We start from the raw sequence: 57671 nt of genomic DNA, 5'->3' as shown, positions 1-57671 counted from the left end.
GCATCCGCACAACAGCTCGCTGCGTGTTGCCGCGCACGATCGAGTCGTCGATCACCACGAGGCGTTTGCCTTCGATGACCTCGCGCAGCGGGTTGAGCTTGAGTCGAATACCGAGTTGTCGCAGCGTTTGCGTGGGTTGAATGAACGTGCGGCCCACGTAGGCGTTTTTCACCATGCCCTGGCCGTAAGGAATACCGGATTCTTGCGCATAGCCGATCGCGGCGGGCGTTCCTGATTCGGGCGTGGGAATCACGAGGTCGGCTTCGACGGGGTGTTCGCGCGCGAGTTCGCGGCCCATCTCGATGCGGGACTCGTTGACGCTTCGCCCGTTGAGGTTCGTGTCGGGGCGGGCGAGGTACACGTATTCGAATACGCAGCTCTTGCGCGCGGGTTCACATACTTGCTCGCAACGCAGCCCATCTTCGTCGACCGCAATGAGCTCACCCGGGGCGACCTCGCGCACGAAACTCGCGCCGCAGATGTCGAGCGCGGCGGTTTCGGAGGCCACCACCCACCCGTTCGACAGCCTGCCAAGCACGAGCGGGCGGATACCCTGCGGATCCCGTGCCGCGTACAGGGTTTTTTCGTTCATGAGCACGAAGCAGTAGGCGCCGCGGATACGTCCCATGAGGTCTTTGATGTTGTCCTCGAGGCTGCCTTCGTGGTTGAGCAGCGCCGTCACGATTGCCGTGTCGGTCGTGTTGCCTTGCTTGAGTTCGCCGATCTTCTTATCACCGTGGCGTTCATGGAGAAGCTCGAGCAGCTCGAGTGTGTTGACGAGGTTGCCGTTGTGGGCAAGGGCGATCGTCCCGTCGGGGCGCGGGCCAAGCGTTGGTTGGGCGTTCACCCAGTGGCTCGCGCCGGTCGTCGAGTAGCGCGTGTGGCCCACGGCCATGTGTCCCTGGAGGGTCTTGAGATTGCCTTCGTCGAACACTTGCGAGACGAGACCCATGTCTTTGTAGACGAGGATCTGTTCGCCGTTCGAGGTCGCGATGCCCGCGGATTCTTGCCCGCGGTGTTGAAGCGCGTACAGCCCGAAATAGGTGAGGGTGGCAACGTCTTCCCCTGGCGCGAACACGCCAAAAACGCCGCACTCGTCCTGCGGGCGGCGATCGTCGGGAAGGAGGTCGTGAGTGAGTCGTCCGTTCGCGGGTAGCACCAACCCAGTCTAATACGGCTCACGCCTCACGTGAATTGCATAGGGGTTGTGGGGGTTTTGCCACGAAGTTGCCACGAGGCTGCCACGAAGCTGCCACCAGGCCCGGTCAATTCCATAGGAGTTACGGGGGTTTGATCCGCTTCCGAAACCCCCACAACCCCTATGGAATCCAGGTAGGTTCGCTATTTCACTTCGCGCGAGCGCGCTCGAGGAGCCAATCGATGATCACAGCCACGAGGGCGAGGCCCACTCCCACAAAAAGTACGCCGTAGAGCGCCGCAATCACGAGCGGCGCAAATTCGAATACGCCCCTGAACATCCCCCACACGAGCCCCGAGACCGCGCCGATCACGAGGGCAAGAACAACCCATCCGCCAAGGTTCATGCGGCGCTCGCGGCGCACGAAAAGAGCGGTGGGCTGAGGCGATTCGGGGCGCTCGGGCGAATCGGAGCCCTGGGGAGCGCCGGCGACTGAGCTTTTCTCGTGCTCTTCGGGCGTGTTCTCGCTCATCACGTGTTAGTTCTCCTCGGTCGTAGTGGAGCGCCCGGAGCTTACTCCAGCGGCAACTCTCCTGGCAATCGGCACGGGCAGGATCTCGGAGAGATCGCTGCGCTCACCGGAAGCGCTTACGCCGCCGCCTTTCGCGCGGCCCTCCGCCCAGGTCAGCTCGCCGGTCGCGAGGCGCATCCAGGTCGCGGCATTCATCTCGACGACCGCGGGCGGAGTGCCGCGCGTGTGACTCGTGCCCTCGAGAATCTGCACCGCGCCGAACGGCGGGACGCGCAGCTCAACGGCGCCGCCGGGGTATTCCTCGGCGAGCACCTGAAGGGAGAAACGGACCGCGAGTGCGAGGGTTGCCCGCGGCGTGTTTTCGCGGCTCTCGCACCATGAACGGATCGCGGCCGTGCCGTCAGAAATCGGGATCGCTTTACGCGCGGGCACCGTCGGACTCCTCCCCCGCGAGGCGTGCCTCGCCGGGAATGAGCGGGTGCACCGCGATCGTGTCCTCGCGGTCCGGGCCCACGCCGATCGCGGAAATGCGGCACCCTGCGAGCTCCTCGAGTCGGCGCACGTAGTTTTGCGCCTCGATCGGCAGCTCCTCAAACGTGCGGGCCTTCGAGATGTCCTCACTCCAGCCGGGCATCGTTTCGTACACGGGCTTCGCGTGGTGGAACTCGGTTTGCGTCATGGGCATGTCGCGGTGGAGTTCACCGTCGATCTCGTACGCGGTGCAGATCGGCACCTCGTCGAGGCCCGTGAGGATGTCAAGCTTCGTGAGCACGAGGTCGGTGAAGCCGTTGATGCGCACGGCGTGGCGAATCATGAGGGCGTCGTACCAACCGCAGCGGCGCGGACGCCCCGTATTGACGCCCACTTCGTGGCCCTTCTGCTGAAGGTATGCGCCCCACTTGTCGAACAGCTCAGTGGGGAACGGCCCCGCACCTACGCGGGTCGTGTAGGCCTTGACGATGCCGATCGCGCGGTCGATGCGCGTGGGGCCAATGCCCGAGCCCGTGCACGCGCCACCGGCGGTGGGGTTCGAGCTCGTCACGAACGGGTAGGTGCCGTGATCCACATCGAGGTAGGTGGCCTGGCCGCCTTCCATCAGCACGAGTTCACCGCAGTCGAGCGCGGTATTGAGCATCTCGGTCGTGTCCACAACCATGGGTCGGATCCGCTCGGCATACTGGAGAAGGCCTGCCACGATCTCTTCAACCTCTACGGCCCGACGGTTGTAGAGCTTCACGAGCACACCGTTCTTCTGGCGAAGCGAGCCCTCAACCTTTTGGCGAAGGATCGACTCATCGAAGAGGTCCTGCACGCGGATACCGAGGCGGCCCACTTTGTCCATGTAGGCGGGGCCGATGCCGCGGCCGGTCGTGCCAATAGCGCGCTTGCCGAGGAATCGCTCGGTGACGCGGTCCATCGTCTGGTGGAAGGGGGCGACGATGTGCGCATTCGCGGAGATGCGCAGGTGCGAGGTGTCAACGCCGCGCGATTCGAGCGCGTCAATCTCCTCAAAGAGCGCATCGAGGTTCACGACCACGCCGTTGCCGATCACGGGTGTGGCGTTCGGGGAAAGAATCCCGGCAGGAAGGAGCTTGAGCTCGAACTTTTCGCCGTGGACAACGACCGTGTGGCCCGCGTTGTTGCCACCGTTGGGCTTGACGACGTAATCGACGCGGTCGCCGAGAAGGTCGGTTGCCTTTCCCTTTCCTTCATCGCCCCACTGGGCTCCAACGATCACGATCGCGGGCATGACATCTCCTTCGGCGCGTCATCCTGGCGCGCGGTAGCGAAACAGCAAAGGCCCATTTTACGCGGGGCAAGCGCCGAGGTTAAGGGGCGAGCGTTGTGGCGTCGCTCAGGCTCGGGTCCGATTCGGCGATGAAGTCTTTGAGTCGCTCTACCTCGCCCGTCTCGCCGATGGCCTCGGCGGCGCGCACGAGGTGGAGGAGGCACAGGAGGAAGCCGCGGTTGGGTTCGTGCGAGGCGGGAACTGCACCTTGGCCTCGCCAGCCGGCGCGACGCAGTGCATCGAGACCGCGATGGTAGCCGACTCGTGCGAACGCGTAGGCTTCGATCACATCGCCGTCAGCACTCGCTTCTTCTGCAAGGAGTGCCCACGCGAGCGGCGAGGTGGGGTTATCGGCGGCGACCTTCTTCGGGTCGTCGCCGTCGCGCTCGCGTACGGGGCGGTCGAGCTCATCGGGGAGGTGAGTGGGCTCGGGGCCGAGGAGGTTACCTCCAAGTTCCGGGCGGGGGCGTGAAGTCGTGTTGTCGCTCATACCTCCACCCTACAAAGAGCGCGTGTCACACACCCTGCACGCCTCCCCCTTCAGAAGGGCTCCGCCGTCACCTGCAACAATGGGGGCATGACTGAGACCCTTGACGGTTCCGAGCTGCTCACGGGGCCCCAGGCCGGAGGTGTGCTCGAGGCAGCCGTCACGAACGCTGGTGGCGAACTCGTTGAATGGACACTCGACCACGTCGATCACCGGCCCTCGCGCTCCACGAAAGCCATGTTCCGCACGAAGGTGCGCTGGGTAGAGATCGACGGCCCCGAGGCGGAGCCGCGCGACGAGCTGTTCGGCGTGAGCGCTCATATCGGCGAGCAAGAAAAGAACGTGCTCGCCCCCGAGCAGTCGCTCGTGATGACCGACGGCGACATGAACGTGCGCGTGTGGCGCTACCCACACGACCCGTGGCTGCCGATGCTCCCGCAGGTGTGCTACCCGGACGTTCTCCATGAAACTCTCGCGCAGCTTGGAGTGGCAACGGGGTATGCGGAAGGCACGCCCGTACCCGTGGAAGTCGTGAGCTATCGTCCCGGTCGCCGCGCCGTGCTCAAGGCCACCCTTGCCGACCGCAATGTGTTCCTCAAGGTGTTTCAGCCGCACACGACCGCGGGGGTCGTGAATCTCCACCACACACTGCTCGACGCGGGTGTGCCCGTTCCCGCTGTCCTTGGCACGACCGATGGTCTCGTTGTCCTCGCCGAGCTTCCCGGCACGGTGCTCGCGAAGGCCGTGATCGACGACGGTGCGCAGGCGTGCCACGCGGCGGATCTGGTCGCGATGCTCGATCGCCTTCCCGCTTCCCTCATGAACCAGCCCGTGCGACCGCCGTGGACCGATTCCGCCGAGTTCTACGCGGGCGTGGTCGCCTCGAGCCTCCCCTCGCTCAAGGACCGCCTCGACGTGCTCGTGTACCGCATCGAACTGGGCCTCGCCGATGTTGAACGACGCATTGGACTCGAACCCACCGAGGTTGTCCACGGCGATTTCTACGAGGCCCAGGTCTTCGTGGATGGCTCCCGCGTCGTTGGCGTCCTCGACATCGATGGTGTGGGTCCGGGCCGCCGCGCCGACGACCTCGCGTGCTTGTGCGCCCACCTCTCAGTGCTCGGCGACTACGCCAATCAAGGCCGGCTACCCCTCGATATTCACGAGCGCGTCGCCGAAGCAATCCGCACGTGGTACCCCGTTTTCGCGGGCCGTGTGGACCCGCAAGAGCTCGCGTTGCGCGCCGCCGGGGTGGTGCTCTCCCTCGCCACCGGCCCGCATCGCCAGCAGGAAAACGATTGGGAACGCGCCACGGAGGCGATGGTGCGCGTAGCCGAAACATGGGTGCAGGTCGCCGAATATGGCCCGCATTACGTGGGGCCCATGCCGGGTGGGCTCATTTCCGGTTCCGACGCCACCTCGCCCCGCGACGCTGCTCAGGTTCACGAAGAGCAGCAGGGGCCCGAGATGGCCGACACGCGAGAAACCGTGAGCGAGTTCGAGCCTCCACAGGCTACCGAGCGCTCCCCCATCGTGGTGCCGTCGATCCCGAGCGCCGACACGTCGTTCGCGCACGGCGCCGCTCACTTTGAGCAAGACCCCACGATTCCACTACCGCCCATTCCCGAGCTTTCCGATCACCAGATGGAGATCGCCCTCGATGGCGCGAACGAACACTCTCACGAGCACTTCGGCCGTGCCGGAATCTCGATGTCGCCGCCCACTCCCGTGTATGCGCCGGGCATGCGGCGACACCCGCACGTGCGCCCGGCGCGCCACACGATGATGGAATCGATGGCGGCGGCGCAACCGTCGGATCCTCGCCCGCGCAATACTCACCGCGCCGATACGGCGGAGCCCGCACCCGAGAGGGCCACCTCCCCATCTCAGGACCCCGAGGAAGGAGTGCGCTGATGCGCGCAATTGTGCAAAAGGTGACCGGAGCGAGGGTGGAGATCCTCGATGATTCCTCCGCGACACCACGCCGCACGGGCGGCGAGTTCGAAGGTGAAGGGCTCGTGGTGCTGCTCGGCATCACGCACGAGGATGGCGACTCGGCCGTGGAAACCATGGCTCGCAAGATCTGCGAGTTGCGCATTCTCGACGACGAAAAATCCGCGCTCGAGAAGAACGCGCCCGTCATGATCATTTCCCAGTTCACGCTTTATGCGGACGTGCGCAAGGGTCGCCGCCCGAGTTGGAACAAAGCTGCTCCCGGCCCCGTCGCCGAACCCCTTGTCCAGCACGTCATTGACAAGGTGCGCGAGCGCGGCCTCACCGTGTACGAAGGCGAATTCGGCGCACACATGCAGCTGAGTTTCACAAACGATGGTCCTATGACGATACTCATCGAGACCGAGTAGGGTGGAGACATGATGTACACACTGGTACTGCTCCGCCACGGCGAGAGCGAATGGAATCAAAAGAATCTCTTCACCGGTTGGGTTGACGTGCCCCTTTCTGACAAGGGCCGCGGCGAAGCCACCCACGGCGGTGAACTCATCAAGGAATCGGGCATCCTCCCGGACGTCGTTCACACGTCGCTTCTGCGCCGCGCGATCATGACCGCGAACCTTGCGCTTGATGCCGCTGATCGCCACTGGATTCCGGTGAAGCGCGACTGGCGCCTCAACGAGCGCCACTACGGCGCGCTCCAGGGCCTCGACAAGGCGGAGACCCGCGACAAGTACGGCGACGAGCAGTTCATGCTGTGGCGCCGCTCGTTCGACGTTCCGCCGCCTGCTATTGAGTCGGGTAGCGAGTTCAGCCAGGACGACGATCCCCGCTACGAGGGCACCGAAGTGCCGAAGGCCGAGTGCCTCAAGGACGTCATCGCGCGCTTCCTCCCCTACTGGGAAGAGGGCATCAAGCCTGACCTCGCCGCCGGTAAGACCGTTCTCGTGGCCGCGCACGGCAACTCGCTGCGCGCGCTCGTGAAGTATCTCGACGACATCTCGGACGAGGACATCGTTGGCCTGAACATCCCGACCGGCCAGCCTCTCGTGTACGAGCTCGACGAGAACTTCAAGCCCGTGACGAAGGGCGGCCGCTACCTCGATGAGGAAGCCGCGCGCAAGGCCGCCGAGGCCGTCGCCAACCAGGGCAAGAAGTAGCCCCTCTCTCTCTTCGAATTCCATAGGGGTTGTGGGGGTTTCGGGCTCGCGCCCGCCCCGTAATCGCTCGGGTTCCGACGGTTCCCCCACAACCAGCGCCCCGGAGATCCACACGGATCTCCGGGGCCTTCCGTTTAATTCCGGTTGCTCCCCGGCTTCTCCCCTCCCCCAGATTGCATAGGGGTTGTGGGGGTTTGACCGACGGCGTCCGGGCATAGAGAGTGGCCCCCGCTCCCGAAGGAGCGAGGGCCACGTGCGTTCAGCTAGATGAGGGTGCCGCTACGGGCGATTCCTCACTGCTCGTTCTTACGGCGGCGCGTCACGAGCGCCACACCACCCGCGATGAGCGAGGCAGCAGCAGCCATGAGGCCGCCGGTCTCCGCACCGGTACGCGGCAGGTGCCCGTTGTTGCTGTGCGACGGCTTCGCGGGAACCACCTTCACCGGCTCCTGCTTGCCACCCGCGGGCGCCTCCGGGCCATTGTGGGTCGTCGGATCGGTGCCCTGAGCGATTTCCTTGCCATCGTGCACGTCGTCACCATCGGTGTCGGCGCTGTTCGGATCCGTGGGGCGGTTGCCGAACTTGTCGTTCTTGGCCCCCGAAACCTCGTCACCGTCGTTGATGCCGTCACCGTCGGTGTCAGCCTTCGTCGGATCGGTCGGTTTGTTGCCGAAGTCCTTGTTCTTCTCACCCGAGACCTCGTCACCGTCGTTGAGGCCGTCACCATCGGTATCAGCCTTGTTCGGATCCGTGCCGAGTTCCTTCTCCTGGTCATCGGTCAGACCGTCACCATCGGAGTCCTTATCGCCCTCCGCCGGAGTATCAGCCTTGTTCGGGTCGGTGCCGTTGGTGATCTCGTCACCATCGTTCACACCGTCACCATCGGTGTCAGCCTTCTTCGGATCGGTCGGTTTGTTGCCGAAGTCCTTGTTCTTCTCACCCGAGACCTCGTCACCGTCGTTGAGGCCGTCACCATCGGTATCAGCCTTGTTCGGATCCGTGCCGAGTTCCTTCTCCTGGTCATCGGTCAGACCGTCACCATCGGAGTCCTTATCGCCCTCCGCCGGAGTATCAGCCTTGTTCGGGTCGGTGCCGTTGGTGATCTCGTCACCATCGTTCACACCGTCACCATCGGTGTCAGCCTTCTTCGGATCGGTCGGCTTGTTGCCGAAGTCCTTGTTCTTCTCACCCGAGACCTCGTCACCGTCGTTGAGGCCATCACCGTCGGTATCAGCCTTGTTCGGATCCGTGCCGAGTTCCTTCTCCTGGTCATCGGTCAGACCGTCACCATCGGAGTCCTTATCGCCCTCCGCCGGAGTATCAGCCTTGTTCGGGTCGGTGCCGTTGGTGATCTCGTCACCATCGTTCACACCGTCACCATCGGTGTCAGCCTTCTTCGGATCGGTCGGCTTGTTGCCGAAGTCCTTGTTCTTCTCACCCGAAACTTCGTCACCATCGGTGAGGCCATCACCGTCGGTATCAGCCTTGTTCGGATCCGTGCCGAGTTCCTTCTCCTGGTCATCGGTCAGACCGTCACCATCGGAGTCCTTATCGCCCTCCGCCGGAGTATCAGCCTTGTTCGGGTCCCTGTGGTTAATGATCTCAAGACCATCGTTCATGCCGTCACCGTCGGTGTCAGCGTTCTTCGGATCAGTCGGTTTGTTGCCGAAGTCGTTGTTCTTGGCACCCGAGACCTCGTCACCGTCGTTGAGGCCGTCACCATCGGTGTCAGCCTTCTTCGGGTCGGTACCGAGTTCCTTTTCCTTACCATCGGTGAGGCCGTCACCATCGGTATCAGCCTTGTTCGGGTCGGTGCCGTTGGTGATCTCTTCACCATCGTTCACGCCGTCACCATCGGTGTCAGCCTTCGTCGGATCAGTCGGGTCACCCTTCCTGTCACCATCGAAGTCCCCGTTTTTATTGCCCGTGGCTTCGCTTCCGTCAGTAAGGCCGTCACCATCGGTGTCGGGGTTGTGCGGGTCCGTGCCCTTGTCGATCTCCTGACCGTCACCGAAGCCGTCACCATCGGTGTCATTCTTCATCGGATCAGTCGGGTCACCCTTACCGTCACCGTCGAAGTCCTTGTTCTTCTCACCCGAAACTTCGTCACCGTCATTGAGGCCGTCACCATCGGTATCAGCCTTGTTCGGATCCGTGCCGAGTTCCTTCTCCTGGTCATCGGTCAGGCCATCACCATCGGAGTCCTTATCGCCCTCCGCAGGAATATCAGCCTTGTTCGGGTCGGTGCCGTTGGTGATCTCGTCACCATCGTTCACACCGTCACCATCGGTGTCAGCCTTCTTCGGATCAGTCGGGTCACCCTTACCGTCACCGTCGAAGTCCTTGTTCTTCTCACCCGAAACTTCGTCACCGTCATTGAGGCCGTCACCATCGGTATCAGCCTTGTTCGGATCCGTGCCGTGTTCCTTCTCCTGGTCATCGGTCAGGCCGTCACCATCGGTATCAGCCTTGTTCGGGTCGGTGCCGTTGGTGATCTCGTCACCATCGTTCACACCGTCACCATCGGTGTCAGCCTTCTTCGGATCAGTCGGGTCACCCTTACCGTCACCGTCGAAGTCCTTGTTCTTCTCACCCGAAACTTCGTCACCATCGGTGAGGCCGTCACCATCGGTATCAGCCTTGTTCGGATCCGTGCTGTGTTCCTTCTCCTGGTCATCGGTCAGGCCGTCACCATCGGTATCAGCCTTGTTCGGGTCGGTGCCGTTGGTGATCTCATCACCATCATTCACACCGTCACCATCAGTGTCAGCCTTCTTCGGATCAGTCGGGTCACCCTTACCGTCACCGTCGAAGTCCTTGTTCTTCTCACCCGAAACCTCGTCACCGTCGTTGACGCCGTCACCATCGGTATCAGCCTTGTTCGGATCCGTGCCAAGCTCCTTCTCCTTGGCATCGGTCAGGCCATCACCATCGGAGTCCTTGTCTTGGTTTTCGACAGTTACGGTGATGGTGTCGATGACTTTGCCGTCAGGAGCGACAACGGGCACGGTGATCGTGTCGCCAGGCTTCGCCGTGTCGTTCGGCGTCACCGTGATGCTGCCATCGTCGTTAAGCGTGGCGGTTCCGGGACCTTCCACGGTGCCGATCTTGGTGCCATCGACTACCGGGCCACCGTCGTTCTTGATGGTAACTGCGGTCTTCTCGGGGGTCTTGACGCTGTCAGCCCAGCGTGGATCGTTGTCGACGATGAACGAATCGGCGGCTACTGGGTTGGTATCGGCGTAGAGGGTTGCACGCACAATTTCACCGCTGGGCATACCCTGCGGAACAGTGAAGGTGCACTTTTCGGCCTCAGTCATGCTCGTGAGGTTGTCACAAGTCTTGAGGACCTTACCCTTGGAGTCGGTCCACTCAATCTTGTTCTTGAGCGGGGAGAGCGCCACACCGTCGAGCTTGATCTCAGCAGTGTCCCCCACCTTCGCCGGGTTGGCGGTGGTGTCGAAGTTCGTAATGTCGAGCTTCATCTGGGTCGTGGGGATGATAGCGAAGTTCACGTTGTAGGTGTTGCCGAGACCGCCCTTGATGGACGCTGCCTGAGCGGCCCAGTTGGTCTTCTCGTTGCTGCGGTACTCCGGGTTGATCCACGACGAATAGGTTTCGAGCTTCTCACCCTTGTCATTCTCGACAAACATGTAGAAGCCCTTGTCCGCCGTGACTGCACCTTGCGCGAGCGCACCTTTGGGCACGCGGACCGTGTAGCGGCCCTTGTCGTCCGTAGTGGCGTAGCGCGTAAACGCGATGTACTCGGGGTGGTCAGTGAGAAGCCTCTTGGTCGCGGCCGCCTTCTTCGAGTCGTCGAGGCTTGCCACTTGGTCGTTATAGGCAGCGATGCCTTTGTCGGTGAGTTTCGAGATCACGACGCGGTAGCCCTTGGCGTCCGGATCGGCATCACCGTTGTTCACGGGGCCGGTCGCCGAGTTGGCACGGTCACCGGCGCTCGTCTCAAGCCACACCTGACCGGAGATCGAGGACTTATCCGCTTCGGTGAAACCGGTCACGAGGGCCGGATTGGCGATCGGACCTGCCGTGTCCTCTACCCACTCACTGCGCGGGCGGGTCATGTAGCCCTCGGCGCGCTCAGCCATGAGAACGCCGGTCTTCTGCATGTTGGTGCCGATAAGCGGGAACTGGCCCAGATTGTCGGCGGTAACCGAGTTCACAAACGAGCCGGGGAAGAAGCCACCATTTTGGCGGATCATCGTCACGGTGTTGCCAGTTTCGGGATCCTTGTATTCGGGGATCCAAAGACGGTAGTACTGACCGGCAGATGCGGTGTAGGCGTGGCGTTTGCCGGAGTGATCCTTCCAGCCCGCCACGACGTTACCCTTGGCGTCCTTTTCAAGCTCGCCCTTCTCGTTGACGCGAAGGTCGAACGCGTAGGAGCCACCTGCGACGCCGTCAGCGTTGGTGTCAACCGCGCTCGTGGTCTTCGCCGTGTAGACGGGCGACACCGCTCCATCCTTGTCGAACCAGCGCAGGTACACGGTGGTGCCATCGGGAACGGGGAAGTTGTGGCTCTGGAACGTCGACGGGTTGCCATTGTTGTTGGCAACCTGGGCCGTACCAGAAAGAACACCAGGCGCGTTGGTGGTGTCGATCGTCTTGCTGATGTAACCGCTCTCGATGGCGTCGGCGTTGATCGGAGTGAGCGGCGAGGTCGAGTCTGCGGCGGAAGCAGCGGACACAAAAGGCGTGTCGAACGCGCCAGCGCCAGCCACGCTCGCGGTGCCGAGGATCGCGCCGACGGCGAGGGTTGCGGCCCCGCGGCGCCACAGCGGCGTTGTTGCGGCGGTCGCACGGTGGGTGTTCCGCGCACGGAAGGCATCAAAAATCATGAGTGTTCCTATCAATAAGCATTGAGGGGTACGGGGCGCACAAGCGCATGAACATACGCAAGGGTGAAGCGTCCTGGGTTTAGTTCCTACCTCTGCTAAGGAAGGATTGGCACTATGCCCAGAAAGTATTCCGCCGAATTCAAGGAGAAGGCGATCCATCAAGTCCTAGAGATGGTCCGTCTGGAATCCTGCTCACGGCAACGCGCGTACGAGGAAGTCGGAGAGCTCCTTGGCGTGTCCCACCACACGTTACGCGCCTGGTACCGTGACAGCGTCGCCCATGAGCAGACGGCACCAACAGGTGGCGAAACCATGGAAGAAGAGCTCAAACGGCTACGCCGGGAAAACCGCGAGCTGAAACGAGCCAACGGAATCCTCAAGACTGCCTCGGCTTTTTTCGCGGCGGAACTCGACCGACCCACGACCAGATGATCTCCTACATCGACGAGTACAAGGAGCAATTTGGGGTCGAGGCCATCTGCCGTGTTCTGAAACAAGCAGACCGTGGATTCATCACCTCCCGCGGCTACCGTAACGCCACCACCCGCGCCCCGAGTGCGAGGGCTTTAAGCGATAGCCTGCTTATCCCAGAGATTCAGCGCGTCCATGCGGAAAACTTCTCGGTCTACGGCATCCGCAAGATGTGGCACGCCATGAACCGTGAGGGCTTTCATATCGGCCGCGACAAGACCGCACGCCTGATGAAACTTGCAGGTGTGTCTGGTCGACGACGTGGACGCACCCCGGCGACCACGATCAGCCCTAAGGTGCCGGATCATCGTCCGGATCTTGTGCAGCGAAACTTCCGGGCCACAGCACCTGGGCGACTTTGGGTCGCCGACATTACCTACGTTCGCACCCTGTCAGGATTCGCCTACACCGCGTTTGTCATTGACGTCTACAGCCGCAAAATAGTCGGTGTTGCCACCCGATCTACGATGCGCACCGATGCGCTGCCGATGGAGGCACTGGAACATGCTTTAACGACTGCCGGTCGAATCCACGGCGACCAGCTGATACACCACAGTGACCGGGGAAGTCAGTACGTGTCACTGAAGTACTCCACCGCACTGGCCGAAGCCGAGATCCGGCCGAGTGTCGGCACAGTCGGAGATTCCTATGACAACGCGCTGGCCGAGACTGTTAACGGTCTCTACAAGGCTGAACTTATCCATCCTCAAGGCCCGTGGACATCAGTAGGAGAAGTCGAGCTAGCCACCTTGCGGTGGGTGCACTGGTGGAACACCAAACGTCTTCACGAAGCATTGGGCTACGCCACCCCACAAGAAGTAGAAACCGAGTACTATCTCACCGAGCCCATCAACACAGGGCCGTAAAAGAAGCGGAACCAAACCCAGGACGCTTCAGGGCGCACCACGAGTGGAACACTAACACCGCACTCACAGTTCGGTAAGCCACCAAAATTCCGGTCTACAACTTACCGCTCGCCCCTCTCCCCCCAATCCGCAACTTTCGTCCACACCGACGAGCATCCGTTACACGGTTTTTCTCACCCGTCCGTAAGCTACTACCGAGTTATTGAGGCTATTCCACATTCACAGCCTCCCGCACAATCGTTACAAGATTGTTATGCCAGTGTTAGGCAAGCCATGACCACTCATGCACCAGACCCTCACACGCGCCCCAGCGGGCCTTAAAATCGGACGGCCCCAACGACAGGCATGCCAGTAGAGGAATGCCGAGGTTGAGGGGCGTCAATCGGAGATGGCGACAGGGCTAACGTCGGCGCCGCTTTTTCGTCGTCCCGAACAACGAACGCGTAATCTCGCGCCCGAGCACCGTCCCCGCCGAGCGGAAGAAACTCTTCACCGCACTATTGCTCGCGATCTTCTCCACGAAACCAGGCTCGTTTTTCGCGGGCGTCGAGTTGGCAGCATCGCTCTCACTCGCCTTGGGCGTCTCGGTTCCGACGGTTGCCGGGGAAGCGTCGGACTCCTTCTCGCCCACCTGACCACCTTCCGCGCGAGCCTTGAGGATCTCGTAGGCGCTCTCGCGGTCCACAACGTTCCCGTATTGGCCAGCGAGGGTGCTCGCGGCGACGATCCGATCAACCTCCGCCTCGGGCGCGGGATCCATCGAGGATTCGGGGGCGCGCATCGCGGTGTAGGCCACGGGGCTTGGTGCGCCCTTTTCGTTCATGACGGTCACGACCGCTTCGCCCGTGCCGAGGGAGGTGAGGAGCTTTTCGAGGTCGTATTCGGTCGTGGGATACGTGGCAACGGCCTTCTTGATGGCCTTCGCATCCTCGGGCGTGAAGGCGCGCAGGGCGTGCTGCACGCGGTTGCCGAGTTGCGCGAGGACATCGGCCGGGATGTCTTTGGGCGACTGAGTAATGAAGAATACGCCCACGCCCTTCGAGCGAATGAGTCGCACCGTTTGAATGACCTGGTCAATGAACGCCTTCGAAGCGTCCTTGAAAAGGAGATGGGCTTCATCGAGGAAGAACACGAGTTTCGGCTGTGGTAGATCGCCCACTTCAGGCAACACCTGGTAAAGCTCGGCGAGCATCCACATCATGAAGGTCGAAAAGAGCTCCGGTCGTTCGGCAACACCCGGAAGCTCCAGGCACGAGATGATCCCGCAACCGTCGGAATCCTGACGCAGAAAATCTTCAACATTAAACGCGGGTTCACCGAAGAAGGCATCGGCGCCTGAATTTTCAAACTGCGTGAGATTGCGCAGAATAACGCCGGCGGTCGCGGTGGAAATCCCGCCGATGCTCTTCAGCTCCTCTTTACCGTCGGTCGTGAGGTATTGAATGAGGGCGCGCAGATCCTTGAGGTCGAGAAGCGCGAGACCGCTCTGATCGGCGTAGTGGAAGATGAGGGAGAGCGAGGATTCTTGCGTGTCGTTGAGGCCGAGTACCTTCGCGAGGAGAACCGGCCCAAATTCCGTCACCGTGGTGCGAATCGGCACGCCTTTACCGTGGCCGCCGAGCGAGAAGAATTCGGTGGTTCCAGCGCGGGAAACCCATTCTTGGCCGCGGGCTTTCGCGCGCGCGGTGAGCTTCTCCGACGCTTGCCCGGGAACGGCGATGCCGGAAAGGTCTCCCTTCATATCCGCAACAAAAACGGGGGTTCCGGCCGCCGCGATTTGTTCCGCGATGAGCTGAAGGGTTTTCGTTTTACCGGTACCGGTGGCGCCGGCAATCAAACCGTGCCGGTTCAGCATTCCGAGCGGCATATACAGCGGCGCTTCGGGATCCGGTTCACCATTCTCGACAACCGCGCCGAGGTGGATTCGCGGCTCCTCGAAGTCGTAGGCGGCAACGAGGTCGCTCGTCGCAGGCGCGTTGTGGGGCTGGGCGGTGTCGGCCATGGTGCGAAACTCCTTGCGGTTGCGATCTACAGGTCGAGGCATCCCGATTCGTCAAGATCGTAGAAGATCGGCAGAGCCTCGGCGAGATCCACATTTCGATTGACAGCAATAGCGTAGACGCTCCGCAAAGTCGCCACGGCCCGCGAAACGTGAATCGCCGCGGCATCGCGCGCGCGTTCCTCTCCAAGACTCGGCAAAAGACGCTGCGCGAGAACATCCCTGAGCTGCATGCTCACTTCTTTGTTGCGGTTAGCGACGATCTGAATCAGCTGCGGCTCACGCATCATCACGTGCTTCTTGAGGTTGCGGCTCTCGCTGCGCATCGACGCTTCCTTGACATGCGCCTCGATCAGAACACGCATGGAATCACGCGCGGCCTCCTCAGCGGGCCTCGCCTCGAGCATGCCCACAAACGTCCTCACGTTCTCGGTATCCACACCGAGCACGACCGCCTCTTTCGTGCCCCAATAGTTGAACAGCGTGCGCGGTGAAACGCCCGCCCGCTCGGCGATCTGATCAACCGTGACCTGCGCAAAACCGTGCTCGGCCACGAGCTCAAGCGCCGCGAGGTGCATCGCCTCGCGCGATTCGCGCTTCTTTCGCTCACGTAAGCCCTCGTGGCAAGCGGCAGAGTCCGACGCTTGCTCGTTATCCAACGCGGCCTTATTCCGCATGTCGTTCACCTTTTTGTCGTCGGGGGCCGCCCGAGCAATTTCGGCCCAGGCGGCCCCACGCAGTTCCTCACGTGTTAGTTGGTGCTGCGCAGCTCGGTATGACGAATGAAGAGTGAAAGCACGACGGCAACGACCGCAAAGGGCGCGGCTGTCACGAACACGGCATGCATGGCATCACCCATGCCGTGGCGGATCGCCTCCACGATGGGTGCGGGTATCCCCTCCAGTTTGGACGGGTCAAGAATCGCGGACGCACCGCCGCCGGAGTCTCCACCGAATTTCTTCATCGCGGCCGCGGCTTGCGGCGGGAGTTGCGCTTGAATCTTCGGCATGAGGTTCGAACTCATCACGGAGCCGAGAACGGCGGTGCCGATAGTCGAGCCAACATTGCGGAAGAACTGCACGGCCGAGGTTGCCACACCGAGCTCGTCGCGCGGGACGGCGTTCTGCACGATAAGGGTGTAGGTCTGCATGCACATGCCGAGGCCAATGCCGATCACGATCATGACGAGCGTGAGGTGCAGCTGCGTGGACTGCCAGTCAAGCCGCGTGAGCAGGATGTAGCCGATACTCATGATGACGCCACCGGCGATGAGCAGCCCCTTGTAGCGGCCCCACTTCGTGATCATGATGCCCATGAGAATCGACATCACGATCATGGCGATGTTGAGAGGGATCAGGATCGCACCCGAGTTTGTCGCGGACACACCGAGCACCCCCTGCGCAAACACGGGAATGTAGATGATTCCGCCGAACATTGCCACCGCGATTGAGAAACTTGCGAGTACCGACAAAGAGATGCGGGAATCGGCGAGCATGTGCAGCGGGATGAGGGGGTTTTCGGCGCGCATTTCGACGACCACGAAGGCGGTGAGGAACACCGCGGCAACAACGAGCATCGTGATGATCACGGCCGAATCCCAGTCGTAGGTGTTGCCACCCCACGAAATCGCGAGCAGTCCAATCACGAGACCCGGGGTGAGGGTCAGGGCCCCGAGAAGATCGAACTTGCCGGCTTTGCCCGTGTGCTCAAGGTTCATGAATTTCGCGAGAAATGCGAGAGCAAGAACGCCGAGCGGAAGCGTGAGGTAGAACAGCCAGCGCCACCCAAAGTTATCGGTCACCCAGCCACCGAAGAGCGGGCCGGCAATCGAGGACACACCGAACACGGCGCCCATGATGCCCTGATACTTGCCGCGCTGGCGCGGCGGGATGATGTCGCCGATGATCGTTTGGCTGAGCGGCATGAGCGTGCCCATGCCGAGACCCTGAACCGCGCGGGCCACAACGAGGAACCAGAAGTTCGTGGCCATGCCCGAAAGAATCGAGCCGATCATGAACACCACGAGACCGCCGAGGTAGAAGGCCTTGCGGCCGTACATATCCGAGAGCTTGCCGACGACCGGCACGGCTACGGCCGATACGAGCATTGCCGCGGTCGCGATCCAGCTGTAGTGCTCCATCCCGCCGAGCTCGGCAACGATGCGTGGCATCGCGGGGCCGACGATCGTCTGCGAGATCGAGGCGACGAACATGCCGAGCATGAGCCCCACAAAGACGAGTTTGCCGTCGCGGTCAAGGCCGGTGAACTCTACCGGTGCGTCGCCTCGCTCCACGCGGGTCTGGACTGATGTAGACATGATCCCCTTTTCGCCAGTGCACCACCACACCAAAAGTGCAGCGACTGCAAATCTTTACCGCCTGCGAGATTATCGCCTATGCCGGCCTCGACCAAGGGGCACGCGGTGGAACGTGACGGAGGGATCACGGTGCCGCCCCTTACCGCCGACGAGCGCCAGCCGGAATTAGCCAACACTGATGCACCTTCGGCGACAGCCCCACCCCTTGACGCACCGACGGACTCCCCTTGAGCCGGTGTAGCACACGTGCTACGTTTGCCGCATGAGTGAAGCACTCGGAATTGACCGCACGCTTCCGCAGCGTGAGCTAAGGAATCAATCCGCGCGCGTGCTACGCGCAGTCGCTGCGGGCGAATCTTTCGTCGTCACGAATCGCGGCGAAGCCGTCGCTCGTCTCGTGCCCATCGACGAACAGGAACCTCGCCTTCCGATCACGCGGCCCGCCTCGAGAATCGGCGGTTGGAGCGACCTCGTCGATTCCCACGTCACGTCCCGTCCGAGCGGTCGCGCGCAGCGAGCATTAGATGACGTGCGGGCGGAAAGACTATGACTGTCGCGCCGCGAATCTATGTTGATACTTCCGCGTTGGCGAAGCTCCTCCTCGGCGAACCGGATTCCTCCGCGCTCAGTTCTTGGCTCGACGCTTCACAGACCGAACTCGTTTCGAGCGACCTGCTCGAAACTGAGCTGAGGCAGATCGCCGTTCGCGAAGGCGTCGAGCAAAAGGTCGCCACGGCAATCCTCGCCGGGGTTTCACTCGCCACTTTGGACCGCACAGTCTTTCGGAGCGCAGGCCTCTTACCCGGGAAGCACCTTCGAACCCTCGATGCCCTCCATCTCGAAAGCGCTCTCCGCTTGGGTGCAGCCGCCATGCTGACATACGATCACCGCCTCACGGAAGCTTGCGAAAGCGTCGGCCTCGAGACCATCGCCCCCTCATAGTCGCCGAGCCCGCACATCTTCCCGTCGAATTTCGAAAGGGCTCGGCACTCAGCCCGCCGCCGTAAAACGACAAGACTCGGGCCCGAGCCTCATCGGCCCGGACCCGAGTCTCGCGGTATGCAGTTCGTACGAAACTAAGCGCGGTGAGCGCGGCGGCGCGCGACGAGCACGCCACCCGCCGCGACCATCGCGAAGGCCACACCCGCAACGCCAAGCGACTCGGCACCCGTGCGCGGAAGCGCCGACACACGCGAGCCGCGCGAGGTAGCCGAACCGGAAACATCTTGGCTCCTGCCGCCAGCAGACGACGAGACGCCCTCGGCATCGCCGGAAGCGGAGGTACCGTCGGAATCGCCCTGACCGGAACCACCCGCCGGCGCACCCTCAGCGTCGCCGGCACCGGGCGCAACATCGCCCTTGTCGAAAGCGAGAACGACGTATCCGGTCGTCGCACCGGCCTTGATCGTGTACACGTAACTGCCCGACTCGGTGTAGTTCGGGATCGTGATCGTGAACGTGGCCTTGCCGGTCTCGTTGCCGTCGAGCGTGTTGTCGACCGGGCCGCGACCGAGCTCGTTGCCCTGCTCGTCGTACACGATCGCTTCGGTCGGCTTGTCCTCGTCGGCTGTCATGGACAGCGAGCTGAGGCTGATTTCGACCTTGTCGCCAGCCTTGAACGAGTCGACCGAGGAGGTGAAGCCGATGCCACGCTGGCCCTGGTCGACCTTATACGGCGAGACCTTTTCGAGCCACGCGTTGAACGCATCCAGATCAATCTCGGTCGAGTCGATGCGGTTCTTGCCCTCGCCGAATACGGACGAGAGGAGGTACGAAGTCGTCGCCACGGTGTAGGTGGCCTCCGGGTCGACCGACTCGCCGTCGAGGCGCACATCCATCACCTTCGAGCCCTCGGGGGCAGCGGGGTTGTAGGTGTAGGAAAGGTTGCGGCTGAAGCCGGCGTTCTTCACGCGCGGCTTGCCGGAATCGTCGGTACCGAACTGCGCTTCTACGAGGCCGATCAGCTGCCCGCCCGTGATCTCGACCGTACCGAGGGTGTTACCGAAAGGCTGCACCGTGCCCGATTCAACAACGGTGATCTTGCCGTCTTGGTTCGGATCGAGGTCGGCACGGGTGCCGCCGGCATTCTGGTAGCCGAGATCGGCGCCCTGCTTCTGGTCCTTGCCCCAGGCGAGGAAACCGTCGGCAATCATGTTCACGGCCGTGGATTCGGCACCCGACGCGCGAGCCGTGAGGGCCTTGCCCTCGATCTCGGCGAGAGTCTTGTTGGTCTCGTTGGCGTAGGCGGCGGCCTTCGAATAGATATCCATCGCCTTCTCGTTGGTCGGCGCGTCAGGGGTCTGCTCGATGTCGGCGACCTCGCTCATGGAGGCGTCGACGCTTACCTCACCGTCAGCGGCGACGGTGATGTCGAAACGGCCGAGGAGCTTGCCGAAGTTTGCCGGTTGAATCACGGGAGCGCCGCTCGCGGTTGTGAGTTCCGCTTTGCGGTGGCTGTGGCCGCCCACCGCGGCATCAACGTTCTCACCCACCTTTGCGGCGATGTCGGCATCGTCGTGCACAAGAGCGATCACGACATCGGCTTCGCCGTTGGATTCGTCGCCGTCTTTGAGCTGCGCCGCGTACTTATCAACAGCCGCGGCCGGGTCCGTGACGGCGAGCCCCTGGTTCGTGAAGGAATCTACCGCTATGTCCTTCGGGGACGAGATCGGCGCGGTGCCAATGAAACCGACCTTCACCCCCGAGTCCGTGTCGATGATCGTGTACGGCGGGATCGCTTCGGGATCGGCGCCGGTGAGGTTCGCCGCGAGATACGGGAAGTTCGATTCCTTGTTCAGGCGGGCACCAACGGCCATGTCTTCTTTGTAGCCCTTATCGAACTCGTGGTTGCCGGCCGAGGACACCTGCACGCCCATCGCGTTGAGCGCCTCGATGGTCGGCTCATCCTGCTGCACCGAAGAAATGTAGGCGCTGCCACCCACCGAGTCGCCGTTGGATGCAACGATCGTGTCGCCCGGGTTCTCCGCTTTGATCTGGTCGATCTGGTAGGCGAGGTTCGGGACCCGTTCGAGGTGGCCGTGGAGGTCGGTGAAGGCTGCGACGGTGACGGTCTTCGAACCGTCATCGTTCACGGTGGCGAGCGCGGGGGCGGAAAGGGCAAGGGCGCTGGCTGTGGCCAGGCTCGCGCCCGTCAGCAGGGCACGGCGGGGGAAAAGGCGCATGAAGAATCCTCACGGAGATGCGGGTATGGAGTGGGGGAAGCACCCCAAGGCTACTCACCCGGGTTTGCCATTCGGGGTGGGGCCGGTGACGGCTTGGTGAACGTGCGCTGTTTCCGGTGGGCATACGAAAGTGGCGGGGGCTCGGGATTTCTCCCGCTCCCCCGCCACTTGTGTGCGGTGAGCGACGTGGCCTCACGGCCTCATCGGCGCTGTATCAGCGCTGCGAACGCGACTTCCTGCGCAGTGCCAGGACACCCACGCCGCCAAGGACGAGCAGCGCCGCGATGCCAGCCGTAGCGGCAATCTCTGCACCGGTGCGCGGCAGCGGGAGTGGCGACGAAGCTTCCGGACGATCCTGCTTATCCGGTGTGCCGCCCTGGTCGCCCGGCTTCTCGGGCGTACCGGGCTGATCCGGAGTGCCCGGCTCGTCGGGTGTACCCGGGGTGCCAGGCTCAACGCTCGGGTCATCCGTCGGATCCGGAGTCGGTTCCGTGGTCGGCTCATCCGTCGGATCCGGAGTCGGTTCCGTGCTCGGGTCATCCGTCGGATCCGGAGTCGGTTCCGTGCTCGGCTCATCCGTCGGATCCGGAGTCGGTTCCGTGCTCGGCTCATCCGTCGGATCCGGAGTCGGTTCCGTGCTCGGCTCATCCGTCGGATCCGGAGTCGGTTCCTCAGTCAGATCCGGAGTCGGTTCCTCAGTCGGGTCCGTGCTCGGATCGTCCGTCGGATCCGGAGTCGGTTCCTCAGTCGGGTCCGCGCTCGGATCGTCCGTCGGATCCGGAGTCGGATCATCCGTCGGATCGGTGCTCGGGTCATCCGTCGGATCCGGAGTCGGTTCCGTGGTCGGATCGTCCGTCGGAGCCGGCGTCGGATCATCACAGTTGCACTTGGTGCCGATGCGGATGATCTGCTTGACAGGTTCCTTGGTGCGCTCGGTGGTCACCTCGGGGTCGCCGGAAGGCTTGCCGTCGACGATCTTCTGCGTCGAGGTCACAACCTCAACACCGTTCTCACCCTTCTGGTCGATGACCTGCGTGCCCGACTCGAGGGTGTCATCGGTGATGATCTCCGTCTCGAACGGAATCGGGCGATCAATCTTCGTTACCACCGAGGTGTCCTTCGCGCGCGGGCCGTATTCAACGATGCGCGGCTTCGGGTCCTTGGTCGTGACGTCGGAGCGAGTCGAAACGTTCGGAACGCCACCTTCTTCGATCGTGGCATCGAACTTCACCGTAATGGTCTCTTCGCCGAACTCGCCTTCTTGCACAACCTTGACCTCGCCGGGAGCGAGCTCGGGGTTGGGTCGCATGATGGTCTCGTAGCCGACGGCGGTCGTCCACGTGAGCTCATCTGTGGCCTTGCCCGGCTTGGTGCCGACGGTAATGACCTGGTCAACGGGCTCTTCGGTGATCTCTTCCGAGATCTTCGGATCGCCCGGTTTCGAGTTGACGATCTCTCGCGTGATCGTCACGGTCTTCTTACCCGGCTTGCCTTCGGTGGTCACCTTGGACTCGCCAGCGGGCATGTTCGGGTCGTAGACGACCTTCACGCCGAAGGGAACGTCGGTCTCGAAGGACTCGGAGTTCTCGCCGGTGGTCTTGGTGCCGATGCGCAGCTTGCGCGGGGTCGGCTCCTTGGTGACGTTCTCGGTCGTTTCCGGATCGCCGACGGCGACTCCGTCCTTAAGCTTCCAGACCTTGGTGACTTCCTTCTCACCGAAGGCGCCAGCCTGATCCTCGACGACCTTGCCCGACTCGAGATTCGGGTCAGCTTCGATGATCGTCTCGAACGGAAGATGCTCGGTGTGCTTATCGGTCAGCTCAGTCTGGCTCGGTGCAGTACCGACCTCAATGATCTGCTTGGTCGGCTCACTGACGGTCTCAGTCGAGTCATCCGTGGTGATCTCACCGTTGTCGGAAGTCACCGTGAGGGTGTGCTTGACCGCACCCGGCTTGCCTTCCTGGACCACCTTGGTCTCGCCGGCCTTGAGGTTCGGGTTCTCACGAACCTCCACCTCGAACGGGGTGCTCTCGGTCCACTCCACGGTCTTGGAGGTGGTGTCACCCTTAGTGCCGACCTTGATGATCTTCTTGACCGGTTCCTCGATACGTTCGGTTTCGGTCGTGGTGCCCGTGACCTTCGAATTCTCGATGGTCTGGGTGGTGGTCACCTTATCCTTGCCCGGCTTGCCCTCCTGGACAGTCTCCTGGGTGCCAGCAGGCATGGAATCATCAAACTGAATCTCGGTCTCGAACGGAACCTCTACCTCGGACTCGGTGGTGTTCGTGCCCTCAGTCTTGGTACCCACGCGGATGATCTGCTTGACCGGTTCCTTCATACGTTCGGTGGTCACCTCGGGGTCACCCGAAGGCTTGCCATCGACGATCTTCTGCGTCGAGGTTACGACCTCGGTACCGGTCTCACCCTGCTGATCAACCTTCTGCTCACCCTCGGCGAGGGTGTCATCGAAGACGATCTCCGTCTCGAACGGAACCGGCTTCTCGGTCTTGGTCACCACGGAGGTGTCCTCAGCAGCCGGGCCGTATTCGATGATCTCCTTGACCGGGTCCTTGGTCTGCTTTTCTTCAGGGGTGACAGTTGCCTGGTCGCCCTTGGCAGTGAAGTCAGCGGTGTAGGTCTTCTCGCCAGGCACGCCCTTCTGGACGACCTTGATCTCACCCGGCTTCAGCTCCGGGTTCGGGCGGGTCTCCACCTCGAACGGAACCTGGGCAGTCCAGGTGACCTTCTCGGACGCCTCAGACGGCTTGGTGCCGACCTTGATGACCTGATCGACAGGCTGCTCGGTGACCTTCTCCTCCACCGTGGCTTCGCCATCGGGCTGAGAGTTGGTGACCTTCTGCGTCACGGTGATGGTCTTCTTACCCGGCTTGCCCTCGGTCACAACCTCAGACGTACCGGCAGGCATGTTCGGGTCAAACTCAACCTTCACACCGAACGGAACCTCAGACGTAACGGTTTCAGTCGTAGTACCGGTCGTCTTGGTACCGACGCGGATCTTCTCCGTTGTCGGTTCCTTGGTGCGCTCAGTGGTCACGGTCGGATCGCCGGAAGGCTTACCGTCAACCAGCTTCTGGGTCGAGGTCTCAACCTCGGTTCCCAGCTCACCCTTCTGGTCGACCACCTTTTCGCCGGCCGGCAGGGTGTCATCAAAGACAACCTCGGTGTCGAACGGAATCGGCTTCTCAGTCTTGGTCACCAGCTCGCTTGGAGCCAGACCCGGACCGTACTCGACGATGCGTTTGACGGGTTCCTTGGTGGTTTCTTCTTCGACTACCTCGGCTTTGTCGCCCTTCGCGGTGAACTTGGCGGTGAACTTCTTCTCGCCGTTCTCACCTTCCTGAACAACCCTGGTTTCACCAGGCTTCAGGTCCGGGTTCTCACGCACCTCAGTCGGGTACGGGATCGGAACCGTCCACGTCACATCCTTTGCGCTCTCAGCAGGCTTGGTGCCGACGAGCACGACCTCCTTGACCGGCTCCTCAGTGCGCTCCCAAGTGCCATCAGCATTCTGCTTTTCCGCACCCGGCTTGCCCTCGGTCTGAACCTTGTAGGTGCCGGCGGGGATGGTGTCGTCGTACTTGTACTCGACGTCGAACGGAACTTCACGGGTGGAAACGTCAACAACGTTCACCACAGCTTTAGCGGTGTCCGTGGAACCGTCCTCGTAGGTAACCGTAACGGGAATTTCAACCTGGGTGCCCGGTTCCGCATCTGCTGGCGCGGTTGCGGTGATCTGGCCTTTGTCGTCGATGGTCGCGGTCCAACCAGCGGGAATGGTGCCCAACTTGTAGGGGTTTTCGGCAGCCACCTTGACGTTTTCCGGCTTTTTGAGAGTCACCGGCAGCTTCGCGGTTCCACCCGGGTAAACCGTTTCCTCAGGATAGGTCGGATCGGCTTCCCAATTATTGCTCAGGTTCACCACGGTGGTGACGGGCACCTTCGGCGTGGAGCCGTCGGGGCGAGTCACCGTGACGGCGACGGTCTTCTTGTCGCCCGGCTTCGCACTCGCAGGCGGCGTAGCGGTGACCTCGCCGGTCTTCGGGTCGATCGTGTACTTCCAGCCGTCGACCTCTTGCTCGGTGACGGGCTTGCCGTCCTTCGTGCCGAACGAGAACGTGGAGCCCTTAGGCGCGCCGTCGATCTTGTGCGTCGCCGCAGTGTTCGGGCTAGTCGATTCCACGGAGTAGCTCGGGACAGCACCATCCGAAACTACCGCGATGGTGCCGGTCACCTTTTGCGCCTTCATGCCGTCGCCGTAGTGAGCGAGAACGGGAACGTCGAGCATGTCGCCTTCTTGGGCGCTCGCCGGGATGGTGGAGGTGAGTTCGCCAGTGTTCTCGTCGATCGTGACGGTCCAGTCACCATTGGTGTAGGTGAGGCTGCCGTCAGGGAAGGTGTAGCGGGTGGGCGCCTCATCGTCTGCGCTTCCGCTCAGACCCTCGTCGGGGACACTCACGGGCAGGGAGACCTTATCGCCGTTCGTGCCGGTCACCGTCTTGTACTCCGGGACCTTGATGTTCTCGACAACCTGGAACTGGGTCTCGATCTCATCCGTGGTCTGGTCCGGGTAGGTCGCGGTGACCTTCGGGGAGATCACGGTGCCTGAAGGCACGGTGTCATCAGCCGTGGCGGTAACGTTGCCCTTCTCATCCACGGTCACAGTCCAGCCCGCGGGAACGGTCGAGGGGTCAACTTCGAACTTCGCCGGCGCTACCGGCTTCTTGCCCTTCATGACGGGCTTCGTCGTGATCTGCGAGGTGAACTCCGTGCCGGGCTTCCCCTTTGCCATGGAAGGCGCCACGAGGTCCGTCACCTGCGTGTCGTTTGGATCGATCACCACGAGCAGCGGGAGGATATCCTTCGAGCCGTTCGAGTACGTGACGATCACGCGCGGCTGCGCGAACGTGCCCGGCGTGGGGTTCTCAGGCGCGATCACGGTGACGTTATGCGTAGTGGGGTCGAGTTCGACGTCCCAGCCCTCGTACACATAGCTCTTGTCCAGAGCGACAGTTGCGTTGAAGCCGCCGTCGCCCTTCTTCTCCATGAGGTCGGCGATCTTATCGGGCACCTGCGTGAAGGTCACCGACTGGCGACCCCCGGCGAGGGGACCTTCCTCGCTTTTCACACCCGAAATGATGGTCTCGTTCGCCTTGTCGTATTTCGGATCGTGGTACATCGTGTCATCGAGCGAGAAGGGCTTGCTGTCGATGACGTTCGGGGTGTTGTAGCGCTTGATCGAATTGGACTCCTTGGCCACGACTGCGAACTCGCCGCTTGCCGCCTGGAGCTGATCAACCGTGCGCGGCTTCGCGATCACGGAGAAGTTTACGTTCTGCTGACCGGAGATCGCGCGGGTCTCCTTTGACTGGTCGGCATTTTCTGCGTCACGGTACGCGGGCCACGTGTAGTAAATGTCGCCCTTCTCGTCCACGCGCAAGAGTTTTTCGCCACCGCCCGAGGCAGCGGCATCGCTCGTGGCAAGGAACGTGCCCGTGCCGTCATTCGCCTCCACGACCATGCGGGAGATCGATTCGGCATCGGCGTTGATGTTCCCCACCTTGGTTTCTTCACCGGCAACGATCACGTGTTTCGTGAGGTCTTCCCACGTCACCGTGATGGGGCTGCAGTCGGCGTTCTCGCTCGGCCACGGGTTGAAGGCGGCCTCCGCAGACCGTTCTGCACCAAACTGCTTCGAAGGATCTGTGTTGTCCTCGGTGTACATGTCAACCCAGGTATAGGTGACGGGCGCTTCCGCCGTTGCCTTCGCATATTGCCCGATTTTCTCGCCCGTCAGCGCTGGCGCGATGGTCGCGGTGAGAGGTGAGCGTCCCGCCTTGTTAATGGACATGACCTCGTCGGCCTTGTGCGTCGTCGGGCGGAATTCAGACCAAACCTGGGTGCCGGCATCGACCGCAGGAACGTCGTGCTTCGTCGCGGGCGCATTATTATTCGATCCCAACAAGAGCCAGTCGTTGATAGTGCGATCCTTCGAACCATCGAAAGACGCCACCGCGCCGAACTTCCTGCGGTTGTCGCCCTTGCTCACTGGACCGGGCTCGACGAAATTCCACGAGAAGCCCGCCTGGCTGCCACTCTGTTCGGTACTTGTGATCCGACAGGTTCCCGCCGGCAGATCCGACGCCATCTGGGCATCCTTCTCAACGACACCGGAGCCATTGGTGCCGCGGATGCCACCGGTGAGCGTTTTTACGTCGCCGTTGCCATCGGCCTCGCCTGCCGCTGCCGCGGGCTGCGGGGCAAAAATACTGTGGGGGAATGCGCCAAGTGCGCCTACCGCGAGGGCGATAGCCGAAAGCGCAGCGACGCCAGCGCGAGGCCTCAGCCTGCGGGGCGTAGTACTACGGGAAGAAGTCATTCCTCAATCCTTCAATCTAGGGATTTTGCCGCGCCCCTCAACGGCGTGCGCGGCGGATGCGATGCATCATCACGTGGCGCTCCGCACCTTCTCTCGTTGGGCGGAGACAGCCTCGTTACCACCTTTGAGCCTAACGCACAGCATTACTTCACGCTAGAGTCAACTTTCCTCGAGTGGGGAACGTCAAACCCTCCGAGGCCAGGCCCTTTTCTCGGGCCTGGCCTCGGAGGCTCTCTTGGGGCACACAGCACCCCTTTATCGTTTCATCACATTTGGTTAAGCGCGACGGGGGCGGCGCGAGGCAAGCACGGCACCCGCCACCACAAGCGCACACGCGAATCCACCAAGCACGCGAGTCTCGGCACCCGTGCGCGGGAGCTGACCCACCCGCGGCACACCCGCAGAACCGGACTCATGCGGCCTCGCGGCAACGCCCCGCTCGGCGCCTCCCGGCCGCGAGCTCTCGCCGGAAGGCTGCTCATCCGACGATTGCCCGGCAGCCGTCGGACCCTCACCCTCGCCCGGCGCACCCGGCACAGCCGGTTCGGCAGAACCACCCGGTTCACCAAGCGTGCCCTCACCAGCAGGATCACCGGGCTGAGCACCATCCGACGCTCCCGTGTCATCCGTCGGACCCTCAAACACACACGGCACCTGAACCGACGTGAGCGCACCCTTCTCCACACCGTCCTGGAAGAACCACGCGGGGCGCGCGCCCTCCACGCAGCGATCCGAAAGGGCAAAGCCCTCGTTATTCACGTTCGGCATATTCGCCGGGCGGCGCATGTGCACAACCACCGGGGACTCCTTCCCCGTGAACGTGAAGCGAGCAAGGCGACCCTCGTAACCGTCATCCGCCATCACCCACAGCTGCTCCGTGAGCGCATCGTAATCAAGGCCCATCGCACCGCCGATCTTCGAATCGAGATCCGCGATCACCTCCGCCGAATTATCGCCGTTCAGCACGAGGGCATAAACGTGACCGTTATCCTCAAGCGCCACAAAGAACACGCCATTCGCCGTGGCATCCGGGTAATTCGCCGAGGTGTACGGCGCATTCTTCGCGGAATCCCACAGCTTGCCCTCGAGAGCGTTCGACGGAACCCACTCAACCGACTCGATGCCCGTGTTCGCCGACACCTGCGGAAGCAAAGCCGTAATATCCCACTGCTTCGACGCGACAACCTCCGGGCCTTCCGCATTCGGATCGACCTGCAGGATCGCGTTGAAATTCACGCCCTTATTGGAGTTGTCACGCTCCACGGCGAGATACACCTTGCCATCACCCGCAACGGTGATGCCTTCGGCATCGGGGCCTTTCGCCTTCGGGTTCCCCGTATCCTTCGCGAAACGCACGCGCTTCGGGGACTCGAAACCCTCGGCCGGCTCAACCGTGCCATCCTGGTGCGCCACGAGCTTCCAGATCGCGCCCGTGCCGTTATCCACGGCCCACAGGAAACCCTCCTCGAAATCGAGGCCCGACGAATCCTCGTAGAACATCGAGCTTTCATCAATCACCGCGGGATCCTGCTCGCCGGGGAAGTCGGAAAGCTCCACGCCGTCCACCGCCGGACCATCCTCAACCACAGGCTGATCGCCCTCACTGCACCCATTCGCAGCGCCCTTCGTGGGCACATACGCCTCTACGAACGCCCCCTCGCCATCGGGGCAGCGCGCGAGCGTGACATCCGCGTGACCACTCCACTCGTGCTCCGCCGCGAGAACACCGCCCCCAGTGAACACGCTCGCCTTATCGTTCTTGCCGAGACCAAACGTGAAGTGCGTGTTCTGGTCAAACACAAAATACTCACCCGGGTCAATCACGGTGCCCACCGGAACAGGCGTCACATCACGTGCATGCCCCACCGGATCGTTATCGAGCACATACCAACCCGAAAGATCAATCGGCGCATCGGAAACATTCTTGATTTCAACCCAGTCGGTCGCATCGCCATTCGACTCAATTTCGTTGAGCGCGATCTTCGGCGCCACACACTCGTTGGCCTTGCCCAGGGTCGCCTTCCCCAGAGACAGCACACCCTCGCCATCCGGGCAGCGGGAAAGCGTGGCCGACGCCTGATCGCCTTCAATCGCCGCATGGCTCTCCCAGTCGACGCTATCGACAAGCTCGCCGTTGGCGTCGAAAAGGCGCGCCTGATCACTCGAGCCGAGGCCGATCGCTTCAGCGAACTCACCTGCAACGAAGCCACCAGCACCCTGATCGAAGACCTCGCCCGCGGTGTGATCGTCGATCACAAGGAACGCGCCCGGCTCGAGAACCGTGCCCTCGGCAATACGGAAACGGTGATCGTCCGAGTTGTCACGAAGTTCGAAACCCGACAAATCGAACGGCTCATCACCCGGGTTGAACAGCTCCACGGCATCCGCGGGAGCCGAATCCACCTCATTGATCACAGCGGTGCCGGGCTTCGGCTCCTCCTCGGGAACCTCGCACGTATTCGCCGCACCGAGAGTCACCTCGCCGGCTTCACCAAACTCACCGGTGCCATCCGGGCAGCGCGACCAATCGCCGAGGCGAGCGCCAGCCTCATAGGTGTACTCGTCAACGAACGCACCGTTCTGGTCCATGAGGCGCACCGAATCGCCCTTACCGAGACCGAACTCAAAATCCATGTCCTTCTCGAGAACGAGGTACTCACCAGGCACAAGCTCACCCTCGAGGTCGCCCTCACCGGGACGATCCTTATCGTCATGCACCGACCAACCCGTGAGATCCACCGTCGTGGAGCCCGCGTTGTACAGCTCGATGGAATCGACGCGGCCGTGCCCCACCGGATCGTCGAACACGATCTCGTTGATCACGACGGAAAGATCGGCGGGTGTTTCAGAGGTTCCGGGAGTCTCCCCGGGCTGCTCCCCTGCCGGAGTGTTCTCAAGCCCCTTCGAGGAAACACCCTCAACAACGTCGCCATTCTCGGCGCGAATATAGGTGCTCTCAGCGTGGCCTTCCCACTCAAAAGCATCGAGAAGCGTCTCGCCGTCCTTATCGAAAAGGCGCACGACGTCGCTCTTACCGAGGCCGAAATCAAACGAGCCGAGGCCAGTCTTGTCGTCGAACTCGTCAAACACCAGGTAAGCGCCCGGCTCAATAATCGTGCCCTCGGGAATCACGAAGACGTGGGTGTCGTCGGAATCCTTCACCACAAAGCCCGAAAGATCCACGGGCTCAGAACCCGAGTTGAACAGCTCGAACCAGTCACCGGGCTCGCCACCCTTCGACTCGACCTCGCTCACATAAACATCATTCGTGATTGGGGCGGCACTCGCCACAAGAGGCTGTGCAACGCCGCCCGCCGCACACACGGCAATAATGCCGAGCGCGGCGAATCCGGAGCGTACCGAACGCATGGGGGTCCTTACTGTTGAGGAGATAGGGACTTTGTCACGGTGTCATGGAGTAGTTTCCTGCCGGTTGCCGCTCGGTAAACGGAAGATGGATGTGTCCAGCTCAGGGGCGCCGAGGCGCCAAGCCGGCTACGACCTGCGCACCTCCACATCAACCCCCACCACTTCGCCCGTGGCTCGCGCGCTTTCCAGCACGGTCTCGAACATGCGATCCCACTGGGGCTTCTCGGGAAGAGTGCGAGTGAACTCTTCGGGCGCTCCCACTCCCCTCGCCTGCTGGAACACCAGTCTTCGCACGCGCCTCGGCGCGCCAGCCTCCCGCCACAGGTCGGAAGCCACCTCCACGATTCGCGGCGCGTACGGGGCGAGAAGTGGCGTGAGAGTCGTGCGCAACTCAATTTCTACCCCGGCGCGCGCCAGGGCCAGGAACGACCTTGTCGAGTTCTCCCACGCACGCGCGGAGCCAGGCACGGGAAGTCCGACGGTTGCCTCGAAAACCTCGGGCGGAGCCTTGAGATCGAAGCCCACCCAATCCACGAGAGGACCGTTCTCAGCTTTCACGATCGACTCGATGCGCGTGGGAAACGCGCCTCCCGTGTGAAGACCGGCGCGAAAGCCGAGGTCGCGAACCTCCTCGAGCGCGGGGATGAGCGCGTGCTGCATCGTGGCCTCGCCGCCGGAAAAGACGACGCCGTCAAGCAGACCGCGGCGCCGCTCGAGCAAGCCTCGCACCTCGCCCCACGGCACCGTGCCTGGCCTGCGCGGGTCGAGAATCGCCCGATTGTGGCAATAGCTGCACCTCCACGGGCACCCCTGGAGAAACAGGGTCGCCGCGAGCGTGCCGGGCCAATCCACGGTCGAGAGGGGCACGAGACCCGCGATTCGCAAATCCTCCGCCGCAGGCGGGGTGGAGCGTGCGCTCATGCAGTCACGACGGTTGCCGAGCGAGCGTCGGAACCCGTGATTGTCCCGTGGTTTCCGGCCGCGCTTTCCGTGAAAAATTTGCGTTCTTCGAATTCGCCCTTTTTCCCGATATTGAACGAGCTTACTGGCCGGTGATAACCCATGACACGCGTCCATACTTCGCATACGTCGCCGCACATGGGGCACTCGCGATGTTCACCCTTGAGGTAGCCGTGGCTCGGGCAGATCGAGAAGGTTGGAGTGATGGTGAGATACGGAAGATGGAAGTTCGAGAGGGCACGCTTCACGAGCTGTTTCGCGGCCTTGGGCGAACTCATTTGCTCATTCATGTAAAGGTGCAGCACAGTGCCGCCGGTGTATTTGGTTTGCAGCTCGTCTTGCCATTCGAGTGCCTCGAACGGATCCTCGGTGGCGCCCACGGGAATCTGCGAGGAATTCGTGTAATACGGATTTTCATCCGTGCCGGCCTGGAGAATACCGGGGAAGCGTTCACGATCAGCTTTGGCGAGGCGATACGTTGCACCTTCCGCCGGAGTGGCCTCGAGGTTATAGAGGTTCCCCGTTTCCTCCTGGAACTGCACCATCTTTTCGCGAATATGGTCGAGGATGCGCACGCACATCGCGCGACCCGCATCCGTCACGAGGTTCTCGGTGTCGCCCGTAAAATTGCGCACCATTTCGTTCATGCCGTTCACGCCGAGCGTCGAGAAGTGGTTGCCGAGGTGCCCCATGTAGCGCTTCGTGTACGGGTAGAGTCCGCGATCGATGAGCTCCTGCACAGTCGCGCGGCGCTTCTCAAGCGTGTCTTTCCCGAGTTCGAGGAGTCGATCGAGGGCATTCACGAGCGCGTGCTCATCCCCCTTGTGCAGGTAGCCGAGGCGCGCCATATTGACCGTGACCACTCCGATCGACCCCGTAAGCTCGGCACTACCGAAAAGACCGTTGCCGCGCTTGAGGAGTTCGCGCAAATCAAGCTGAAGGCGGCAGCACATCGAGCGAATCTGCCCCGGATCGAGCTCTGAATTAATAAAGTTCTGGAAGTACGGAAGGCCGTATTTTGCCGTCATCGTGAAAAGGCGTTCCGTATTAGGGGAATCCCACTCAAAATCACGCGTGATGTTGTAGGTGGGAATCGGGAAGGTGAACACCCGCCCATTCGCATCGCCTTCCGTCATGACGTCGATATAGGCGCGGTTAATGAGGTCCATTTCCTCCTGCAGCTCGCCGTACGTAAAGTCGCACACCTCGCCACCTACAAGCGGGTACTGATCCTTGAGATCCTCGGGGCAATTCCAATCAAAGGTGAGATTCGTGAACGGGCACTGGCTTCCCCAGCGGCTCGGCACATTAAGGTTATAAATGAGCTCTTGCATGTTCTGGCGAATCTCGCTATAGCTCATCGAATCGAGCCTCACAAAGGGAGCCATATACGTATCAAAAGAGCTAAACGCTTGCGCACCAGCCCACTCGTTTTGCAGCGTGCCAAGGAAGTTCACGATTTGCCCGCACGCACTCGAGAAATGCTTCGGCGGGGCAGAGGCGATCGCTCCCGGAACACCGTTGAAACCTTCTTGAAGCAGCGTGCGTAGCGACCACCCGGCGCAATATCCGGTGAGCATGTCGAGGTCGTGGATATAGATGTCGCCCTCGCGGTGAGCGCGACCGGCCTCCTCACTGAACACCTCGTCCAGCCAATAGTTCGCCACGAGCTTGCCCGCCGAGTTGAGCACGAGACCGCCCACGCTGTAGCCCTGATTCGCGTTCGCGTTCACGCGCCAATCGGCGCGAGCAAGATAATCGTTGATTGTGGAAATCGGATCCACAAGGGTGCGCTCAGGTTTCTGGCGTGCGGGCATGGTGCGCTCCTATCGCAAAAATGGGTGGTGGTGAGAGTGGATGTTCGGTGCCGCTAGCGCCGCGGGGCGCCTTCCTCGGCTGCCCACCCAGATTCACCCAGAGGCGGAACATCTTGTGGTGCGACACGCGGAGGCCACAATATGTAGTGGTTTCAGTGACGGTGTCAGCGGCACAGATCGGGACGAGCGTCCCGAAGGTGGGTCGTCGCACATCCAGATTTATGAAAGTGGTGAATAACCGCGTTAGATGATTGCTTTTCGACGCGAGGCGGCGATTTTTCACCACTTTCGTGATCGCAGAGTTCAGCCAAGGCTGGGTGAGCTGGGTTGACGCAATAGGTGGCGCAGAGTCCCCGAACCTCCACGGAGTAGGCCGATAGACTTGTCGAGGAGCAACGGCCCCTCACAGCAAAGGACCCTCCCGTGGCACTCTTCGGCAGAAAAAAGCACTCACAACCAGCACCTTCGCCCGAGAGCACCCACGCGAAAGAGGAGCGCGTGCAAGGCGCGCAAGCGTCGGACCCACAACCCACGACACCCCCCGCAGCCGAGGTCACCCCACAGGGGGCGCCGCCCGAAACCGCGCCCACGCCCAGCACCCACCTACCACCCGAAAAGCGCCAGACCCATGCCGCTCCTCTGCCTGCGAGCGAGCGCAAGCCCGTCACCACACCACCGAAGAGCATGCCGGAGCACGCCAACCTCCGCACGCGCGACCGTCACCTCGAGACCAGTTTTGACCTGCGCCTTGCCCGCTACGGCAACGATCTGCGCCGTGGCCTCAGCATGATCTACGGTGACAGGGCCAACGAGACTTTCGAACGCGTGCTCGGCATCGTCGCGAAAGCCATGGTCGATCGCAGCGAGGAGCTGCGCGCCCTCGACGAAGAGCGCCTCCTCTCCCCCGACTGGCTGCAGGATCCGTGCCAGCTCGCCTATGTGGCCTACGCGGATCGCTTCGCGGGGAACCTGCGCGGCGTTGAAGACCACCTGGACTATCTCGAGGCTCTGGGCGTGACGCACCTTCACCTCATGCCGCTGCTCGAGCCGCGAGAGGGGAATTCCGACGGTGGCTACGCCGTCAAGGACTACGGGAAGGTGCGCGAGGATCTCGGCACCATGGGAGACCTCGAGTCTCTCGCGAGCGCGCTGCATAAGAAAGGTATGAGCATCGAGCTCGACCTTGTGCTGAACCACGTCGCGAAGGAGCACGAATGGGTGCGGCGCGCGAAGGCCGGCGACGAAAAGTACCTGCACTACTTCCTGACGTTCCCCGACCGCACCGAGCCGGACGAATGGGAAAAGTCGCTGCCTGAAATTTTCCCCGATTTTGCGCCCGGCAACTTCACCTTCGATCACGATCTGCAGCGTTGGGTGTGGACCACGTTCAATGAATTCCAGTGGGACCTGAACTGGGCGAACCCGGATGTGTTCTGCGAGTTCGTGGAGATCGTGTGCAACCTCGCGAATCGCGGCGTGGACCTGCTGCGCCTCGATGCGATTGCGTTCACGTGGAAGCGCAAAGGTACCGATTCGCAGAATCTACCCGAAGTGCATTTCCTGACGCGCGCCCTGCGCGCCGCCGCCCGCATCGCCGCTCCTGCGCTCGCCATCAAGGCCGAAGCGATCGTGGGCCCGCAGGACCTCGTGGGCTACCTCGGCGTGGGCGAGCACGCCGGCAAGCTCTCCGACATGGCCTACCACAACAGTTATATGGTGCAGGTGTGGAGCGCCCTCGCTTCGCGCGATACCACGCTGCTGCGCGTCGCGCTTGCGAAGTTCCCGCCCAAGCCCGCAAACACGACGTGGGGCAGCTACGTGCGCTGCCACGACGACATCGGCTGGGCCGTGACCGACGCCGACGCTGCCGACGCCGGCCTCGACGGCTTCGCGCACCGCGCCTTCCTCTCCGAGTTCTACTCCGGCACCTTCCCCGGCAGCTTCGCCGAGGGCCTCGTGTTCCAGCACAACCCCACAACGGGCGATAAGCGCATAAGCGGCTCCCTCGCCTCGCTTGCGGGGCTCGAAAAAGCGCTGAAATCGGGACGCGAGAGCGACATCGCCCTCGCGATCGACCGCATCACCCTCCTACACGCAGCCATGCTCGGCTTCGGCGGGCAGCCACTGCTTTATATGGGCGATGAGCTCGGCATGCTGAATGACCCCCACTGGGCAAGCGACCCCGCCCACGCCGATGACAACCGTTGGGTGCACCGCCCCCGCATGGACTGGGAACTCGCGCGGGAGGCGCTCGCGCAGGTCGATGAAGGTCAAGGCTCGAGTGCGCGCGCGGAGCTGGGTTTGGCTTCGGTTTCCCATCCGACGCCTGCCGCCGCACAAGTGCTCTCCCGTTTCGTACACCTCGTCCGCGTGAGAAAGGGCCTGCCGCAGCTACACGCGAGCGTGTCCTCCGCAGTCGTGGCGGCGCCAGATGCGCGGCTCCTCGTTCTTCATCGCGACCACCCGCTCAGCGAAATGCTTGAGGTCTTCAATATGAGTGAGTACCCGGTACCACTCGATCCGACGTTCCTCCGGGAGTTCGTGGGGTCAACGCCGCGCGAGGCGATCGCCGGAGTCGAGTGGGACCTCGAGGTGGACCAGGTCATGATTCAGCCCTATGCCACGCTGTGGTTCCTTGGCCCGGAGCGGACAGCCTCACAAAAGTAGCGCCTCTTTCCGCTACACGCGCCTCAGGGCAAAGAACCCTGACACCGCCCCAAGATTCGGAGCATCGCCCCGCGCATACGCACACTGTGACCCCCGCACAATGGAGCGACACTTCGGGAGGCAACGTCGACGGCATCCCATCGTTGGAGATCCAACGAAAACTGGGAAGCCATCGAAAGGCGGCAAAAGGGCGCCAATTACTTGCACCGGAAAAACACTTTAATAACGAACCAGTTCGTCGACATCCGTCATAACTATCGTCTACCAAGCGGTCTGCACTTGCATATTTGTCGCTTGCGGTGCACTGAAAACATCACACCTGCGACCCAAAGTCACGCCGCGCGCCCCTCCGCCGCCGCCAAGAGGGTCGCCAAGTCGTGCCCTTAACCACAATGTTGCGCAGGTCATGTCGACAAACCCAAACCCCTGATCGACCCATTACCCCGCATCACTACCACCTAAACTCAAAGGCGCCCTGAATGCCGAGTCTCACCCCTCTCGCCTACTACACGAGCACTTAGCGTACGCAAATCGCGACAACCCTCACGTGAACATTCCGTCAACGGCCGAAAGAAGGGACTTAACTCCCTAGAAAAAGATCGCCGTGAAGGTGTAGCGTCAAAGAGTCGGACAGAGTTGTGCCGACGAGATTTTCTCCAATGCAAGGAAAGTGAAAATGCTCAGCAGGACTATCGGAGTCAGTGCCGCACTTCTCGGCTCTGACACCACGATCCACCCGATCCCCGGCTATGAACTCACCGCACTCCAGGGCGGCGACCTCGCGAACATCTCCGCGATCATCCTCGATCAGGATGATATTGACGCGGGCAAGGTTGCCGAGATCAACGATTACGGCTTTGGCATTCCCGTCTTCGCTGCCGTGAAGAGCACCAAAGACACGACCAACCTCGAAGGTCTCCACGGCGTTATCGCCCTCGACGACCTCCAGGGCGACTACTTCGCTCGCCAGGTTGCCGCCGCCGCCGACAAGTTCGAGGACGAGATTCTTCCCCCGTTCTTCGGCGCGCTCACGAAGTACTACAACCGCGGCTTCTCGCCGTTCGACTGCCCCGGTCACCAGGGCGGCCAGTTCTTCCGCCAGCACCCGGCCGGCCGCCGCTTCTTCGACTTCTACGGCGAAGAGCTCTTCCGCACCGACCTTTGTAACGCTGACGTCGCCATGGGTGACCTCCTCATCCACGACGGCCCGCCCGTTCAGGCCACCGAAGCTGCCGCTCGCGTCTTCAACGCCGACAACACCTGGTTCATCCTCAACGGCACCTCGTCGTCGAACAAGGTTGCCATCAACGCTGTTGTGGGCCCGGACGACCTCGTGCTGTTCGACCGTAACAACCACAAGTCGAACATCCACGGCGGCCTCATCATGGCCGGCGGCAAGCCCGTCTACCTCGAGACCGCACGTAACGCGTTCGGCCTCATCGGCGGCATCGACGAGCACTGCTTCGAAGAGGACTACATCCGTGAGCGCCTCGAGAAGGTTGCCCCCGAGCGCGCGAAGGACGAGCGTCCGTTCCGCCTCGCGATCATCCAGCTCGGCACCTACGATGGCACGATCTACAACGCCCGCCAGGTCGTCGACAAGATCGGTCACCTCTGTGACTACATCCTGTTCGACTCCGCATGGGTTGGCTACGAGCAGTGGATCGACATCATGAAGGAAGGCTCGCCGATGCTCCTCGAGCTCGACGAGAACGACCCCGGCATCCTCGTGACCCAGTCCGTGCACAAGCAGCAGGCTGGCTTCTCGCAGGCCTCGCAGATCCACAAGAAGGACTCGCACATCAAGGGCCAGGATCGGTACGTGAACTTTGACCAGTTCAACAACTCGTACATGATGCACGCCTCGACGAGCCCCTACTACCCGCTGTTCGCCTCGCTCGACATCAACGCCAAGATGCACGAGAACGGCGCTGGCGAGAAGCTGTGGGACGAAGCTCTCAAGAACTCGATTGAGGCTCGTAAGCTCATCCTCGGCAACCTCAAGATGCTCAAGCCGTTCGTTCCCACCGAGGTTGACGGCAAGCCTTGGGAGTCGTACGACACCGAGACCATCGCCTCGAACCGTAAGTTCTTCGAGTTCCACCCGGGCGAGCAGTGGCACGGCTTCGACAGCTACGTTGAAGGCCAGTACTTCGTTGACCCGATGAAGCTCCTGCTCACCACGCCGGGCCTCATCAACAAGACCGGTGGCTTCGAGTACGAAGACTTCGGCATCCCGGCCAACATTCTCGCGAACTACCTGCGTACGCAGGGCATCGTCCCCGAGAAGTGCGACCTCAACTCGATCCTGTTCCTCCTCACCCCGGCGGACACGATCCAGAAGTACTCGAACCTCGTCGCCGCGCTCCGCCGCTTCGAAGAGGCCGTCGAGAACGACGTTCCGCTGCAGGAAGTGCTCCCCGAGATCTACGCTGCGCACGAGGACCGCTACCGCGGTTACACGATCCGCCAGCTTTGCCAGGAGATGCACGACTTCTACAAGAACCGCACAGTTGCGCAGCTCCAGAAGGACATGTTCCGCGAGGAGAACTTCCCGAAGGTCGAAATGACCCCTCAGGAAGCAAACGTCGAGTTCATCCGTGGCAACGTCGACTACCTGCCGATCGAAGAGTGCAAGGGCCGCGTTGCGGCTGAGGGCGCTCTTCCCTACCCCCCGGGTGTCGTCGTGGTTGTTCCCGGTGAGGTCTGGGGCGGCCCGCAGTACGACTACTTCATGGCACTTGAAGAGGGCATCAACCAGCTGCCCGGCTTCGCTCCTGAGCTCCAGGGCGTTCACATGGTGACCGAAGAAGACGGCCGCCAGCGTGCCTACGGGTACGTCATCCGCAACAAGTAAATTCAGCGCAAGGTGAGGGGTGGGAGAGCCCGGCTCTCCCACCCCCTTCTTCCTGACACGATCTAAAGGTCACATCACATGTCACAAACTCCTCAACGCAAGAAGATGGGCGTTGTCCAGCTCACCATCCTCACGATGGTGAACATGATGGGCTCCGGCATCATCATGCTTCCCACGAAGCTCGCCGAAGTCGGCACCGTCTCCATCCTTTCCTGGCTCGTCACCGCTACCGGCGCGACCCTTCTTGCCTATGCCTTCGCTATGGCTGGCCGCTACTCGAAGCGCCCCGGCGGCATGGGCGGCTACGCTGAATACGCATTCGGCAAGGCCGGTAACTTCACCGCAAACTTCACCTACTTCATTTCGCTCGTGATCGCGAACATCGCGATCGCGATTTCGGCTGTTGGTTACGCTCTTTCGTTCATGCAGATCGACAGCTCGAAGATGGCGAACGGCCCCGTGATCGTCGGCCTTCTCACCATCGCGACTCTCTGGCTCGCGACCGTCCTCAACTTCGGTGGCGCCTCCATCACCGGTAAGATCTCGTCCGTCACCATCTGGGGCGTCATCATTCCCGTGTTCTTCATGTGTATCTTCGGTTGGTTCTGGTTTGACGGCAGCCTCTGGGCAGCCTCGTGGAACCCGCACGGCTACAACATGTTCGAAGCCATCAGCATGTCGATCTCGATGACCCTCTGGGCCTTCCTCGGCCTCGAGTCCGCTTCGGCAAACTCCGACGCTGTTGAGAACCCCGAGAAGAACGTTCCCCGCGCGGTGCTCTTCGGTACCATCGGTGCTGCTGTTCTCTACATCGTGTCGACCAACGTCATCGCAGGTATCGTCGACAACGCTGCTCTTGCGTCCTCCGACGGCCCGTTCGGCCTCGTGTTCTCGCAGATGTTCAACCCGCTCATCGGCCGCATCGTTCTTGGCCTCATGGTTATCTCCTGCTTCGGTTCGCTGCTCGGTTGGCAGTTCACCATCGCCGAGGTTGCCCGCTCGATGGCTCTCGTGCGCATGTTCCCGAAGTGGTTCACGAAGCTTTCGAAGAACGGTGCCCCGATCCTCGGTATGGTCATCATCACCGCTGTTCAGACCCTCATCACCTTCATGACCATGAGCCCCGAGCTCTCGAAGCAGTTCGAGGTTCTCGTGAACCTCGCTGTGGTCACGAACGTGATGCCGTACATCCTCTCGATGGCTGCGCTTGCCGCGATGATGTTCGCCGAGAAGGTTCCCGCGAAGACGCGTCGCACGACCGTCATCGTCGCCTTCATCTCGCTCCTCTACAGCCTCTACGCTCTCTACGCCGCTGGCGCGGAAGCGTTCGTCGGTGGCTGCCTTGTGACGTTCCTCGGCTGGGGCTTCTTCGGCCTCATCGTTCCGAAGCTCATCAAGCAGGGCGAGATGCACCTCGAGCCCATTGGCACCGACCCGGAGGCGCTCGCCGCTTCCGAGGCCGAGGCTGCACAGGCCTAACAACCACGGAGCTTCGCTCTTTCCTTCCACAAGAAACGCTCCCGCTCCCCTTCACAGGGGAACGGGAGCGTTTCTCTATCCGCTCGGCGTGCATGAAAAGGCGGCCGCCCCGGTAGATTTCCGGAACGGCCGCCTTCGAGGTGCGCTGTCGCGCGATTGCTACTCGGCGATCGGCTTCACGAGCGGGAAGAGAATCGTGTCGCGAATGCCGAGACCAGTGATGGTCTGCAGCACGCGGTCGATACCCATGCCCATACCGCCCGACGGCGGGAAGCCGTACTCCATGGCATCACAGAAGTCTTCGTCATAACGCATGGCATCCTCATCGCCGCCGGCGGCAAGCTGAGCCTGCTGCACGAAGCGCTCGCGCTGGATCACCGGGTCGGCGAGCTCGGAGTACGCGGTGCCGATTTCCGAGCCGCGAATGTAGAGGTCCCATTTCTCGACGACGCCTTCGCGTTCGCGATGATCGCGTGTGAGAGGGCTGGTCTCAACCGGGTAGTTCATGACGAACACTGGCGCGTAGAGCTCTTCGTCGGGGATGAGGTGCTCCCAAATTTCCTCGACAAGCTTGCCGTGGCCGAGCTTGTCCTCGTCTACCTCGACCTCGAACTTGCGGGCAAGTTCGCGAAGGTGCTCAACGGAAGTTTCGGGGGTAATTTCTTCGCCGGCGTGCGTCGAGAGGCTCTCGTAGAGGTCGATGCGCTTCCACTCGCCACCGAGGTCAAACTCGGTGCCGTCGGCGAGCGTGACGAGAGTCGAACCGGTCGCGGCGATCGCAGCGTTCTGGATGATCTCGCGGGCAAGCTCGGCCATGCCGTTGTAGTCGGAGTAGGCCTGGTAGCACTCGAGCATCGTGAACTCGGGCGAGTGGGTGGAGTCGGCGCCCTCATTGCGGAAGTTGCGGTTAATCTCGAACACGCGGTCGAGGCCACCCACGACGGCACGCTTGAGGAAGAGCTCGGGGGCAATGCGCAGGAAGAGCTCCATGTCGAACGCGTTCATGTGCGTCGAGAAAGGGCGAGCCGAGGCACCGGATGGGATGGTTTGGAGCATCGGGGTTTCAGCCTCGAGGAAGTCGTGGCCGTGGAGGGTCTTGCGGATCGACTGGAGCACGCGCATGCGAAGGCGTGCTATGCGCTGCGCTTCCGGGTTCGTGATGAGGTCAACGTAGCGGCGGCGCACGCGCACCTCTTCGCTGAGATCGCCGTGAAGGTTCGGCAGGGGGCGAACCGCCTTGGAGGCCATCTCCCAACGGTCAGCGAACACCGACAGTTCACCGCGGCGCGAAGTGCCAACTGTGCCATGAACGAAAAGGTGGTCGCCGATGTCCACGAGCGAGCGGAAGTCGTGGAACGCCTCCTCACCGATGGCCTTGAAGTTCAGCATGGCCTGGAGGCGGGTATGGTCGCCGGCCTGGAGGGCAACGAAGATAAGCTTGCCGGTTTCGCGAATGTGGATCACGCGGCCTGCGAGGCCAACGACGTGGTCGGTCATCTCGCCGGCTTCGAGGAGACCACCAAATTCCTTTACGACTTCGGGAATCGAGGTCGTAAGTTCCACACTCACCGGGTAGGGGTGGCGTGCGTTGCCCTCGAGCATTTCCGAACGCTTGCGCATTCGAACCGCACGCTGATCCGAGCTGGGCATCTGAGCCCCGTCTGTTTGGCCACCATTCAGTTCAGGCACAACGATCGTTTCCTTTTCACGTGTACTGCGTTTTAGTCGTGTGACACCGGGGTTTATGCCGCCGGTGAGTACCGCGATTTTATCACTCGGGTGAGCCCGGGAAGCGGGCCCACCAAGGGCTGGAATGGGCGTGAGCTGGCCGGGTCTTGGGAGTCCGACGGATGCCCGCAAAACGATGTTCCCCACACCGACGGGCCGCACGGTCACTCGTTCAGATATACTGGATCCATAAACTAAAGATTTAAGACGGTGTATAGAGATGTCGTGGAGAGCGCGCTGGGCTGCCCTAGCTGTCGTTCTGTTGCCAGTTTTCCTCATCAGTATCGATGTCACGGTTTTGAGCATCTCGCTCCCGGGCATCTCGCAGGATCTCCATCCGTCGGCCAACGAACTTCTATGGATCGTCGATTCGTACTCGTTTGTGCTCGCGTGCCTGCTCATCCTCATGGGCAAGTTTGGTGACAGCTTCGGGCGTCTTCGTTTATTGATCTGGGGTTCCGTCATTTTCGGCGCGGCCTCGGTGATGTCGGGCTTTAGCACGTCTGCCATCATGCTCATCATTGGCCGTACCCTGCAGGGCTTTGGCGGGGCAACCCTCATGCCGTCGACTCTCGGCATGATTCGCCACATTTTCCAGAAGCGCTCAGAGAGGCGCCTCGCGCTTGCCCTGTGGTCGGCGGCGTTCTCGAGCGGTAGCGCAATCGGGCCGCTGCTCGGCGGCATCTTGATCGAGGTAGCGAACTGGCGGTACGTGTTTTTCATTAACGTGCCGATCGTCATCGCGTTCGTCGTGCTCGCGAAGCTCTTCGTTCCGGAATCGGATCGCGAGGAGTCCGAAAGGATCGATCTCCTCTCCCCCGTTGTGCTGATCGCCTCAATTTTTGCGCTCGTGCTGAGCTTCAAACTTCTCATCGAGGACTTTGCTCTTTGGCAGGTGGGACTGCTGGTCGTGGGGGCCTTCGGCCTCGCACTTTTCTGGCGCCGCCAGTACCGGGTCGAGAACCCGATTCTTGATGTGGATGTGGTCTCGGAGCCAACGTTCCGTTCGGCAACGCTCATTAACGGCATCGCGTACTTCATCACGATTGGCACGTTGTTCTTCTTCCCGCAGTACCTCATGGTGGTCTCGGGGCTCTCGCCGATCGAGGCTGGCCTGTGGGCGTTGCCGATGGTGGTCGCAACGATCCTCGGTGCTCTTATTTCCCCGATTTTCGCCAGAAAGTTCCGGTCGAATCAGCTCGTTGCGCTTGGGCTTCTCACGTGTGGGCTTGGCTGCCTCACGGTGCCGCTACTCGTGACGGTGCATTTCGACCCGTTCTTCTACTTCCTGTGCACCTTCCTCATCGGTCTCGGCATCGGGTTCGCGGAACCGCTCACGAACGACACGATTTTGTCGTCGGCTCCCGATAAGGAAGCCGGTTCCGTATCCGCGATCTCCGAGACGGCATACGAGCTCGGCGGTGCTCTTGGCACCGCGGTGCTGGGTGGCGTAGGCATGCTCGCCTATCGGCTTTCGCTGTCGTCGCGCGAGGCGGGACTTGGGGTTTCGGATCAGGTACTCGCAGAAGCGAAGCAAACGATCGGTTCTGCCGCGGTTCTCGCTCAACCGGGCAATTCTACGAATCCCGATCTTGCGTGGGACCTTGCGAAAGCGTCGTTCGTGGATGGGCAGAATGCGGCGATGTACCTCGCGGGTCTTGCGGCTTTGGCTGCCGCAATTATCGCGCTTCGCGGCATGCGCGCTGAACTCCATTTGAAGCTCCAGGACAAACTCGGCACGCAACCGCCACAAAAGTCCCCTGAACTGCAGTAATGGACTTTTCAACACAGTTTTGGTGCAGGCTACCGGGCTAGTCTTTCGCTATGGCTATCGTCGAGACACCCACCCCTGCCGATTACCCCGCTATCGCCGTTATTGCCCGGGATCTTTTGCGCGCATCTGATCCGTCTGAGGCGTTCGATGGCACTGACCTCATCAATACGATTGAGGCGGGCCATCCGGCGATGGTAATCCGTGAACACCGCAGCACCGAGGAAGATCCGGCCCCGGTGGTGGCATTCGCGATGGTGCACGATCACGCTCGCGGTCGAATCGATGCGAAGTGGGCCGTGCGCCGCGGCGATGAGTTTTACATTGCGCACGCGGCGCGCTGCCTCGAATGGGTAGAGAAGAACGCCCAAGCGCTCGGTGAGAAACGCGGCGAAGAGAGTTTCGTGATCGTCACGGAGGTTGGCCCCTCGGATACCATCCGCTCCGAAGCCCTCACCGACGCCGGTTTTGCGAAGGCGCGCACGTGGGTGGTCATGGACCAGGACATTCCGGCGCGTATGCGGGAAATCGAAGAACGTGAGTCTCACGCCACCGAGGCTCCCCGCGTAGACCCGAGCGTGCGTGTGCGCACCCTCGCCAAGGAGGAAGATCGCCGAGCCGCGCACACGGCTCTTGAGCACGCTTTCGAGGATCACTTCAACCACTTTGAGGAAAACTTCGATGAGTGGTGCGAGCGCACGAACCTCTATGCGCACCACGAGTGGGATCGCGATCTCCTCGCGGAGCTCGTTCCCGAGGACGGCTCCGAGCCCGTGGTGATCGGCACTCTCATGACCTCATGGCTGCCCGAGTCGAACACGGCCCATGTCGAGTACCTCGGCGTGACGCGTGAGGGGCGCGGCAAGGGGGCGGCGCACGCGCTGCTCGACGCGTTCTATGCGCTTGCTACCGAGCACGGCTTCGCGAGGGGCGAGCTGTTCGTTGATGCCGATTCACCAACGGGCGCCAACCTCGCCTACGAGAAAATGAACTGGCGCCCGGACTTCCGTAAGGAAACGTGGCACAAGGAGATCACGCTCTAGGCTCCCCGCGCCCCACCGGGGGGTTCCTCGACCTCCGCCACTCCCCGTCGTCTCTGTCCGCTCATCTGCCATAGTTGCCTCACCCCTCACCCCTCGGCGCTTCACCACCCCTCCCTTAGTTACCTCTCCATCCCTCGGCGCCTCACCACCCCTCTCCCCTCGTTGGCGCCGGCCGGATACTGAAAGTGGTGAAAATTAGCACCAAGAACCACATTTGCACCGTGAGGTGGCGTTTTTCACCACCTACAGAAATTCACTCAGGGGAAAGGTGCGCGACCTCCCTTAAAAGAGGGGAGGCATCTGGCGATAAGAAACACGCCCCCTTGAAAGAGGGGAGGCAGCTGGCGATAAGAAACACGCCCCCTTGAAAGAGGGGAAGCACCTGACAATAAGGAGCGAGGCCGAAAAACAGCCTGTGAATAAGGGCGAGCGAAGTCAAGGCGGGAATCTGAGCACCTAGCACAACCATAGCGAGCCTATGTGATTGTGCCGCCGCAACCAGAACAGGTCTCATGGGGGAGCCTCACACAACTAAAACGGGCCCGCTCCCACAAGGAACGGGCCCGCCTCAACTTAGGGATTACTCCCACTCGATCGTGCCTGGCGGCTTGCTCGTCACGTCGAGGGTCACGCGGTTGATGTCGTCGACCTCGTTCGTGATGCGCGTCGAGATTTTCGACAGAACATCGTAGGGGACTTTCGCCCAGTCGGCGGTCATCGCGTCGTCCGACGTCACGGGACGCAGCACAATCGGGTGGCCGTAGGTGCGGTGGTCGCCCTGAACGCCCACGGAGCGCACGTCGGCAAGAAGCACGACGGGGCACTGCCAAATGTCGCGGTCGAGGCCAGCGAGGGTAAGTTCCTCGCGCGCGATGGCATCGGCGGCACGGAGCGTGTCGAGGCGATCCTTCGTCACTTCGCCGATGATGCGAATGCCAAGACCCGGGCCGGGGAAAGGCTGGCGCCACACGATCTCGTCGGGCAGGCCAAGCTGCGAGCCAACGGCGCGCACCTCGTCCTTGAAAAGTTGGCGAAGCGGCTCCACAAGTTCGAAGGTCAGATCGTCGGGGAGGCCGCCCACGTTGTGGTGGCTCTTGATGTTGGAGGTGCCATCGCCGCCACCCGACTCGACAACGTCGGGATAGAGCGTGCCCTGCACGAGGAAGGCCTTGCGGCGCGCCTCGCCGCCATCAACAACTCCCTGTTCACGCAGGATGTCTTCCTGCGCCTGCTCGAACACGCGGATGAATTCGCGGCCGATGATCTTGCGCTTTTGCTCCGGGTCGGTGACGCCCGCGAGCGCGGTGAGGAAGCGTTCCTCGGCGTCGACCACGACGAGCTTTGCGCCGCCCGTCGAGCCGCTAAAGGCGCGCTCGATCTCTTCGGATTCGCGAAGGCGCATGAGGCCATGGTTGACGTACACGCACGTGAGGCGGTCGCCGATCGCACGCTGCACGAGGGCCGCGGCAACGGCCGAGTCAACGCCGCCGCTCAGGGCGCAAATGGCGGTGCCGTCTTCGCCGATCTGGTTGCGGATCAGCTCGACCTGTTCGTCGATGACGTTGGACATCGTCCATTCGGGCGTGATGCCTGCGCCGCGGTAGAGGAAGTTCTCGAGGATTTCTTGGCCGCGCTCCGAGTGCTTCACTTCGGGGTGCCACTGGACGCCGAAGATGCGCCGCTCGCGGTTTTCGAAAGCTGCAACGGGTGAACCCGCGGAAACAGCGATCACGTCGAAACCGTCGGGTGCTTCGTGCACGCTGTCGCCGTGGCTCATCCACACGTTCTGGTGGAGATCCTGGCCCGCAAGAAGAACGGAATCGCCCTGAATTTCAGTGAGCAGAGTCGCGCCGTATTCGCGCGTGCCCGTGGGGGCAACCTTTCCACCGAGAGCCTGAGCAATCGCCTGGAAGCCGTAGCACAGGCCGAGTACCGGAATACCCGCCTCGAGGAGCGCGGGGTCGAGCTTCGGGGCGCCGTCGGCATACACGGAGCTGGGGCCGCCGGAGAGGATGAGCGCTTTGGGGTTCTTCGCGAGGATTTCGCTCGCGCTCATCGAGTTCGGGACGACCTCGGAGTAAATGTTCGCCTCGCGCACGCGGCGCGCGATGAGCTGCGCGTACTGCGCACCAAAATCGACGACGAGGACCGGGTCTTGCTGGGTGCTGAGCTGGTTGTCGTTCATCACGCTCTCCATCCTAATCTGCGTACTACTGGCCCGCCGCATCGCCAAGCGTGGGGCGCTCGGCGATATCGCGCTCAACCTTCGCGTGAGTCCAGCGCTCGCCGAAGAAGCTCAGCACGGGGATTACGCCGAAGAACATGAGCAGGAGCATCCTCTCGAGACCCCAGCGCATCTTGCTCCACAGGTCGAACGCGAGCACGACGTAGATCATGTAGATGAGCCCGTGAATGGGGCTCCACGTTTTCGAGATCGTTGCCCACAGGTCGCTTTGGCCTCCGTACACGAGGTAGCGCATGATCATGATCGCGACGAGAATCAGCAGTGCGACGCCTTCCACGATCGAGGCCACCCGAAAGCGGGCGAATGACGTGCGGATCTGAGTTTCATCGAGCGGCTTGCGAGCCACGGGGCCTCCTTGCGGCACTGACAGGGACGGGAAGGTGGCGGCTACTCCTGGCTTTCGCCGGCGAGCCGCGCTTCGAGTTCGAGCCTACGCTCAGCTTGCTCATCGAGGTACGTCGCGCGCACGCTTCGCCACCAGATATAGAGGAAAAACACGCCAAAGAGGATCCATTGGAGCATGTAGCCGAAATTTTGGAGGTTGAGACCACTCGCAAATTCTGATTGAGCGGCGGGAAGCGGCCCAAGGTTCTGCCACGCTTCCGCCTGGGCGGCGTCGGACTCCCCCGCCCCGGCCATGTACTCGCGCGCCTCGCGCGTAATCGCCCCGTATCCGGCCAGCATGGGCCCCTCCCACACGTTCACGAGCAGGGTGGAGGAAAGAGTTCCGACGGTTGCCGCGCCCCCGTCGCCTTCGTGAGGCACGGTGCCGCTTGCCTCCTCGGAGGCCTCGAGCCTCACGACAATTGTGCGTGGACCGGCGGGGGGTTCAGGAAGGCTGTCCCACTCGCTCGAGGGCGCGGTCGTGTAGCCGCGCGCGACGGGAATGAACGTGCCGCTCAGGGGGCCATCGGTGATGCGCGCGTTGGTCACGACGACCGCGACCTTGCGTCCGTCGATTTCCCGCTCGGGAACGAAAACCTGCTCGCCTGGCACGAACTCCCCGGTGAACGACGCGAGGCGCCCTTGGGTCTCATTCGTGACGGGTTTGTGCCGCTCCATGAGCGTCTCGAGCGGGGCGGGCGCCGCGGTTGCCGTTTCGTCATGGGCATCGAGTGCGCGCGTGGCCCGTTCGAACTGCCAGTTCGCGAGGAGCCCGCACACGAGGGTCGCTGCCGCCATGAGGGCGAACAGGCCCAGGAATTTGGGGCGAAGTGCGACGCGGAGCATTCCTTAAGTGTAGGCGTGAGATTGAGCGAATGGGCCCTCAGTTCCCGGGCAGCGTCCAACCGTTCGACCTATCCTAGAAAGCGTGTCTCACAGTGTGTATGTAACCTCGTCAGAAGGACGCTCCGGCAAGTCCACCGTTGCCCTCGGCCTCCTTGAAGCCCTCGTCGCCACGTCGGAAACCGTCGCCGTGTTCAGGCCGATCATCGATTCGCGCCACGACCGTGACGCCGCCGTTGAGCTGCTCACCTCGCACCCCGGCATTAGCCAGACTTACGAAGAAGCACTCGGCGTCACCTACGACCTCGTGAACTCCAATCCTGAGAAGGCGCAAGAAGAGATCATGCGCCGCTATCAGGAGCTGCGCGAGAAGTATCAAGCGGTGCTCGTACTCGGCTCGGATTACAACGGCCTCGCGAACCCCACCGAAGTGGCCTTCAACGCCACCGTGGCCGCGAATATCGGCGCCCCCGTGGTGCTCGTGGTGAGCTCGCGCCGCCGCGACCCGCAGCAGGCCGCAACCGTGGCCCAGATCGCTTTCCACGAGTTCGCACAGAACCACGCGACCCCCGTCGCCGTCGTCATCAACCGCGCCGAGACCGAGGATCTCCCCGCGGCCCGCGAGGAGATCGCCAAGGCCCTCCCCGAGGGCGTCATTACCGCGGCTCTTCCCGAATCGGACATCGTGTACTCGCCGAGCGTGAACGCGATCAAGGACGCCGTCAACGGCACGGTCGTTCAGGGGGAGCCGGAGCTTCTCGAGCGCGTGGCACTCGACATCGTCGTAGCCGCGATGGGTCTTCCGAATGTGCTCAAAAACCTCCACGAGTCGAGCACCGTGATTGCCCCCGGCGATCGCTACGATCTCATCCAGGGCATCCTCATGTCGCAGCAGTCGGGCACGTTCCCTTCGCTCAGCTCGCTCGTGCTCACTGGCGGCTACGACCTCCCCGAGGAAATCAAGGCCCTCGGCACGGGAGATCTGCCCATCATCGTGACCGAAGAAAACACGTTCGAGGCCGCCGTTGCCGCGAGCAACATCGACGGCAAGCTCACCTCGACCCCGCAGAAGGTCGACGCGGCACGTCGCCTCGTCGCCGAGAATTTCTCAATGAACGAGCTCATCTCGGCGCTCAACCTCGCCAAGAGCGACGTTGTGACCCCGATGATGTTCCAGTTCGAGCTCATCGCGCGTGCTCAGGGCGAGAAGAAAACCATCGTGCTTCCCGAGGGTGACGAGCCCCGCATCATCGCCGCGGCCGAGGTCATCCTCAACCGTGGTGTCGCCAACCTCGTGCTTCTCGGCGACGAAAACGTGATTCGCCAGAAGGCCACGCAGCTCGGCCACGACATCACCGAGGCCCGCATCGTCTCGCCACACGACGAAGAACTCGTCGAGACGTTCGCCGAAGAGTTCGCGCGCCTGCGCGCAAAGAAGGGCGTGACACTCGACCAGGCACGCGACACCGTCCAGGACGTCTCCTACTTCGGCACGATGATGGTCCACATGGGCTACGCCGACGGCATGGTCTCCGGCGCGGTCAACTCGACTGCCCACACGATCCGCCCGGCACTCCAGATCATCAAGACGAAGCCCGACGCGAAGGTCGTCTCCTCCGTGTTCCTCATGGCGCTCGAGGATCGCGTTCTCGTGTACGGCGACTGCGCCGTGAACCCTGATCCGACCGCCGAGCAGCTCGCTGACATCGCCGCCCAGTCTGCCGCGACGGCCGCACAGTTCGGCGTGGACCCGCGCATCGCCATGCTCTCGTATTCGACGGGCACGAGTGGCTCGGGTGCCGACGTTGACAAGGTCCGCGAAGCGACCGCGCTCGTCAAGGAAAACCACCCCGATCTCAACGTGGAAGGCCCCATCCAGTACGACGCTGCTGTGGACGCCTCGGTCGCCAAGACCAAGCTTCCCGATTCGGCAGTCGCAGGACGCGCGACCGTGTTTGTGTTCCCCGACCTCAACACGGGTAACAACACCTACAAGGCCGTGCAGCGCTCCGCCGGCGCGATTGCGATCGGCCCCGTTCTCCAGGGTCTCAACAAGCCCGTGAACGACCTTTCGCGCGGCGCCCTCGTTGAGGACATCATCAACACCGTCGTGATCACCGCGATCCAGGCGCAGAACCAGAACTGACGGGCGAAGAGCCCCTTCCCCACTACGAACGGAGAAACCGTGACCAACAGCAATGTTCTCGTGATCAACTCGGGTTCGAGCTCGATCAAGTTCCAGCTCATCGATCCCACCTCGAATCACGTGACCGCCTCCGGCATCGTTGAGCGCATCACGCTCCCCACGGGCAACGCCTCGATCGAGGCCGGAGACAAGGAAGAAACGTGGGAGGGGGCGATTCCCGACCACGTCAAAGGCATGCAGGTCGTGGAGGAGCTCTTCGCGAAGGTGGGCGTTGAACTCACCGAGGAAACCGTGAGCGCCGTTGGCCACCGCGTGGTCCAGGGCGGCGCCGTGTTCCCCGAAGCTACCCTCGTGACCGACGAGGTTCGCGACCAGATCCACGAGCTCGGTGCCCTCGCTCCCCTGCACAACTACGCGGCGGTGGACGGCATCAACGGCGCCCGTGCGCTCCTGCCGAACCTCCCCCACGTCGTCGTGTTCGATACGTCGTTCTTCACGCAGCTTCCGCCCGAGGCATACACGTATGCGATCAACAAGGAGGTCGCCGAGCAGTACAAGATTCGCCGCTACGGCGCTCACGGCACCTCCCACGAGTTCATTTCCTCTCGCGTGCCGGGCTTCCTCGGCCGCGAAGGCGAGGATCTCCGCCAGATCGTCCTGCACCTCGGCAACGGCGCTTCTGCCTCCGCCGTCAAGAACGGCAAGCCCGTCGACACCTCGATGGGTCTCACCCCGCTCGAGGGGCTCGTCATGGGCACCCGCTCGGGCGACATCGACCCGTCGGTGTACGCGCTCCTCAGCCGCCAGGCCGGCATGGATCCCGCCGAGGTCGACACGCTGCTCAACAAGAAGTCGGGCCTCATGGGCCAGCTCGGCATGAGCGACTTCCGCGACATCACCGCCGCCGTGGAATCCGGCGACGAGAACGCGAAGCTCACGCTCGGTATGTGGGCCCACCGCGTCAAGAAGTACGTGGGTGCCTACGCTTTCATCCTCGGCGGCCTCGACGTCATCACGTTCACCGCGGGCATCGGCGAGAATGCTTCGCTCGCCCGCTCGAGCGCCCTCGAGGGCCTCGAGGAGTTCGGCATCATTCTCGATACGGAAGCGAACGCGCAGCGCAAGAAGGAGCCGTGGATTATCTCGGCGCCCGAATCGAAGGTCACCGTGCTCGTGTACCCCACGAACGAGGAGCTCGCGATCGCGCAGCAGACCCTCGCGGTTGCGCGCGGCTAACAGCCTCCACACGGCTCACATTGCCGTACAAAAATGGGGCTCGCCACCAAAGGCGAGCCCCATTTTCATTCGAGAATCAGCGGGTCGTCACGACCTCGACCCTCTGGAATTCCTTGAGGTCCGTGTAGCCCGTGGTCGCCATCGCGTGGCGCAGCGCGCCCACAAGATTCGTGGTGCCATCGGCCGAGAGACCCGGGCCAAAGAGAATCTGCTCGAGCGGCGCGACCTGACCGACCTCCACGCGGTGACCGCGCGGCATCGTGGGGTGGTGCGCTTCGCTCCCCCAGTGGAAGCCGCGACCGGGCGCTTCGGTGGCACGCGCAAGTGCGGCGCCGACCATGAGACCGTCAGCTCCGCACGCAATGGCTTTCACGATGTCGCCACTGCGACCCAGGCCGCCGTCGGCAATCACGTGCACGTACCGGCCGCCCGACTCGTCCATGTAATCCCTGCGCGCTGCGGCGACATCCGCAACGGCAGAGGCGAGCGGTACCGAAATGCCGAGGGTCTCCCACGTCGTTTGGCTCGCGCCGCCGCCGAAGCCCACGAGAACCCCCGCCGCGCCCGTGCGCATGAGGTGCAGTGCCGCCGTGTAGGTGGCGCAGCCGCCCACGATCACGGGAACATCGAGCTCGTAGATGAAGCGTTTGAGATTGAGCGGCTCGCGATTACCCGAAACGTGCTCGGCGCTCACGGTCGTGCCGCGAATGAAGAAGATGTCCACGCCCGCATCGACAACGCTCTTCCAGTGCTCCTGGGTGCGCTGCGGGGAGAGGGATCCCGCTGCGACGACGCCGGCTTCGCGAAGCTGCGTGATCCGCTCGCGAATGAGCGTGGGTTTGATGGGCTCCGCGTAAATTTCACGGATGCGACCGTGCACGTCGCTCGGTTCGAGGTGTGCGATCTCCTCGAGAAGTGGCTCGGGGTTCTCGTAGCGAGTCCACAGGCCCTCGAGATCGAGTACGCCAAGCCCGCCGAACTGGCCGAGCTGGATCGCCGTTTCGGGGCTCATCACAGAATCCATGGGGGCGGCGAAGATCGGGATGTCGAAGTGATAGGCATCCACCTGCCACGAGGTCGAGACATCCTCCGGGTCCCGCGTGCGGCGGGAGGGCACCACGGCTACATCATCGAGGCCGTAGGTGCGGCGGCCCCGCTTATTGCGTCCAATTTCGATTTCGTTTTGCACGGTTTCCAGTCTACAGAGGCCACACGGGATTGACGTCGGGTGTATTTCCCTGGCGCTTCAGGTACTCGATGAAGTTTTCCGCCCACGCACGGTGGAGCTCGATTTGCTTCTTGTGGAGTTCGGCGAGGTCGCTTTCGGCGATCACCGTGTGTTTCTTCGCCATCGCCCGCAGCACATCGAGGGTCATGGACACATCGACATCGGCCGTATGCATATTGCCTTCCGGCTCCTCCACGCCGTACACCTCCATGAGGGTCGACAGGTTGCGCTTGCCCTTGCGGTAGCGATCAAGCCCGCGATCGAGAACGAGCGGATCCACGACCGGCGCGATCGCACGACCGAGGCGATCCTCGAGCGTGGGAAGGTTATTGCGGCGAAGTTCCGCTTCGATGATCGAAAGATCGAAACCACCGTTGAACGCGACGATCGGCGCGCCCTGTTCGAGGCATTCGACGATGCGCACCGCAATTTCTTCGAGCGCGGGCGCGGGATCCATGCCGTACGCGCGCGCGTGCTCACTCGAGATGCCGTGCACGCGCGAGGCCTGCTCGGGGATCTCCATGCCCGGGTTGATGAGCCACGTGGCGATAGTTTCCCCCTCGCGGCCCGGCCCCGTGGAGAACACGAGCGCCGCGGTCACGATGCGATCATTCGCCGTATCCGTGCCCGTCGTTTCCGTATCAAAGCCCAGCATCGGGCCGTCAATCCAACTCATGTCACAAGCCTACGCGGGGGTGAGACATTTAAACTCCACGCGCCTACGATGGAGATGACCCGCGAGGAAATCCCCGCCCTTCGCCCATTGGAGAGCCGTGCTCGAACTCCACAACATCACGAAGTCTTACACCACCGGATCCTTCACGCAGGTCGCCCTCGCGGGCGTAAACGTTGCCTTCCGCGACAATGAATTCGTGGCGATCCTCGGGCAGTCCGGCTCCGGAAAAACCACGATGCTCAACGTCGTTGGAGGCCTCGATCACTTCGATTCCGGTGACCTCGTGATCGACGGGATCTCCACGAAAAACTTCAAAGACCGCGACTGGGATCGCTACCGCAATAACCGCATCGGTTTCGTGTTCCAGAGCTACAACCTCATCCCCCACCAGAGCGTCCTCGCGAACGTTGAGCTCGCCCTCACGCTCTCAGGCGTCGGACGCTCCGCGCGCCGCGAGCGCGCGCTCGACGCCCTCACCAAAGTGGGCCTTCGCGATCACGTTCACAAAAAACCAAGCCAACTTTCGGGCGGGCAGATGCAGCGCGTCGCGATCGCGCGCGCCCTCATCAACGACCCCGAAATTCTCCTCGCCGACGAACCCACGGGCGCACTCGACTCCGAAACCTCCGTTCAGGTCATGGACCTCCTTCGGAAGGTCGCGAGCGACCGCCTCGTCATCATGGTCACCCACAACCCCGAGCTCGCCCACGAATACGCCACGCGCGTCGTGGAATTCGCCGACGGGCAGGTCGTGGGCGATTCCGCCCCGTTCGATCCGGCCCTGGAGGAAACACGCGCGGCGAAGCCCACGCGAAACACGCGCATGGGCCCGCTCACGGCACTCATGCTGAGTTTCAACAACCTCATGACGAAAAAAGGCCGTACCCTCATGACCTCGTTCGCGGGCTCGATCGGCATTATCGGCATTGCGGCGATTCTCGCGCTCGCGAACGGCGTCAACAGCTACATCGATAAAACCGAGGAAAACGCTCTCGCGAACTACCCCCTCAGCATCCAAAAGACGGGGGTCTCGATGGAATCGGCACTCGCGAATGCCGAGCCCAAGGGCGAAGAAAAAGCGAACACGGTGCGCGCCGTGGAGATGTACACGCGCTCGATGAATTCGACGAGCACTAACGATCTCGCAGCCCTCAAGAAGTATTTCGACGCTAACGGCGGAGGAATCAACTCCTACGTCAAGGCGATCGAATACTCCTACGCCGCCGAACCTCAGATCTATGCACTCGGCACCGACAAACCGGTGCAGGTGCACCCCGAGCAGGCGTTCTCCCAGTATGCGGGCGGCTTTTCCATGAGCCCCGCGAGCTCCATGTTCTCCATGAACGCCTTTAGGCAGCTACCCGCGAACACCGATCTTTACACGTCGAAATACCGGGTCCTCAGCGGGCACTGGCCCAAGAATTCTCGCGAACTCGTGCTCGTTCTCGACGAAAACGGTGAGATGCCCGATCTTTACGAATACACGCTCGGGCTCAAGGACCACTCGAAACTCGACGAGATGATGGAGAACATGCAGGCGGGCCGGGCCACGGGAGATTCCGACGGTTCCTCGGGTGAGAAAGCCTCCACAAAGCCGGGCGAATACGCTTTCGACCAGATCATTGGCACTGAATTTTCTCGCGTGAACGCCTTCGAGACCTACACCCACAACGATGACACGGGCACGTGGATCGACCGCAGCAACGATGCCGACTTCATGCGCGAAAAAATCGACAAGGGCGAGCGCCTCAGGGTCGTGGGGATCGTGCGCCCGAACGAAGGTGAGGACATGGGCGCGCTCCAGCAGGGCCTCTCCTACCTTCCCGCCCTCACGGACGAGGTCATCACCGAAGCTGCCCAGTCTGAAATCGTCCACGAGCAGCGGGCGCATCCCGACGTCGACGTTTTCACCGGAAAGACATTCGACGAACTCAAAAACGACGATCAGGGCGACGACTTCGATATGAGCTCCCTGTTTACGGTCGACCAAGAGAAGATCCGCGGGGCATTCCAGATCGACGAGTCGAAGCTCCAGATGGACCTCGGCGGGCTCGATCTCAGTTCGATGCCGCAACCGAACCTCGACCCCGGCTCCTTCGACATGAGCGACCTTGACCTCTCGAGCCTCGATCCAAGCGCGGCAGCCGTCGGACCCCCGAACGTGAACGTGGAGGACCTCGACCTTGCCGATCTCACTGCCCGCTACCCCCAGCTCGCCGACATTGACCTCGCAGCGGTTCTCGCGAAAGCACTTGAGGGCAACGTGATCCAGCCGGGCGCCGGCGAGTACCTCAGCGGGGAAGCGGGTGCGCTCGTCCAGGGTTTCCAGGCCTATTACGCGGCCCATGCCGATTCCGATGCTGACCAGATTCCCGACAGGGACACGGCCGAAGTGGTGCTCGAGTACCTCCAAACCGACGAGGTCCGCGCGAAAATCGAGGAGATTTCGAACTCCGATCGTGTCGTCAATCGGGAACTTCTCGAGCAGCAGCTTTCGGAAGCGCTCGGTGAGGACCCGGCGCTCCAGGAGATTTCCTCGGCGGTGAGCAGCGATCTTTCGAACGCCATCGCCGAACAGCTTTCCACCCAGCTCGGCGGCGCCCTCGCAAGCCAAATTCAGCAGGCTATCGGCGGGTATTTGACGAACGCCATCGGCGCGATGATGCAGCAGTACATGACCTCGCTGCAAAACGAGATCGAGACCCAAATCAATGGTGCAATGTCGCAGATGGGCGAGAATTTCGCGAAGGCCATGAGCGTCGATCCAGAGAAATTCGCCGACGCGTTCGAGATGAACATGGACGAAAAAGAGCTCGCGGCGTTCATGTCGACCATGGTTTCGACGCGCGCGGCAAGCTACGAGGACAATCTCGAAAAGCTCGGCTGGGCTGACCGCACGAGTCCCGATCAAGTCGATATTTACCCTGCGAGTTTCAAGGACAAGGACAAGGTCAAGGCCATTCTCGACGCCTACAACGCGCAGGCGAAGGGGCGGGGCGAGAAGAACAAGGAAATCGTCTACACCGACATGGTGGGCATGCTCATGAGCTCGGTCACGAGCATCATCAACGTCATCACGTGGATGCTCATCGCGTTCGTGTCGATCTCGCTCGTGGTCTCCTCGATCATGATCGCCATCATCACCTACATTTCCGTGCTCGAGCGGCGCAAGGAAATTGGCATCCTGCGTGCGGTGGGGGCGTCAAAGGCCGACGTTCGCCACGTGTTCAATGCGGAAACCGTGATCGAGGGGCTTCTCGCGGGTCTTATTGGTGTTGGCGTCACGCTTCTGCTGTGCATTCCGGCGAACATTATCGTCGAGCAAAAATTCGACGTGGAAAACATTGCGAGCCTGCCGCCCATTGCGGGCGTGATTCTCGTGGCGATCTCGGTGCTGCTCACCGTGCTCGCGGGTGTGATCCCCTCGGGGCGTGCGGCGAGGCAAGACCCGGTCGAAGCGCTCCGCTCCGAGTAGCCCTTGGGCGAGCCCATACCTTCGGGGCGGCACTGCCTCACTGCTTTCCAAGACCCCCAGCCCGGCTTCAACCTGCCATCCCCCGGCTTCGACTCCCCCCCCCCCCCCTCCCCCCCCACCCCCCCCCCCCCCCCCTCCCCCCCCCCCCTCCCCCCCCCCCCCCCCCCCTCCCCCCCTCCCCCCCCCCCCCCCCCCCCCCCCACCCACCCACCCCCCCCACCCCCCCCCGGCAAGAGGACAAGTCCCGCCACAATGCCCGCACCGATAGTCGTCACCTGCCCGAGGTTCCCAGGTACCAGCAGGGCCGCAGCAGCTCCCGTGGCTGCAATGAGCGCGCGACGAAGATCTGGCGCGAGCGTTGTCGCCATACCCATCACCGCGTGCGCCACAACAGCAACGGCAACAGCTTTCAAGCCCATGAGGAGGCCGTCACCCACAGGGCCGCCGAGGTGGACGGCACCTAGTGCGAACAGCACCAGAAGCAGGGCGGAGGGGAGGGTGAAGGCTGTCCATGCGGCAAGGGCGCCCAGGGTTCCGACGCGGAGCAGGCCCAGAGCAAAGCCCACCTGTGACGATGCCGGGCCCGGCAAGAACTGGCAC

At 62.2% G+C, this 57671-nt stretch carries 34 protein-coding genes and 1 pseudogene (1 of these 35 running past the window's edge); 14 read left to right on the top strand and 21 right to left on the bottom strand.

The genetic code is table 11. The annotated features are described in order from the left end of the window. From purF to NBW56_RS08110, 5 genes are all read right to left on the bottom strand, one after another. Positions 1-1159, bottom strand: the 5' portion of a protein-coding gene (gene purF, locus NBW56_RS08130; RefSeq protein WP_250258795.1) for an amidophosphoribosyltransferase. It extends 317 nt beyond the left edge of the window; 1159 of the gene's 1476 nt are visible here — the first part of the coding sequence; its start codon is at positions 1157-1159; its stop codon lies off the left edge, out of view. 187 nt (positions 1160-1346) lie between these two features. Continuing rightward, a complete protein-coding gene (locus tag NBW56_RS08125) occupies positions 1347-1670 on the bottom strand; it encodes a hypothetical protein (protein WP_250258794.1) in 324 nt (107 codons plus the stop codon). A gap of 6 nt (positions 1671-1676) precedes the next feature. After that, entirely contained in the window at positions 1677-2102 is a 426-nt protein-coding gene (locus tag NBW56_RS08120) for a sterol carrier family protein (protein WP_250258793.1), read from the bottom strand. Beyond that, positions 2089-3420, bottom strand: a complete 1332-nt coding sequence (locus NBW56_RS08115; RefSeq protein ID WP_250258792.1) for an adenylosuccinate synthase — start codon at positions 3418-3420, stop codon at positions 2089-2091. Before NBW56_RS08115 ends, NBW56_RS08120 begins: the two co-directional genes overlap by 14 nt. A gap of 79 nt (positions 3421-3499) precedes the next feature. Next, positions 3500-3949, bottom strand: a complete 450-nt coding sequence (locus NBW56_RS08110) for a DUF3151 domain-containing protein (protein WP_250258791.1) — start codon at positions 3947-3949, stop codon at positions 3500-3502. A gap of 87 nt (positions 3950-4036) precedes the next feature. Between NBW56_RS08110 and NBW56_RS08105 the strand changes: the two genes are divergently transcribed. Genes NBW56_RS08105 through NBW56_RS08095 form a run of 3 tightly spaced genes read left to right on the top strand, consistent with a single transcriptional unit; the run spans position 4037 to position 7059 of the window. Continuing rightward, the gene (locus NBW56_RS08105; RefSeq protein ID WP_250258790.1) at positions 4037-5860 is read left to right on the top strand and encodes a phosphotransferase; all 1824 of its coding nucleotides are present in this window, start codon (positions 4037-4039) and stop codon (positions 5858-5860) included. Continuing rightward, positions 5860-6309, top strand: coding sequence for a D-aminoacyl-tRNA deacylase (gene dtd / locus NBW56_RS08100; RefSeq protein WP_126847992.1), 450 nt, complete (start codon positions 5860-5862; stop codon positions 6307-6309). Before NBW56_RS08105 ends, dtd begins: the two co-directional genes overlap by 1 nt. Before the next feature lie 9 nt (positions 6310-6318). Further along, positions 6319-7059, top strand: coding sequence for a phosphoglyceromutase (locus tag NBW56_RS08095; RefSeq protein ID WP_250258789.1), 741 nt, complete (start codon positions 6319-6321; stop codon positions 7057-7059). A gap of 293 nt (positions 7060-7352) precedes the next feature. Here NBW56_RS08095 and NBW56_RS08090 read toward each other — a convergent pair whose 3' ends face one another. Further along, a complete protein-coding gene (locus tag NBW56_RS08090; protein WP_250258788.1) occupies positions 7353-11915 on the bottom strand; it encodes an LPXTG cell wall anchor domain-containing protein in 4563 nt (1520 codons plus the stop codon). A gap of 114 nt (positions 11916-12029) precedes the next feature. Here NBW56_RS08090 and NBW56_RS08085 point away from each other — a divergent pair. Next, positions 12030-13252 (top strand): IS3 family transposase gene (locus NBW56_RS08085; RefSeq protein WP_250258787.1). Its coding sequence is split into 2 segments (ribosomal slippage): positions 12030-12306 and positions 12306-13252, totalling 1224 coding nucleotides; the frame shifts between segments, so codons are not numbered across the junction. Positions 13253-13652: 400 nt separating this feature from the next. On the opposite strand, the gene NBW56_RS08080 is transcribed toward NBW56_RS08085, so the two are convergent. The 3 genes from NBW56_RS08080 to NBW56_RS08070 form a co-directional block, all read right to left on the bottom strand. Continuing rightward, a complete protein-coding gene (locus tag NBW56_RS08080; protein ID WP_250258786.1) occupies positions 13653-15254 on the bottom strand; it encodes a helicase HerA-like domain-containing protein in 1602 nt (533 codons plus the stop codon). Between the two features lie 26 nt (positions 15255-15280). Next, the gene (locus tag NBW56_RS08075) at positions 15281-15928 is read right to left on the bottom strand and encodes a TetR/AcrR family transcriptional regulator (RefSeq protein ID WP_250258785.1); all 648 of its coding nucleotides are present in this window, start codon (positions 15926-15928) and stop codon (positions 15281-15283) included. A 74-nt stretch (positions 15929-16002) separates the two neighbouring features. After that, positions 16003-17568, bottom strand: coding sequence for an MDR family MFS transporter (locus tag NBW56_RS08070; RefSeq protein ID WP_250258784.1), 1566 nt, complete (start codon positions 17566-17568; stop codon positions 16003-16005). Positions 17569-17830: 262 nt separating this feature from the next. On the opposite strand from NBW56_RS08070, the gene NBW56_RS08065 reads away from it, so the two are divergent. Further along, positions 17831-18118, top strand: coding sequence for a type II toxin-antitoxin system Phd/YefM family antitoxin (locus tag NBW56_RS08065; RefSeq protein ID WP_250258783.1), 288 nt, complete (start codon positions 17831-17833; stop codon positions 18116-18118). Further along, positions 18115-18510 carry a type II toxin-antitoxin system VapC family toxin gene (locus NBW56_RS08060; protein WP_250258782.1) on the top strand — a complete coding sequence of 132 codons (396 nt, stop codon included), beginning with the start codon at positions 18115-18117 and terminating at the stop codon, positions 18508-18510. Before NBW56_RS08065 ends, NBW56_RS08060 begins: the two co-directional genes overlap by 4 nt. 134 nt (positions 18511-18644) lie before the next feature. On the opposite strand, the gene NBW56_RS08055 is transcribed toward NBW56_RS08060, so the two are convergent. The 5 genes from NBW56_RS08055 to NBW56_RS08035 all read right to left on the bottom strand — a co-directional run bounded on the left by NBW56_RS08055 (position 18645) and on the right by NBW56_RS08035 (position 33293). Next, positions 18645-20750, bottom strand: coding sequence for a bifunctional metallophosphatase/5'-nucleotidase (locus NBW56_RS08055; RefSeq protein WP_250258781.1), 2106 nt, complete (start codon positions 20748-20750; stop codon positions 18645-18647). 214 nt (positions 20751-20964) lie between these two features. Next, entirely contained in the window at positions 20965-27147 is a 6183-nt protein-coding gene (locus NBW56_RS08050; RefSeq protein WP_250258780.1) for a G5 domain-containing protein, read from the bottom strand. Between the two features lie 276 nt (positions 27148-27423). Next, a complete protein-coding gene (locus NBW56_RS08045; protein WP_250258779.1) occupies positions 27424-30516 on the bottom strand; it encodes a lamin tail domain-containing protein in 3093 nt (1030 codons plus the stop codon). Positions 30517-30642: 126 nt separating this feature from the next. After that, positions 30643-31437, bottom strand: a complete 795-nt coding sequence (locus NBW56_RS08040) for an anaerobic ribonucleoside-triphosphate reductase activating protein (RefSeq protein ID WP_250258778.1) — start codon at positions 31435-31437, stop codon at positions 30643-30645. Then, positions 31434-33293: a ribonucleoside triphosphate reductase gene (locus NBW56_RS08035; RefSeq protein WP_250258777.1), complete on the bottom strand. Its 1860-nt coding sequence runs from the start codon at positions 33291-33293 to the stop codon at positions 31434-31436. Before NBW56_RS08035 ends, NBW56_RS08040 begins: the two co-directional genes overlap by 4 nt. 423 nt (positions 33294-33716) lie before the next feature. On the opposite strand from NBW56_RS08035, the gene NBW56_RS08030 reads away from it, so the two are divergent. The 3 genes from NBW56_RS08030 to potE all read left to right on the top strand — a co-directional run bounded on the left by NBW56_RS08030 (position 33717) and on the right by potE (position 40296). Beyond that, positions 33717-35960 carry an alpha-amylase family protein gene (locus NBW56_RS08030; RefSeq protein WP_250258776.1) on the top strand — a complete coding sequence of 748 codons (2244 nt, stop codon included), beginning with the start codon at positions 33717-33719 and terminating at the stop codon, positions 35958-35960. A 676-nt stretch (positions 35961-36636) separates the two neighbouring features. Then, complete coding sequence (gene speC / locus NBW56_RS08025) at positions 36637-38817, top strand: ornithine decarboxylase (protein WP_250258775.1); 2181 nt, start codon at positions 36637-36639, stop codon at positions 38815-38817. Positions 38818-38895: 78 nt separating this feature from the next. Next, a complete protein-coding gene (gene potE, locus NBW56_RS08020; RefSeq protein WP_250258774.1) occupies positions 38896-40296 on the top strand; it encodes a putrescine-ornithine antiporter in 1401 nt (466 codons plus the stop codon). Positions 40297-40455: 159 nt separating this feature from the next. Here potE and lysS read toward each other — a convergent pair whose 3' ends face one another. Continuing rightward, positions 40456-41946 (bottom strand): lysine--tRNA ligase, encoded by a 1491-nt coding sequence (gene lysS, locus NBW56_RS08015; RefSeq protein WP_250258918.1) that lies wholly within the window; start codon positions 41944-41946, stop codon positions 40456-40458. A 298-nt stretch (positions 41947-42244) separates the two neighbouring features. Here lysS and NBW56_RS08010 point away from each other — a divergent pair, with 298 nt between their 5' ends. Both NBW56_RS08010 and NBW56_RS08005 read left to right on the top strand, forming a co-directional pair. Next, positions 42245-43798 (top strand): MFS transporter, encoded by a 1554-nt coding sequence (locus NBW56_RS08010; RefSeq protein ID WP_250258773.1) that lies wholly within the window; start codon positions 42245-42247, stop codon positions 43796-43798. 50 nt (positions 43799-43848) lie between these two features. Beyond that, on the top strand, positions 43849-44838 hold the full coding sequence (locus NBW56_RS08005; RefSeq protein ID WP_250258772.1) for a GNAT family N-acetyltransferase: 990 nt from the start codon (positions 43849-43851) through the stop codon (positions 44836-44838). A gap of 580 nt (positions 44839-45418) precedes the next feature. Here NBW56_RS08005 and guaA read toward each other — a convergent pair. From guaA to NBW56_RS07990, 3 genes are read right to left on the bottom strand one after another with little or no spacing between them, the layout of a single operon-like run. Further along, complete coding sequence (gene guaA / locus NBW56_RS08000) at positions 45419-47023, bottom strand: glutamine-hydrolyzing GMP synthase (protein ID WP_250258771.1); 1605 nt, start codon at positions 47021-47023, stop codon at positions 45419-45421. Positions 47024-47048: 25 nt separating this feature from the next. After that, positions 47049-47429: a DUF3817 domain-containing protein gene (locus tag NBW56_RS07995; RefSeq protein WP_074298757.1), complete on the bottom strand. Its 381-nt coding sequence runs from the start codon at positions 47427-47429 to the stop codon at positions 47049-47051. A 41-nt stretch (positions 47430-47470) separates the two neighbouring features. Continuing rightward, a complete protein-coding gene (locus tag NBW56_RS07990) occupies positions 47471-48313 on the bottom strand; it encodes an SURF1 family protein (RefSeq protein WP_250258770.1) in 843 nt (280 codons plus the stop codon). A gap of 82 nt (positions 48314-48395) precedes the next feature. On the opposite strand from NBW56_RS07990, the gene pta reads away from it, so the two are divergent. After that, entirely contained in the window at positions 48396-50456 is a 2061-nt protein-coding gene (pta, locus tag NBW56_RS07985; RefSeq protein ID WP_250258769.1) for a phosphate acetyltransferase, read from the top strand. Between the two features lie 39 nt (positions 50457-50495). Next, positions 50496-51692, top strand: coding sequence for an acetate/propionate family kinase (locus NBW56_RS07980; RefSeq protein ID WP_250258768.1), 1197 nt, complete (start codon positions 50496-50498; stop codon positions 51690-51692). A 76-nt stretch (positions 51693-51768) separates the two neighbouring features. Here the strand turns inward: NBW56_RS07980 and NBW56_RS07975 are convergent, their stop codons facing one another. Together NBW56_RS07975 and NBW56_RS07970 are read right to left on the bottom strand one after the other, a co-directional pair. Beyond that, on the bottom strand, positions 51769-52881 hold the full coding sequence (locus tag NBW56_RS07975) for a GuaB3 family IMP dehydrogenase-related protein (protein ID WP_074298764.1): 1113 nt from the start codon (positions 52879-52881) through the stop codon (positions 51769-51771). A 10-nt stretch (positions 52882-52891) separates the two neighbouring features. After that, positions 52892-53596: an exonuclease domain-containing protein gene (locus NBW56_RS07970; RefSeq protein WP_250258767.1), complete on the bottom strand. Its 705-nt coding sequence runs from the start codon at positions 53594-53596 to the stop codon at positions 52892-52894. Positions 53597-53693: 97 nt separating this feature from the next. Between NBW56_RS07970 and NBW56_RS07965 the strand changes: the two genes are divergently transcribed. Further along, complete coding sequence (locus tag NBW56_RS07965; protein ID WP_250258766.1) at positions 53694-57071, top strand: ABC transporter ATP-binding protein/permease; 3378 nt, start codon at positions 53694-53696, stop codon at positions 57069-57071. A 299-nt stretch (positions 57072-57370) separates the two neighbouring features. Here NBW56_RS07965 and NBW56_RS07960 read toward each other — a convergent pair. After that, positions 57371-57637, bottom strand: a pseudogene (locus tag NBW56_RS07960) (chromate transporter); the annotation flags it as partial. Positions 57638-57671: the final 34 nt, after the last annotated feature.

This window comes from Dermabacter sp. Marseille-Q3180, assembly GCF_940792985.1.
In the GTDB taxonomy this organism is placed as follows: domain Bacteria; phylum Actinomycetota; class Actinomycetes; order Actinomycetales; family Dermabacteraceae; genus Dermabacter; species Dermabacter vaginalis.
This window is presented reverse-complemented; position numbering and strand designations above follow the sequence as displayed.

Excerpts from the sequence above, each read along its gene's own strand:
- NBW56_RS08125 (WP_250258794.1), bottom strand. The coding sequence starts at position 1,670 with ATGAGCGAGAACACGCCCGAAGAGCACGAGAAAAGCTCAGTCGCCGGC.
- NBW56_RS08115 (WP_250258792.1), bottom strand. The coding sequence starts at position 3,420 with ATGCCCGCGATCGTGATCGTTGGAGCCCAGTGGGGCGATGAAGGAAAG.
- NBW56_RS08110 (WP_250258791.1), bottom strand. The coding sequence starts at position 3,949 with ATGAGCGACAACACGACTTCACGCCCCCGCCCGGAACTTGGAGGTAAC.
- NBW56_RS08105 (WP_250258790.1), top strand. The coding sequence starts at position 4,037 with ATGACTGAGACCCTTGACGGTTCCGAGCTGCTCACGGGGCCCCAGGCC.
- dtd (WP_126847992.1), top strand. The coding sequence starts at position 5,860 with ATGCGCGCAATTGTGCAAAAGGTGACCGGAGCGAGGGTGGAGATCCTC.
- NBW56_RS08095 (WP_250258789.1), top strand. The coding sequence starts at position 6,319 with ATGATGTACACACTGGTACTGCTCCGCCACGGCGAGAGCGAATGGAAT.
- NBW56_RS08090 (WP_250258788.1), bottom strand. The coding sequence starts at position 11,915 with ATGATTTTTGATGCCTTCCGTGCGCGGAACACCCACCGTGCGACCGCC.
- NBW56_RS08080 (WP_250258786.1), bottom strand. The coding sequence starts at position 15,254 with ATGGCCGACACCGCCCAGCCCCACAACGCGCCTGCGACGAGCGACCTC.
- NBW56_RS08075 (WP_250258785.1), bottom strand. The coding sequence starts at position 15,928 with ATGCGGAATAAGGCCGCGTTGGATAACGAGCAAGCGTCGGACTCTGCC.
- NBW56_RS08070 (WP_250258784.1), bottom strand. The coding sequence starts at position 17,568 with ATGTCTACATCAGTCCAGACCCGCGTGGAGCGAGGCGACGCACCGGTA.
- NBW56_RS08065 (WP_250258783.1), top strand. The coding sequence starts at position 17,831 with ATGAGTGAAGCACTCGGAATTGACCGCACGCTTCCGCAGCGTGAGCTA.
- NBW56_RS08060 (WP_250258782.1), top strand. The coding sequence starts at position 18,115 with ATGACTGTCGCGCCGCGAATCTATGTTGATACTTCCGCGTTGGCGAAG.
- NBW56_RS08055 (WP_250258781.1), bottom strand. The coding sequence starts at position 20,750 with ATGCGCCTTTTCCCCCGCCGTGCCCTGCTGACGGGCGCGAGCCTGGCC.
- NBW56_RS08050 (WP_250258780.1), bottom strand. The coding sequence starts at position 27,147 with ATGACTTCTTCCCGTAGTACTACGCCCCGCAGGCTGAGGCCTCGCGCT.
- NBW56_RS08045 (WP_250258779.1), bottom strand. The coding sequence starts at position 30,516 with ATGCGTTCGGTACGCTCCGGATTCGCCGCGCTCGGCATTATTGCCGTG.
- NBW56_RS08040 (WP_250258778.1), bottom strand. The coding sequence starts at position 31,437 with ATGAGCGCACGCTCCACCCCGCCTGCGGCGGAGGATTTGCGAATCGCG.
- NBW56_RS08035 (WP_250258777.1), bottom strand. The coding sequence starts at position 33,293 with ATGCCCGCACGCCAGAAACCTGAGCGCACCCTTGTGGATCCGATTTCC.
- speC (WP_250258775.1), top strand. The coding sequence starts at position 36,637 with ATGCTCAGCAGGACTATCGGAGTCAGTGCCGCACTTCTCGGCTCTGAC.
- potE (WP_250258774.1), top strand. The coding sequence starts at position 38,896 with ATGTCACAAACTCCTCAACGCAAGAAGATGGGCGTTGTCCAGCTCACC.
- lysS (WP_250258918.1), bottom strand. The coding sequence starts at position 41,946 with ATGCCCAGCTCGGATCAGCGTGCGGTTCGAATGCGCAAGCGTTCGGAA.
- NBW56_RS08010 (WP_250258773.1), top strand. The coding sequence starts at position 42,245 with ATGTCGTGGAGAGCGCGCTGGGCTGCCCTAGCTGTCGTTCTGTTGCCA.
- NBW56_RS08005 (WP_250258772.1), top strand. The coding sequence starts at position 43,849 with ATGGCTATCGTCGAGACACCCACCCCTGCCGATTACCCCGCTATCGCC.
- guaA (WP_250258771.1), bottom strand. The coding sequence starts at position 47,023 with ATGAACGACAACCAGCTCAGCACCCAGCAAGACCCGGTCCTCGTCGTC.
- NBW56_RS07990 (WP_250258770.1), bottom strand. The coding sequence starts at position 48,313 with ATGCTCCGCGTCGCACTTCGCCCCAAATTCCTGGGCCTGTTCGCCCTC.
- NBW56_RS07970 (WP_250258767.1), bottom strand. The coding sequence starts at position 53,596 with ATGAGTTGGATTGACGGCCCGATGCTGGGCTTTGATACGGAAACGACG.